This is a genomic window from Marinimicrobium sp. C2-29 (assembly GCF_038419845.1).
GTDB lineage: Bacteria > Pseudomonadota > Gammaproteobacteria > Pseudomonadales > Cellvibrionaceae > Marinimicrobium.
Genome location: NZ_JBCAQT010000018.1, coordinates 1 through 57671, shown reverse-complemented (window position 1 = coordinate 57671; position 57671 = coordinate 1). Strand labels below are relative to the sequence as shown.

Sequence of the window (57671 nt, the reverse complement as noted above, 5' to 3'; positions counted from 1 at the left end):
GTTCCTGCGATGTAAGGTCGACGTTGCTGGCGTTCTCAACCTCCTCCGGCGTCATGGTTTCGTCAATCCACGGAATCTGGTCGTAATGGATTTTCAGGTCGAAATAGAACACGCCGCGGATAAACCGAAGCTCGGCCTGACGAGCGGCCTTGTTTGGGTAGACATCCTCCCCGACATCATTCATCACCTGAAGCGCCGAGTTGGCACGGGAGATACCGGTGAAATCACGCACCCACTTCTTGTTGTTCAGATCGATAAAGTCTGGCGGAAAGGACTCACCGTCAGCCACCAGAGGCTCGTACAGAGACAAGGCGTGATACGCGAAGATATCCGCCGCACCGTTACCACCCTTGTGAGCATCCCCCGCACGCAGGTTGCCGGTGGGCCACAAGTACATGGGGGCGGTATAGTGATCGTTGCCCAGGTAGGAATACGCCGAAGTCACCAACGCATCCAGGTTGTCGACGGTTTTTACCTGATCTTCACTCAGAGCCGATTTCGGCTCCACTTCCAGAGAGTCGCTGCCGCAAGCCGTAATGGCAAAGGCCACTACCGCTGACAGTGCTAACTTATAAGTCTTATTCATGATGTTAACCTCAATAAGTTCAATATTTGAATTCGTTGCGTGGTCCCGGCTCAGAAGGTGACATTCATACCTATATTGATGCTGCGGGGAATCGGGAAAGTGGCTCCCGGCGTCTCCGGATCCTGAGCCAGAGTGCCGTCCGGGGTGATGGTCAGCAGATTCTGCCCCTGAATATAGAAGCGACCTGTGCTGGCACCCATGGCACCCCAAAAACCATCCGAGGGTGAGTATCCCACTGAGAGATCACGCAACTTGAGGTAGGACGCATCTTCCCAGAAGAATGTGGAAGATCGAGCCTCATTGTTGTTGTCGACCAGCGTCAGCGCCGGCACGTTGCTGTCGGCATTTTCCGGACTCCAGCCCCCCAGAACACGATCGCCATAGTTGGAGCCGGCGTTGAGAGAGGTGAAATCGGTAAAGAAGCGCCAATGGTTGCGAATCTGCCCCCCGTGGACACCTTGCCAGAACATATTGAAATCCCAGTTTTCGTATCCGAGCTTGAAGTTCACGCCATAGAGCAGATCCGGATCGGAGGTGGTGAAGAAAGTCTGATCCGCTTCGGTGATTTGGCCATCGCCATCCAGATCGGTATAGCGAATTCGGCCAGGCGCGGCGCCGCTCTGTTCGGCATGAGCGTCAACTTCGTCCTGGCTCTGGAAAAGACCGTCATCGACATAGCCGTATACGGCATTGATGGACTGACCCAGAATGGTTTTTTCACGCCCGTCACCCGGAAAGGAGTTGACGACATCCTCAGGAAGCGAGATCACCTCGTTTTCCGCCGAGGAGACGTTACCGCTGATTTCGTAGTGAAACACGCCGAAACGGTCGATTTCGAAGTCATTGGCGTAGTTCAACACCAGCTCGAAACCGGAGTTTTCAATGGTACCGCCGTTGACGATACGGGATGCCCCTTCACCCTCCGTTGCCAGGGGCTGGGTGCGCGTCAGGATGTCTTCTGTGGTTTTTTCAAACCAGTCCAGTGAGCCCCAGAAGCTGCCATCGAACATTTCAAAGTCGATACCCACGTTGGTCTGAGTCGACGTCTCCCACTTGAGATCCGGGTTACCGATCTGAACCCGGGCAAAGCCGGAGGGCAGGTTCCCGGTATCCGCACCACTCAGGTCGTAAGCCGTACCTTCATCTTGCTGGGTGGTAAACAGCGATGTCGTAGCGTAACGACTCTCGTAAATGGTAGAGGTCGCCCGGGTATCAATCTCCTGGTTACCGTTTTCACCCCAGCTGGCACGCAGCTTCAACTCATCAATGAAATCCACATCAAAGAAGGCTTCATCAGAAACAAACCAGCCCGCCGAAACGGCCGGGAAGGTACCGTAGCGGTTGTTTTCACCAAAACGGGACGACCCATCGCGTCGTACCGTAACAGACGCCAGGTAGCGCCCCTCAAAATCATAGTCGGCCTGGGTGAAGTAGGATTGCATGTTCCAGGCATCGCCCGAGCCGTTCACTTCCGTTCCGGATGTGCCCTGAGACAGGAAGGCAAAATCGCGATCGTCAGACGCGTACCCTTGATTGCTACCGGAGAAGCCTTCGGTTTCGAAATCAACCGTTTCCGTACCCACCAGAACTTTCAGGAAATGACCGCCGTCAAAGTCCCAGCTCTGCTCGGCGGTGTTGGTCCACACCAGTGTTTCGTTCCAGTTATGCATGGTACTCAACTGGTCTTCAAAGTTGAGATTACCCGCCTGAAAGGCGCGCGTGTAGTCACGATAATAGAATTGCCCGTAATCTACCCCCACGTTGGAGCGCAGGATAAGATCATCCAGTGGACGGTATTCAACGTAGGCGTTACCGACCACCCGATTGTAGGTATTTTCATTGTCCTTGTTCATTTCAATCAGGCGCACCGGATTGTCCCGGTCGGTGATACCCGCGGCCGGACCACCCCACCCCATACCGTCCTCTGTGCGAATGGGCACAATGGACTGCTGCTCGATGGCCAGATTGAGAGCCCCTTCGGCCAGGTCGTTAACCTTGTTGGACACCTGATTGGTAAAGGTGAAGTTCTCGCCGATAGTCAGATCGCCTTCAAGAAAATCCAGGCTGGAGTTCACCCGGAAGGCCAAGCGTTCAAACTCGGATTCATCCACAACACCCTGGGCATTGTAGTAACCAAAGGAGGCATACACATTGGAGCGGTCAGAGGAATTTCCCATGGATACGTGCAGATCGCTCACCTTCGCGGTTCGGGTTACCTCGTCGAACCAATTGGTGTTCGCCGGCCGCATCGTCTGCGCCGAGTCCAGATACTCCGGCAGCCGGATTTCACTCAGCTCGGGATCACCAAAATCCCCGTTCCAGTCGTATGCATACAGAGGGCTGGCGTTGTTGGGATCTCTACCATCATTGACGGCCGCCTGAAATACAGCACGGGCCCGCTGTTGTGTGGTCAAGGGGTCTAGGTCGTAAGAGTAATCCTGATACGACTGATTGAGCTTCACCTGAACGCCCTCTGCGTCCGAACCTTTCTTGGTGGTTATCACGATGACGCCGTTGGCGGCCCGGGCACCGTAGACACTGCCGGTCGCCGCATCACGCAACACCTGAATGGAAGCAATATCATTGGGGTTCAGTTCGTGCATGCCTTTTGTGGTTGGCACGCCGTCAATTACATATAGCGGATCATTAAAGCCCAGCCCGCCGATGCCCTGCCCCCGAATGCGCACGCGCGAGGTTGGGTTGGGGTTGCCGTTTGAGCTGATCTGGACACCTGGCAAGCGCCCCTGCAGGTTCTGCATGATGTTGCCGGAGGGCAGATCCTGGACGTCGTCCAGGTCTACCGCGTTCACGGCACCAAGCAGCTTCTTTTCCTCAGTCGTGCTATAGCCGACAACCACGACCTCTTCAATTGCCTGCATGGAAGAGTCGTCGTCGGGCTGAGCGTAGGCCAGCCCCGGGGTTATGGCACACGCCAGTGCGCTCAATGTAAATAGTGACTTGTTCATAGAGTGAATCCTCTTATTTATTGTAGAAGCCTGGTCTTGGTAATGGGGCTGATGGCAAACGATTGCGGATCGCTCAACTCAAATGGCTGAGGCGGCTGTGGCATAAATCTGGAGGCCAGCCTCGCACCGCCCCAGAGCGGCCCGGCTGCCCATCTAATGTCATTGTCGACAGTCATTGCTTTTCCTCGCTGCTCTCTCCACCTGATCCCTTTGCTAAATAGCTCAGGGTTATCGGAGGATTGTTCGTTATATTTTCAGCTTATCAAACCGGAAAAACCTCGCTTTTCTGGCCTGGACTTTCTAAATTACAGAATGATTTACACTATTTCAACTATTTTATTAACCTTGTGTTAATTATCTTTTCTAGACGACACACTCGTTTAGCGGCCTAAAATAGTATAATTGGCAATTAAATCAACATTGACAGTTATATTTAACCGTGATTTACTTAATCGGAATGGCCACTGCCAAACTCAGCAAACCTAATAAGAGCGAGAATCAACGTGAAGTCACTACCCTGTCTGTTTGGAGGCATAGAAGCCGGCGGCACCAAATTCAACTGTGTTCTGGGCCGGTCTCCAGCAGAAATCCTGGAGCGCGCCAGCTTTCCAACGACCCACCCCGAGGAAACCCTCGGAGCCGCCATCCGCTTTTTTGAGCAAGCCCAGGCCCGGCACGGAGCCATTGCCTCCCTCGGCGTGGCCTGCTTTGGCCCGGTGGACCTGACCCTGGACTCGCCTACCTACGGCTTCATTACCGATACCCCCAAGCCCCATTGGTCGAATACCGATGTGGTGGGCACCCTGTCCGGGGCGCTCGGGGTGCGCGTCGCTTTTGACACTGACGTCAATGGGTCAGCACTCGGGGAAGGCAGTCTCGGCGCGGCACAAGGGCTGGATGACTATGTGTATGTCACCATCGGTACCGGCGTGGGCGCCGGCATTGTCGTCAACGGGCAGCCGGTCAAGGGCGCCATGCATCCTGAGGTGGGTCATATGCTCCTGCCCCACGACCGGCAGCGTGACCCCTTCCCCGGTGCCTGCCCCTTTCATGGCGATTGCCTGGAGGGCCTGGCGGCCGGTCCGGCCATTGAAAAGCGCTGGGGACGGAAGGCCGACACCCTGCCCGAGGAGCATGAGGCCTGGGACATTCAGGCCGACTACCTGGCGGCGCTGTGCTGGAACCTGACTGTAAGCTACTCGCCCCAGCGCATCATCCTGGGCGGAGGTGTGATGAAGCAGGACCACCTCTTCCCACGTATTCGCGAGCGCTTCCGACAGCACATCAACGGCTACCCCTGCGGGGAGGCTGCGGAGTGCCCGCAGGACTATATTGTGGGGCCCATGCTCGGCGGCCACGCGGGAGAGGCTGGCGCGTTGCTGATGGCAGAGGCGATTGCATAGCCAGGGAGATCCACATTGGCAGGATAGCGAGCCAAATCGCTCATTGAGTCTTACACTTAACTGAAAAGCCATCTCCATGGCCTCAAACGATCACAAACAATAATGGAAACAATCCAAGCGAGGTAGTAACCATGAACCATTCACCGGGGGCCGCACCGCCCCGTTCTCACCGAGTTGTTATTTTCAGCACCATCGTGGCCGCCCTGGGTGGCCTGCTGTTCGGGTTCGATACCGCCGTCATTTCCGGCACCACCGTCGCTCTGGAGCGGGAGTTCGAGCTCACCAGCAACGGGCTCGGCTTTACCGTTGCCATCGCCCTGATTGGCACCGTGATCGGCGCTCTGTCGGTCGGTAAGCCAGCCGACTGGCTGGGACGAAAACGCTCCCTGATGGTCATTGCCGTCATGTATTTTGTTTCCGCGCTCGGGAGCGCACTGGCCACGCTCTGGGGCGAATTTCTGGTCTACCGGCTCATCGGCGGCCTTGCCGTCGGCGCTGCCTCGGTGGTGGCTCCCATGTACATTGCGGAGATTTCCCCGGCGGCCATGCGTGGCCGACTGGTGGCCATCAACCAGCTGAACGTGGTGGGCGGCATCCTGCTGGCGTTTTTCTCCAACTACGTTATCGGCCTATCCATCGATTCAGCCGCCGCCTGGCGCTGGATGCTGGGCATTGAAATGGTGCCGGCGGCCCTGTTTTTCGTTCTGCTGTTCCTGATTCCGTTCAGCCCCCGCTGGCTGGTCAAGAAAGGACGGACAAATGAAGCCCGTGATGTGCTGATCAAAATGGGAGAACCCGATGTCGATCAGGAGCTGGCGGACATTGAGCGCTCACTGATTGATGACGACAATGGCGCCTCCGACCGACTGTTTCAGCGCAAATACATGTTTCCGATCTTCTGCGCCTGGGCCATTGCCATGTTCAATCAGCTCTCCGGCATCAACGCCCTGATGTACTACGCGCCGCGCATTTTCGAGAGCGCCGGCTTCAGTACCGAAGCGTCTTTGCTGCAGGCGGTCCTGGTGGGCGGCACCAACTTTCTGTTCACCGTCATCGCCCTGTTTTTCATTGACAAGCTGGGCCGCCGGCCACTGTTGTTCATCGGCTCCATCGGTACCGCCGCCTCCCTTTTTCTGGTCAGCTTTCAATTCATGGCCGATGACATCTCCGGCAACCTGGTGCTCTTCGGCCTTCTGGGCTTTATCGCGGCCTTCGCCATATCCCAGGGCGCTGTGATCTGGGTGTTCATTTCCGAAATCTTCCCCAATCGCGTGCGCGCCAAGGGCCAGGCGTTTGGCAGCTTTACCCACTGGTTCATGGCCGCCGCCGTCTCCTGGCTGTTTCCGGTATTTGCGGAGATCAGCGGTGGCGCGGTGTTCATCTTCTTTGGGTTGATGATGGTGCTTCAGCTGATTTTCGTCTGGAAAATCATGCCGGAAACCAAGGGAACGTCTCTGGAGAGCCTGGAATACACACTGCACGTGCACGACGACGAATTACCGACCAAAAACAATGCCGCATCCTAACGAGGTGAACCATGAATAAAACATTTTCCCTGTCATTGACATCGGCGCTGGCCTTGGCCGTCGCCGGCTGCAATGGCAACAAGCCCGACTCGTCAGAGTCAGTTTCCCAAGCGCAGCCCGGCCAGACTCCGTCATACCAGGAACTGTATCGGCCCCAGTTTCACTTTACGCCCGAAAAGAACTGGATGAACGACCCCAACGGTCTGGTGTACCACGACGGTGAGTATCACATGTTCTACCAGTACAACCCTCACGGCGACAAATGGGGGCACATGAGCTGGGGTCACGCGATCAGCAAAGACCTGGTGCATTGGGAAGAGCAGAAAGTGGCCATTCCCGAAGACGAGGAGTATATGATTTTCTCGGGCAGCGCCGTGGTGGATCACCAGAACACCTCCGGCTTTGGCACCGAGGACAATCCACCCATGGTGGCCATTTACACCGGCCATAAACAGGAACCGGAGAAAGGGCAGAACCAGCAGCTGGCCTACAGCCTGGACAACGGCCGTAGCTGGACCAAGTATGAGGGCAACCCGGTGCTGGATGAGGGGATGGAGAACTTCCGTGACCCGAAAGTCATCTGGCATGAGGAGAGCGAGCAGTGGATCATGGTGGTGGCACTGTCCAATGACTACAAAATTGCTTTTTACAGCTCGCCCAATCTGAAGGACTGGACTTTTCTGAGTCATTTCGAATCCCCGGGATCAGAGCTGGGCATCTGGGAGTGCCCCGACCTGTTTGCCCTGCCCATCGACGGCGAAGACGGCAACCGCAAATGGGTGCTGGAGGTGGACCTGGGCGCAGGTGAAGAAGGCTCCGTGGCCGGCGGTTCCGGTGGCCTCTACTTTGTGGGCGAGTTTGACGGAAAGCAGTTCATTCCCGATGAAGACGCCATGCCCGAGAGTGAATCCGGTCCGCATCAGTGGGTGGATTACGGCAAAGACTTTTACGCCGCCGTCTCCTGGTCCGATGTTCCCGAAGAAGACGGCCGCCGCATCTGGGTGGGCTGGATGAACAACTGGCAGTATGCTCAGGAGCTGCCTACCTCACCCTGGCGCAGCTCCCAGAGCATTCCCCGCACTCTGGAGCTGTCGAGCCACGAAGGCGGCTTGAAGATGGTCCAGGAGCCAGTAGAAGAACTGCAGACTCTGCGCGGCGACCAGCAATCGTTGAGCGACCTGACCGTTTCCAATGAGACCCGCTCACTGGAAGACTGGAACATTCAGGGCAAGAGCCTGGAGATGAAAGTGACGTTCACCCCGGGTGATGCAGAAGCAGTCGGCCTGAACCTGCGCACAGGAAACGGTGAGAAGACCGTCCTGCGTTATGACGTCAGCGATGAAACCCTGGCCCTGGATCGTGCCCAATCCGGACAGGTGGACTTCCATGAAGACTTCCCGGGCGTACATGTCGCGCCATTGCCGCTGGACAACGGCCAGGTGGAGCTGCACATATTTATCGACTGGTCGTCCGTGGAAGTATTCGCACACGATGGCATAGTTGCCATCAGCGACAAGATCTTCCCGCAGCCGGACAGCGAAGGCGTAGAAGTGTTTGTTGAGGGGGGCAGCGCCACCTTCGATCGCATTGAGGCCTGGCCGCTGAAGTCTATCTGGTAAGCCAGACGTTTTCGGGCCCGCACAAAAAAGCCCCGGCAATCGCCGGGGCTTTTTTGTGCGATCAACTTTGTACGATCAACACGATTTATATCATGCGCCGTTCCGGCACGCTGCCTTTCAGCAATACGGTTTTGTCCGCTCCGAACGAAGAGTAGAACGGCAGAATACCACCGCCCACCGCAATCGCCTCCGGGCCCAGTTGCCCCGGAATGATCGCCGGCACAAAGATATCCTTGGCGGCCATGGCGGTCAAGCGGCGCTCCACCATCGCCACCAGCTCTTCAATGATAAAACGCGGCAGGTTGGCATCAATCACGATGGCCTTCAGGTCCAGAATACTGATGGCAGACATGAAGGCGTATACCAGCGCGTCCGCGCAGTCATCCATCCATTCCTGCACAAAAATTCGTGCCTTATCAATATGCTCGGGCAACTCGCCGATGTGGCTGATGGGGATGCCCTTGTCATTGAGGTAGCGCCGCAGGGTCAGCAGGGAGGCGCGCTGGGTCAGCAGGTCAAACCCGCCTTTGGACGGTTGCGTTCCGAACAGTTCCGAGTGCGGCACCGGCATGGACGCAAGCTCGGCGGTATTGCCGTGAACGCCCGGCTCCAGGTTGCTGTGCAACACCAGACCGCCCCCGATAAAAGCGCCAATATTCACATACAGAAAATCGGAGATGTCGCGCCCCACCCCCAGCTGCAACTCGGCGATTGCCGCGGCCGCACCATCGTTCTCGAAAAAGATGGGGAGATCCGTGCACTTGGCAATTTCTTCGCTGAGGTTGATATCCCGCCAGCGGGCGGACAGATCGCTCGCCATTTCCAGGTCGTTGGGCCAGGCGCCCAGGAACCAGGGCATGGCCACCCCCACACCCCGCAGCTTTTTCTGCGCGGACCGGTCCAGGGTGGCGCAAAGCTGGGGTAACAGCTCGCCGATCTGTTCCAGAATATAGTCGGGGTCGGGTTGATCGAACTCGCGCTTGAAGTTGGTCAGCATCCTGCCGGTAAAATCGAGTAACAGCAGCTCCAGGTCCCGCCGACCGATTTTGATCCCGACCGAATAGGCTCCGGCCGCATTCAGGGTATAGAGGGTAGAGGGCTGACCCAGCCCACCCAACCGACGGCCTTCGCGCACGACCAGCTCGGCCTGTTCCAGATCATCCACAATGCGCGTGACCGCCTGGGGCGTGAGATTGGTGGCGCGTGCCAGGTCGGATTTGGAGGCGGTCCGGAATTTGCGCAGGTAGGTGAGCATGACCCGCTCGTTGTAACGACGCAGTCCACTGGAGTTGCTGCCCTGACTCATTGGAATATCCCCGGGGTAATCGCTGACCGAAATCGGGCGGCCCCTCGGAATGTCTTTATGTCCGGGCCGCCCACATAGATAAACCAAGTTTACCAAGGTAACGACCCTGATGACCAGAGCCGCACCAGTTCTGGGCTGCTAAATATCCAGCAAAGTCACTAATTCCGGCCAATTGCGCTCCCCGGGCTACTCAACCCACACGGGGTAGTAATCATACTCACAGTAATTGGAGTCCAGATCACACACCTCCAGGAAGGTGTAGAGCTTTTGCGGTAGGGTGTGAATCTGCAGACTGATGTCCGTTACCTGCTCATCCAGACCACAGGCCATGGTCAGATCCGGGTAGTACTGACACAACCGGATCGCCTCCTGGTCGCAGGAAAGCCCTTCCCCACAGATTTCGGTGTAGATTTCCTGGCTGTCTTGAATGGAGGCCCGGTCGTTCACTCGGACACTGATCTGGTAGTCCTCCAGACTGTTCACCCGCCAATCCACCTCGAACAGCCCCGCGTCGTAGTAGGGGTCAAACGTCAGTGGTTCGCCCGGGTCCAGTGCCGTATCAACACCGTAGGTGTCAATGATATGAAACGCTTTCAGGGCGGGCACAAAGTCGCGCCCCGTATCGCGCTCCTCGGCATGGTGGACGTACACCCGGCTCTCGTCACAACCGATCAAGACCAGAGCCAGCAGGGGCAGAGCTAGTTTGAGTAAATGGTTCATGGGCATCACCTCACTTGTCCAGGTGCTTTCAGACTAGCGCGCTCCATCTGAATCGAACCTGAACGAATGCCCCCTGTTTAACCCAAGGCTTACATCAACCCCATCGCGCCCTCGGTCAGCAGTTTGACCCCGGCCACAAACAGGAGGCCGTAACAACTCCAGTAAAACCATTTGTCCGATACCCGGCGGTGAAGGTACACCCCCAGAAACACCCCCAGAGGGGCGAAGGGCAACAGAATCAGGGCTGTGGTGAGATTGCCGATATTCAACTGGCCAAACCAGGCGTAGGGCAACAACTTGGTATAGTTCACCACGCTGAAAAACAGCACCGTGGTCCCCACAAAGGCGCTTTTGGGCAGATGCTGAGGCAGAAGGTAAATGGCAATCGGCGGGCCACCGGCATGGGCGATATAGCTGACGTAGCCCGACACCCCACTCCAGAAGCCGCCGCGCCAGTGACTGCGGCCCTGGGGTTTGAGCCGTTGCAGCAGGTATTTGCCCCAGAGATAGTGGCCCACGAAGTAGAGAGCCATGAGCCCGATCATCAGGCGCATCATGTCGGCGCTCATGTACTGAAAGGTGAGCGCCCCGCCCACCAGCCCCAGCATGGCCCAGGGCAGCATGATCCGGAGGTTGGCTTTGTCCCAGTGCCCGCGAAAGCTCCAGAGGCTGACCAGATCCATGGTACAGAGAATCGGCAAGAGGATACCGGCGGCCACGCGCGGGTCGACCATCAACGCCAGCGCCGGCACGGCCAGCGTTCCCAGCCCCCCGCCAAATCCACCCTTGGAAAGGCCCACCAGTAATACCACCGGAATGGCCAGCAGGTAGAACGCCCAGCCTTCAATCATCGTGCCGCCTCGTCGGAATCCATCAAAAGGCGGCTATTGTAGCAGCGCTAGTTCTTTTTGCCGGGCTTGTCTGACTTTCCGGACGAATCGGTCTTGTCCTTGTGCGCCCCCGGCCCCTCCCGGTCCAGCCGATCGAGTTCTTTCTGGTAAGCTTCCAGCTCCTCCCAGTCAAACGGGGTTCCGACATTCATATGCTCGGGGTGTTTGGCCCGCTCCTTCGCCTGAGCCTCCAGAGAGTGGTCCTCTTCGCTTGGCTGATCGTCTTTGGCGCGGTCTTTCTGCTGTTGCTCGTAGCGCTTGAGAAATTCCGATGCTTTCATCGCTCGTCACCTCGCTGATCCCATATCAAATTCAACTCCTAATCCGGTATCATTGGGCTTAAAGTCAGAGGAGTCAACGTCTATGCAACTGTTTGGCAGCTTCACATCACCCTTTGTTCGCCACTGCCGTATTGTCCTGCTGGAAACCGGCACCGCCTGTGAATTTGTCGAGAGCGATGCGCAAACCAGCGCCCGGCAGTCTCCGGCCCAGAAACTCCCCTTCCTGAAGGACGGCGAGTTGCTGCTGACCGATTCCACTTCGATCATCCGGCACCTCCGGGAGCATGCCGTGCAGGGTTTCTTCCCCGATATCGAGGACTACGACCGGTTCTGCCTGGCGAACACCCTGCTGGATGCGGCCGTCAACCTGTTCATGCTGGAGAAAGACGGCATCACCCCGGAGCAGAGCCCCTACCTGCAGCGCCAGCGCAACCGGATCGACACCTGTCTGGAAGCGCTGGCGCAATGCCCGCTCTCGGACCACCCGCCCTACAACGACTTCGAGCTTCGCCTGGGGTGCGTACTGGCCTGGTCGCGTTTCCGTCAGCGCTTTGAGTTCAGCCAGCACCCGGCGCTGACCCGGTTCCTCGAACAGATGGACCAATACGATCACTTCAAACACACGGCTCCGCCCAGCAGTTGATCCAGATGGCCACTCCGGTGGTAGAATCTGACGCCACCGACGTTCACGTTGGCCCTACCATCGATCGGGACGCATTATCACCATGAGCCAGAACCGCCAGGATCCACCCCCGGGCCGGGCCAAAGCCCCGACCCTGATCGACGTCGCCAAAGTGGCGGGGGTATCCCCCATTACCGTCTCGCGCGCCCTCAACCAGCCGGAGATGGTGTCCGACAAGGCTCGGGCGAAGGTCACGGCGGCTGTGGAAAAAACCGGCTACCTGCCCAATATGCTGGCGGGCAGCCTGGCCACCCAAACCAGCCGGCTGGTGGCCCTGATCGTCCCCACCGTGGCCAACCCCATTTTTGCCGAAACCGTGCGCGCCATCACCGAGACCCTGGAGCGCGCAGGCTATCAGACGCTACTGGGGATCTCCGGCTACTCCGACCAGCAGGAGCAGGACCTGCTGGAAGCGATTCTGTGCCGGCGGCCCGACGGTATCATTCTTACGGGACTGCAGCACTCGGAGATCAGCCGCACCCGCCTGAAAGCGGCCGCCACGCCCATTGTCGAGACCTGGGATCTGGGCGAGGATCCCCTGGACGCCCTGGTCGGGTTCTCCCACTACGATGTCGGGCGGGCCGTGGGCCGCTATCTGCTGGAGAAGGGACGCCGGCGCTTTGCCGCCGTATCCGCCGACGACCGGCGGGCCGACAGCCGTCTGGCCGGATTTACCGACGCGCTCTCAGAGGCGGGCGCCACCCCTGTGGCCACCCGCCGCCTGGCCACCCCCGCCAAATTCAGCCGGGGTCGACAGGCGTTTGCCGAGTTGCTCGACGAGGGGATCGAATGCGACGCGGTCTATTGCAGCTCGGACACCCTGGCCCACGGGGTCATGACCGAGGCCCGCTACCGGGGGATCGATATCCCCCATCGCCTGGCCGTCATCGGCTTCGGCGACCTGGACTTTGCCGCCCACACTCTGCCCACCCTGACCTCCGTCCAGATCAATGGCGCCGAGATCGGCTTACGGGCGGCCCGGCACCTGATCGCCGCCATGTCCGGGACCTCCACCTCCCCGGATCCGGTCCGGATTGACCTGGGTTTCAGCATTATCGAACGCGACAGCGCCTGAACCGACGATTGCATGCGTCTGGCCCAGGATGCTTGCAATTCACTAATGATTGCGCAATCATGTGGCGCATTGGTCGATCAGAACCATCGATAAATAACAAAGCCACAAGCGTGAGAGCAACCCATGAGTCAACCCAAACGCACCCCGGAAGAGCTGCGCAGCCACCGCTGGTACGGTGTCAAAGATCTGCGCTCCTTCGGCCACCGTTCGCGTACCGCCCAGATGGGGTTCACCCGCGAGGATTACGCCGGCAAGCCGGTGATTGCCATCGTCAACACCTGGAGCGACATCAACCCCTGCCACACCCACTTCAAGCAGCGGGTGGAAGAGGTCAAGCGCGGGGTCTGGCAGGCCGGGGGCTTCCCGGTGGAACTACCCGCCTCCACCCTGTCCGAGCCCTTCCAGAAACCCACGGCCATGCTCTATCGCAATATGCTGGCAATGGAAACCGAAGAGCTGCTGCGCGCCTACCCGGCCGACGGCGTGGTGCTGATGGGCGGCTGCGACAAAACCACCCCGGCGCTGATCATGGGCGCCATCTCCGCCAACCTGCCCGCCATTTTTGTGCCCGCCGGACCCATGTTGCGCGGTAGCTGGCAGGGCAAGACCCTGGGCAGCGGCTCGGACACCTGGAAGTACTGGGCCGAGCTGCGCGCCGGCAACATTACCGAGGAAGACTGGCAGGGCGTGGAGAGCGGCATTGCCCGCTCCGCCGGCCACTGCATGACCATGGGCACCGCCTCCACCATGACCAGCGTGGCGGAAACCCTGGGCCTGTGCCTGACCGGTGCTGCCTCCATTCCAGCGCCGGATTCGCGCCACTCCCAGATGGCCTGCAGCACCGGACGACGCATTGTGGACATGGTCTGGGAGGATCTGACCCCGAAGGACATTCTCACCGAAACCGCCTTCGACAACGCCATCAAGGTAGCCCTGGCCCTGTCCGGCTCCACCAACTCGATCGTGCACATCATCGCCATGGCCCGCCGCGCCGGTTTCCCCCTGACCCTGGACCGGTTTGACGAGTTGGCCCGGCACACCCCGGTGATCGCCAACCTGCGCCCCGCCGGCGCCTACCTGATGGAGGATTTCTATTACGCCGGTGGCCTGCCGGCACTGCAGGAGGTCATGAAATCCCTGCTGGATCTGGATCAGCGCACCGTGACCGGCCAGACTCTGGGTGAAAACATTGCCGGCGCCCGGGTGTTCAACGACGACGTCATCCGCTCCCTCGACAACGCCCTGTCCGAGCGGGATGGCATTGCCGTGCTGCGCGGCAATCTCGCGCCCGACGGCGCGGTGATCAAGCCACCGGCGGCCGAGCCGCACCTGCTGGTGCACACTGGCCCGGCGGTGGTGTTTGAAAACCACCAGGAGATGAGTGAGCGCATCGACGACCCGGCGCTGGAGATCGACGAGCACTCCATCATCGTGCTCAAAAGCGCCGGCCCCCAGGGCGCCCCGGGCATGCCCGAGTGGGGCCAGTTGCCCATTCCGAAAAAGCTGCTGGAAAAAGGCGTGCGCGACATGTTGCGCATTTCCGATGCACGCATGAGCGGCACCAGTTACGGTGCCTGCGTCTTGCACGTGGCCCCCGAGTCCCATGTGGGCGGCCCCCTGGCCTTTGTACAGACCGGTGATCTGATCGAGCTGAACGTGCCCGAGCGCAAACTCAATGTGCTGATCGACGAGGACGAAATGGCCCGTCGACGCGCCAGCTGGAAAGCACCGGAGCCCAAATTCAGCCGCGGCTGGGGCGCGCTCTACCAGTCCCACGTCAGCCAGGCCAACGAGGGCTGCGACTTCGACTTCCTGGAAACCATTCCGGTGACCGACATCACCGACCAGGAACCCGATATTCACTGACGCCGCGAGGCCAGCCGAACCGCGACCGGACACCCGGCCACGCGCGACACAAAAAACACGAGAGAAGCATTATGTACGAAGCCATTCGCACCGCCCTGAACGGCATCTCCGGGGTCCATATCACCCCCTATGACACCACCGGCGAGGTGGACCGCCCACTGCTGCACAAAGTGGTCGATCGCATTGCCAGCGCCGGCATTCACAACATCGTCACCGGAGGCAACACAGGCGAGTTTTACGCTCAGGATCTGGAGGAAGTCGTGCTCGGCTACCAGGTTGCGGTCGAGGCCAACGCCGGGCGCGCCAAAGTGACCGCCGGCGTCGGCCGCAGCGGTCGGGAGGCCATCCGCCTGGCAAAAGCCGCGCAAGAGGCCGGTGCCGATGCCCTGATGATCCACCAGCCACCGGACCCTTTCTGCTCGCCCCGACTGGTGATCGACTATATTCAACAGATCGCGGACAGTACCGACCTGCCCATCATCGCCTATGCCCGCAGCCCGGGCCTGGAACCGGCCCATTTTGCCAGGCTGGCGGAAATCGAGCAGGTGGTTGCGGTCAAATACGCGGTACCCGACCCGGTTCGGCTGAGCGAGTGCATTCGCGCCACCCGGGGCACGCCGCTGCAGTGGTTGTGCGGTCTGGCAGAAAGCTGGGCGCTACCCTTCTACGCCTGCGGCGCCCGGGGTTTCACTTCGGGGCTGGTGAATGTGAATCCCGAGTTGTCATTGGCGATTCACGCGGCGCTGGAGCGCGAGGCGATGGGCGAGGCCCGCAAGCTGATGGAGGGCATTACGGAGTTTGAGAAGATGCGCACCTTTGAATCCAATGGCGCGAACGTAACAGTGGTGAAAGAGGCGATGCAGATTCAGGGTTGGCCCGTGGGGCCGACACGCGCGCCCGGCGTGACTGAGTTGAGTGATTCACAACGCAGTGCATTGAGGGAGATATTGAAGGGTTGGTGAAGTTGCGGCAGTATTTGGATTGGTACTTCGAACAGAACGCATCGGGAAATAGCCCCAGGGTTGCGGCGGATGCGCTTACAGCTTATCCGCCCTACAGGTAGCACAGCAGTATCTGTAGGGCGGATAAGCCTAAGGCGCATCCGCCGCCTCATAAGTTGTGGTAAAAAAGGTGCCAGCTCCCGAAACGATACGATGCTGCCGCAGCAGTCTATCCGAAGTACCAAACCAAAAAACGAAACATAAAACACATAACAACCAAACAGGTGAGAGACTATGCGACGGTTTATCGACCGCTGCTTGATGATATTGGTCCTGGTGATGATCGCGGGGCCACTGCAGGCAGCCGACCCCTACCCGGCCGAGCTGGTGAAAATCTATGTACCGTCCTCCCCGGGCGGATCCACCGATGCCATTGCCCGGGTGTTTGCCAAACACTTCGAACAACAGACCGGCCGCTCCGTGGCCATCGTCAACCAGACCGGGGGCGGGGGTGTCATTGCCGCCCACTCCGTGGCGCGGTCCAAGCCCAACGGCGGCACCCTGCTGCTCTACCACACCGCCCTGCACGTCTCCCATGCGCTCGGGCGTTCACCCTATCAGTACAAAGACTTTACTCCATTGGCCACGCTCAGCATGGTCAACGACGTCTACGCCGTGCGGGCTGATGCGCCCTATAAAACCCTGAAAGAAGTGCTCGACTATACTCGCGAGCACGAAGGCAAGATTACCGTGGGCTCCCAGTTTGGTGCCACCACCCAGATCAAGGGCCAGGCGCTGACCCAGTTGTATCCCGAAGGCTTTCGGGTGGTGGACTCGGGCAGTGAATCCAAACGGATTACCGCCCTGCTGGGTGAAAAGGTGGACCTGATCAGCATGAGCGTCGCCAGTGCACTGCAGTTCGAGCGCAATGGCGATGTGCGCATTCTCGGGGTCATGAACAACACCCCGGACCCTTTCGCACCGGATTGGCCCACTGCCCCCAGCCAGGGAGTGCCCGCGCATCTGCCCCAGGTGTTTGCCGTCTACGGACCGGCGGATTTGCCCGCCGAAGTCATCGAACAGTTTGACGCGGTGATGGCGAAAATTCATCAGGACCCGACCTATCAGAAGGCGATCAAAAACGTACGCCAGAGTCCCGAATACCGGAATCACAAAGAGGCAGCCAGCTTTCTGGCTGACGAATACCGGTTCATCGAAAAAGTGGTGAACCCATGAGCCGGCCCTTCACTGAACGACTGAGCGCGGTGCCCACCGACCGCTGGTTTGGTCTTGCGACCATTGGCTGCTCCGGCCTGCTGTACAGCATCTACTGGCAGGACACCCTGAAGCCCACCCTGGGTGACCCGGGCCCCATGTTGTTGCCCGGTCTGATTGCGGTGCTTCTGACGTTGATGGGGTTGATTCTGCTGATCAAGCCTTCCGAGGATACCGGCCCGGAAGAGGAGGCGGACACCTCGGGAGAATTACGCCCCTGGCGCGGCGCTTTCTCTGTTGTGGCCGTTCTGGCTTACGCCTGGGTTCTGCCCAATCTCGGCTACGCCGTCAGTACCGCCGTGTTCTTTGCCCTGAGCACCTGGCTGCTCGGTCGGTTGACGTGGAAGGCCGGTGTGCAGTGTTGTGTCATCGCGGTGCTGGTCGCCCTCGCCACTCAGTATCTGCTGGCCTCGGTGCTCAATGTCAGCCTGCCCGAGGGCGAATGGCTCTACGCTTTGAAGGGAGTGTTTTATGATTGAGCTGTTCGCTGCCGGCGTCTGGGAGCTGTTACAACCCCAGGTGCTGATCGTTCTGTTTCTGGCCTGCATTGTCGGGCTGGTGATCGGTGCCCTGCCCGGGCTCAATGCCACCATGGCGGTGGCGATCATTCTGCCGCTGACCTTCAGCTTCAATGCCCATCTCGGGATGGCCACCCTGGTCGCGGTGTACATCGGCGGTATTTGTGGCGGACTGGTATCAGCCATCCTGCTGCGGATTCCGGGCACGCCTTCATCAGTGGCCACTACCTTTGACGGCTATCCGCTCGCCCAACAGGGGCAAGCGGTCAAAGCTCTCGGAACGGCGATGCTCGCCTCTTACGCCGGGGGGATGCTCAGTCTGCTCGTGCTGGTGATGTTTGCGCCTCTGGTGGCTCGCCTGGCGATCAATTTCGGCCCCGCCGAATATTTTGCATTGTCGGTCATGGCGTTGACCATGGTGGCCGCCCTGGCGGGCAAGAGTCTGGTCAAGGGCGCGATTACCGCGCTGTTGGGCATGGCCTTCAGTATGGTGGGTATGGCGCCCATCGATGGCACACCGCGCTTTACCTTTGGAGAAATCAATCTCTGGGCCGGCATCGGTCTGGTGCCGTTCATGATCGGCCTGTTTGCCATCTCCCAGGTACTGCGCGAACTGTTTCGGGAAACGCCGCGCCCCAAAGTGGACATGTCCATCAAAGGCGTGGGCGTGACCCTCGCAGAAATCAGACGCAATATCGTCAATGTGTTTCGCTCCTCCGGCATTGGTGTGGGCATCGGTGTGCTGCCGGGAATCGGCGGCGCCGCCTCGAACATGATCGCCTACGCCACGGCCCGCCAGAGCTCAAAGAATCCGGACAGTTTTGGCAAGGGCAATGTCGATGGCGTATGGGCCTCCGAGTCGGCGGGCAATGCCAGCATTGGCGGCGCCCTGCTTCCACTGATCACATTGGGGATTCCCGGCGACGGGGTTACCGCCATCATCATCGGCGGCTTCATGATTCACGGATTGCAGCCGGGGCCACTGTTGTTTACCGACAATCCCGATATCGTCGGCATCATCTACGCCGCTTTCTTTATCGCCTGCACGATTACGCTGCTGTTCCAACTGGCGACTCTGAGAATTTTCCCCCGGGTGCTGTTGATGCCGCGCCGGTTTCTCTTGCCCGCCATTACCGTACTGGCGGTGGTCGGCGCTTACGCGGCGGACAACAATCCGTTTGATATTGGCGTGATGCTGACCTTCGGTGTTCTGGGCTTTGTTCTGGAAAAATACCGTTACCCGCTCAGCCCCATGGTGCTCGGGTTTATTCTGGGCCCCATTCTCGAAACCAATCTGCGCCGGGCCCTGATGCTCACCGACGGTCAGGTGCTGCCCATGGTGACCCAGCCGGTCGCGGCCGGTTTTCTGGTGGTCGCTCTGGCCATTCTCATTATTTCTCTCATCCCACACATTCGTCGCAAACAGGTGTCAACATGAAACTGACAGGACAATCCATTATCGGTGCAACCCGGGTAACCGGACAGGGCGACGCCCTGCAGGCCATCGACCCGGCCAACAACAAGACGCTTGACCCGGTCTACTCCAGCGTTCAGACGCAGGACGCCGACCGTGCCTGCGAACTCGCCCGGCAGGCGTTCGGGCCCTATCGAAAAACCGATGCGGAGACTCGCGCGCGCTTTCTGGAGACCATTGCCGACAACATCATGGATCTGGGTGACGATCTGGTGGAGCGCGCCATGGCGGAAACCGGTCTCCCCCAGGCCCGCATCGAAGGCGAGCGCGGCCGCACAGTCAATCAACTGAAGCTCTTTGCCGGCGTCGTCCGCTCAGGCCGCTGGCTCGACCTGCACCTGGACCCGGCATTGCCCGAGCGGCAACCACCGCGGCCTGATCTGCGCTCGCGCTCGGTGCCTCTGGGCCCGGTAGCCGTGTTTGGCGCCAGCAACTTTCCTCTCGCCTTCTCCGTGGCCGGCGGCGATACCGCCTCGGCCCTGGCGGCGGGTTGTCCGGTCGTGGTCAAAGCCCACCCGGCCCACCCGGGCACTTCGGAGCTGGTGGGCACCGCCATTCAATCGGCCGTCGAAAGTTGCCAGCTGTCCGAGGGTGTTTTTTCTCTGTTGTTCGATGCCGGACACAAAATCGGGGCACACCTGGTCGCTCATCCGGCCATCAAGGCGGTGGGCTTTACCGGCTCGCGCTCGGGCGGTACCGCCCTGATGGCCATCGCCGCTCAGCGGCCACTTCCCATTCCCGTCTATGCGGAGATGAGCAGCATCAACCCGCTGTTCCTGCTCCCCGACGCCTTGGCCGACGGGCCGGAAACCCTGGCCGACAATTACGTCGATTCGCTGCAAATGGGCGCCGGCCAGTTCTGCACCAACCCCGGTTTACTGGTGGCGCAGAAAGGGCCGGAGCTGGACCGGTTTATCGAACAGGCGAAGAAGAAACTGTCGGGCTCCGGCTGCCAGACCATGCTCACGCCCGGCATCGCCCGCGCCTACCAGGCGAGTCTCAAGCAACTCAGCTCCGTCAAAGGAGTCACGACCCTTGTCCAGGCCCAAAAGCCTGAAGGAGATAATCAGTGCCAGGGCGCTTTGCTCAGTACCAGCGCGGACGATTTTCTGGACAGTCCTGAATTGCAGTCGGAAGTGTTTGGCGCAGCGGGCCTGCTGGTGGTCTGCGACCGGACCGATCAGATGCTCGACGTGATCGAGCAACTGGAAGGTCAGTTGACCGCCGGATTGCACCTGACCGATAAAGTGGATAAAACCCTGGCGCAGTCGTTGCTCGACGCGCTGGAACTCAAGGCGGGCCGCCTGCTGGTCAACGGTTTTCCCACGGGTGTTGAGGTCTGCGGCGCGATGGTGCACGGCGGGCCTTATCCGGCCACGGCGGATGGTCGCTCGACGTCGGTAGGCACCCGGGCCATCGAGCGCTTTTTGCGTCCGGTGTGTTATCAGAATGTGCCGGCGGCGTTGTTGCCAGCAGAGTTGCAGGATGGTGAGGCGGAAAAAATGCCACGAGTCGTGGATGGTGTTTTGCAGCTTGGTGAGTAGCGATTTCCAGGTTCTCGTTTCTTCCAGATCCGGCCCGCTTTTGAGTGAAATACTTGGCGAATACGTGACATCCTTTTAAGGTTGTGTCACGTCCGGCCCGCTCAGGGGTAAGGTCTTCCGGACTCCGTAGAACCCACCATGTGATCTCGTAGGGCTGGTAAGCGACAGCGCACCTGCCACAGGGGAGTATCAATCCGAAAAAATATTTCTGTAGCGGTTATATCTTCAAAGCTCGTAGGACCGATTTGGGGTGGACTGTTCCAAGACCGTCAACCGCGGGACTAGTGTTGACGAGTTACAGGGACGTAGTTCACTCGCCACATCCATGTGGCTCGCCCTGCGGGCAGCCTTCGGCTGTGCTAATCGGCAATCCTGCCGATTAGTGCCACGTGTCTTGGAACAGTCCACCCCAAAGCGGGCCGGGCGTGATGCCAATACAACAAGGCGGATGCGCCTTAGGCTCCGAAACGTCGGACCGATCCGCCCTACCGGCAGAGGAAATGGGATGGACTGTTATTCCCAGTCCAGGCGACCATTGACCCGGTTACCGTTGATTTCGACATTGTCGAACACCAGGTTGTGGACGTTATCCAATACGAACAGATCCTCCGCCTCTTTGATCCGGATATTGCGCAGAGTGATGTCCTGTAGCGGATAACCGTCGGGCGCGTATACTTCCAGAACACTGCCGGTCGACTCCACCGTGATATCTTCAAACACCAGGTCCCGATACACAGTGGGGTAATTGCCGCCCAACTCGCCCGGGTAATTGAGCTGGAACCAGATGAACTGGTCAAACGACTCCACGGTCATGTTGCGCACCCGAATATGCTCGACCAGGCCACCGCGATCCAGGTTGGCTTTGAAGCGCACCGCTGCCTTGCCGCTGCGCAGGATATTGTTGTCAAAGTAGACATGGCGAATGCCGCCGGACATTTCGCTGCCCAGCGCGATGCCGTCTTCGCCGCCCATATCGTTACCGCGTACCACCACATATTCGCTGGGGCGGCCCACCTTGCGGCCGTCGTAATCGCGTCCGGACTTGATCACCACTGAGTCGTCACCGGTGCGGAATTTGTTATTTTCGACAATAACGTAGCGACTGGAATCCACATCGATACCGTCGTTATTGGGAAACATGCTTTCCACGGTCAGGCCGCGAACAATGGCGTGATCGGTGTAAACCAGATGATTGATCCAGAAAGGCGAGTTCTTGATGGTGTAGTCCTCGAGCAGCACGCGCTGGGCATCGAAAAACTGCAGCATGCTCGGGCGCAGGAAGTGGCCTTCACCGAACTGACGATTTTCCACCGGGTCGCCGGCCGCACCCATGGCCCGCAGGGAGTCCATATCGTCGCTCTGCTTGTCGTACCAGGGGTGGAATTGGCTGTTCTCATTACCATCGAACGTGCCCTTGCCGGTGATGGCAACATCCTGCACCTGGTAGGCGTAAATTAACGGCGAATAGCCGTACATTTCGGTCCCTTCCCAACGGGTCAGCACCGCCGGCAGATAGTCCTCGGGATCATCACTGAACAGCAGCGTGGCGCCTTCGGCGATGTGCAGGTTGATCCGGCTTTTCAGGTGGATCGGCCCTTCACTGTTCCAGCGACCCTCAGGGATGATCACACGACCACCGCCGTCTTCACTGGCCTTGTCAATCGCGGCCATGATGGCCGGGCGCGCGTTGCCGCGCTCGGCGCCAAAGTCGGTAATATTGTAGTCACGTTCGGGAATGACCGGAGGCTGCACATCCTGCACAATCTGTGAGGCTTTGTTCCAGTCGGCCTGGGTATCATCGTGGCCTTCGGCGGCCGTCGCCCAGTTGCTGGCCACTACCATGACGGTGGCCAGGCTCCAGAGGCCCAATCGGTTGATCCTCGTTCGGTTGATCATTGTCTCACCCTCTCTGTACATCTGTTTGGTTTTGGTTTGTTTATTGGGTTTTGGTCTTTCTGTGTAACGGCCATCCAGCGATGGCCGCCGTCTGTATTGGAAAGCAATCAGCGCTCTATTTCAAGGCTTGCCAGGATGAACGGACCCACCCCGTGCGGATCATCCACCCGGATGGCTTCGCCGATATAGTAATCGAAAGTACCGGGACGATAGGGCTCATTGCCCAGGCCGGCGCTGCCGCAGATCTGGGTGAGGTGGACTTCGTTGCTCTGCTCCACTTCCACCAGCTGTTCGACCAGCCCCTCAAAACCGCGCTCGGCCGCCTGACGATACTTTCCGGCCAGGTAGCCTTTGCGCTCCCCTTTGGCCAGCGCATAGACGAACATGGAAGAGCCGGACGCCTCCAGGTAGTTGCCGTAGCGATCGCCCTGATCAGTCACCTGGTACCAGAGACCGCTCTCGTGCTGGTGCCGCACCAGCCCTTCGGCCAACCGGTTGAGAATGTCGATCAGGTCCTGACGCTCGGGGTGATCCTCCGGGAAATGATCGAGGGTGTCCACCAGCGCCATCGCATACCAGCCCATGGCGCGGGACCAGAAGTGCCGGGACAGACCGGTCTCATTGTCCGCCCAGGTCTGCAGCGTACTCTCATCCCAGGCGTGATACAGCAGCCCGCTTTCTTCATCGCGGGTTTTGGATTCAATCAGTTTGAACTGGTGAGCAATATCGGAAAACGTCTCGTCCGGCTCATCAAACTCGGCCGCGTACTGAGCCCAATAGGTGGCCCCCATGTAGAGGCCATCGAGCCACATCTGCCACGGATAGATACGCTTGTGCCAGAAGCCGCCCGAGCGGGTTCTCGGCTGCCACTCCAGCTGTTTACGCAGCGTCTGCATGGCGGTCAGATAGCGCTCGTCGTCATACTTTTCGTACAGGAGGAACAGGAGTTTTCCGGCGTTGACATCATCAATATTGAACTCCCAGATCTCGTAGTTCTTGATCTGCCCCTCGGAATCGATCAACTGATCGACGTATTCCTTGCCGTATTCCAGCAACCGCTCATCGCCCGTTCGCTCATACTCTTTCTGCATGGCAAGGAGAGTCAGACCGTAGGTGTAGGCCCATTTCGGGGAATCCAACAGTTTGTACCCGCGCATGGCCCAGGCTTCCGGGCTGCGTTTGATGACCGACAATGACATCCGCTCGGACCACTTGGCGTCGGTGGGTACGGAGATGGACTCTTGGGCCAGGCTATTTCCGGCCAGGGCCCAGATTAAAAGCGCCGACAGAACGAATCTCGCTGACCCGATCAGCCCCCCTGTTTGTCTAACAATGGTTACCATTCTCTCTCTCCCAAATGAATCTGAATTATTGAAAAGGCTCTGATGGCCTCACTCGCGTTGGTGGGCGGAGCCCACCCTACGTTCTCTCCCACGATATTTAATTAAAAAAGGCGCTGACGGCCTGAACCGAACAGCGCCAAGCTGGAGGCTATCCACTTTAGGCTTTCATCCGCTTGACCTGAGGTTTCAGGCTCGTCAGCTCCTCGATTTTTACCGGCCGTCCCTCGTCAATGCTCTTGCGCGCCGCGACGCCGATCAATACCGACATGGCGCCGTCCCGGAAGTTGGCCTTCTGACCATAATTGCGCTCCGGTGGAATACCCTTGAAAACATGGGCATTGAGAATGGGATCCCCGCCCCAGTGCGCCTTGCGAATGTAGGGCAGTGGGATCCGCCGGTGGTCACCAAAATTCTTGGCCACAATGATTTCGTGCCGACCCTCTTCCCGATCGCTGTGACTGGTCAGGCCCATTTCTTTTTCATAGATCTCGGACTGATCGGTTTCCACCTCCTCGAGCCAGGGAATGCCCTCCCAGGTTTCCACCCGGCCATGCTTGCCGTTCAGGGCCAGGCGAAAGCCTTCAAAGGGCGAGTAGGTGGTCAGGGAGTAATTGACGATCACATTGTTGGCGTAGCGCACCTGCACGCTCATCTTGTCGAAAATATCGATCTCTTCACGCCAGAGACAGTTGTCGCGGATGTAACCGTCGTGATGCTCGTTCTCGACGTAGAGCTTCATCGCCAATTCGTCCTGGGTGATGTCCCAGTAGTAATCGCACTTTTTCTGGTGGGGACATTCGCGGCACTTGTCGCCCCGGAAGTCGTTGTTTTTGCCATAGTGTTCCAGGTCTCCGTAAGCGGAGACTTCCACCGGATCGGATTCGATAAACCAGTTGAGCAGGTCAAAGTGGTGGGCGGATTTGTGCAACAGCAGCGTGCCCCCTTTATCGCGCAGCCCGTGCCAGCGACGAAAGTAGGAGGCGCCGTGATAGGTGTTCAGATACCAGTTGAAATCCACCGAGACCACATCACCGATCTCCTTTTTATCCAGCACTTCCTTCAGGGAGGTGAACAGATGGCCGTAGCGGTAATTGAAGCTCATGATCAGCTCGGCATCGGAGTCCTCCACCGCTTTCTGGATGGCGGCACACTTCTTCTCATCCGTGGTCATGGGTTTTTCCGTGATCACGTTGATATTGCGCCCGAGGGCCTTGACGATGATGTCGTCGTGGCTCGCATCGTCGGTGGTCACCATCACCATATCGATGGGGCCGCTACCCAGTAACTCATTGATATCGGTGAAGGTGGGACACTCAACGCCGATATAGTCCTTCGCAAACGCCAGTCGCCCGGGGTTGGTGTCACACAGGCCCACGAACTCCACCGTATCGGAGAAGCCCTGGACCAGGTCCCGGCCCCAGAAGCGGATTCCCCGGATGCCGGTCCCCACCAGGGCCACACGGGTTTTTCGGCTGTTTTTTTCCGCCATGGCGACGGCAGTGGATGAGGCCAGCGCTGTGCCGGCCAGCAGTTGCCCGCTCCCGCGAATGAACGCGCGGCGGTCGATTGGATAGTGTTTATCAGTCATGGTTGATGCAACTTATTGTTATGGCTCGATTGCGTTCGGCTTGGCCTCTTATCGTTGACGGGGCAAACCTGGCTCCGTCCGTTGTCTCTCTTGTTTGGATACGTCTGTCTGGCCACCCCTGTTCAGTGATGAATATTCCGCCACACAGATATGGCTCGCCAAGCCCCCTCTCACACCTCAAATGATTGCGCAATCAAATACAGTTTGCAAGGGAAAAAGAGAAAAGTTGCATTCAGGAGGTTTCTGCCGCCAAAATAGTCACTCAGACTCAACCAGACCCGAGAGGCGACGTTTGCCCGCTCATCCCTGCCTTTATCCCGGCCTTCGATGGCTGCCCGCGCTCTGGCTTCTGATGAGCAGCGCCCTTCATGCCGCCCCCACCATCACCTTCTCCTGCTGGATTCCGCCGGACGTGCCTCTTTATAGCCGGGTGGAGAACCTTTTCCGCCAGGCCTTCGAAGAGCTGGGCTACGAATTCGAGATGCAGCATCGTCCCAATCAGCGCTCGCTGATGGAAGCACGCACCGGCACCACCGACGGTGAGTGCGCGCGCACCTATCACTACGCGGAGCAGGAGCCGGACAGCGGCCTGGTGCGAGTGGAGACCATGATCACCCGGACCTCCCTGGAGGCCTGGAGTCACCGCACCGACCTGGAACTGAGTTCGGTTCAGGACCTGCACCAGGAGCCGATGCGCATCGGCTACGTGAGGGGCCATGTCGCGGTCAAGAACATTGTCGAGCAGCAGGCGCTTCCCTACCTGATCCCCGTCGCCAACTCCGACAATGGCTTCAAGATGCTGAGTGCCCAGCGCCTGGACCTGTTTATCGGTACCTCAGTCACTACCCGCCAGGAGCTGGAGCAGCTGGATCTGCCCAACCCCATCCACTCCGCCGGTCACCTGATGGACCTGCGTGGCCATGCCTATCTGCACGAAAAACACCGGGCGCTGGCCCCGGAGTTGGCCCGGGTGCTGAGCCGACTACTGCCCGAGGGCGGCTGGACGCTCGACCCCTAGTGGTCCTTTAGAAAGCACTGGGGTTGGTGTCCGGGTACCGTTACAATAGTGCATCAATCAAAGTCTGGAGGCCCGGCCATGACGCAGAGACAACTGTCCCGCATCGATCACCTGATCAGCGGTTTTGACCGCGTGCTGCGCACGCTCGCCGATACCCCCGGCGAGGAGCGCCGCCCCTCCCCCGCCGGGCAGGCCGCTGCCACCGATCTGGATGACGCCGAGCGCCGCCAAGCCGCGGGCCTGATGCGGGTCAATCACTCGGGCGAAGTCTGCGCCCAGGCGCTGTATCAGGGCCAGGCGCTGACCGCCAAGCTGCCCGAGGTACGCAAGGATATGGAGGAAGCCGCGGAAGAGGAGGTGGACCACCTGGTCTGGTGTCGCCAGAGGCTGGATGAGCTGAAAAGCCATACCAGCTATCTCAACCCCATCTGGTACGGGCTGTCATTCACCCTGGGCGCGGGCGCCGGACTGGTGGGGGACCGGGTCAGCCTGGGGTTTGTGGCGGCCACTGAGGAGCGTGTCTGCCAGCACCTGGAAGAGCACCTGGCGCGGCTTCCGGCCGGAGATCACCGGAGCCGGGCGGTCATCGAGCAGATGCTGACCGACGAAGCCAGACACGCCCAGACCGCCCTGAACGCCGGCGGAATGGATTTTCCCGCCCCGGTCAAAGCGGTCATGAGCCTGGTGTCCAAAGCCATGACCGAAAGCAGCTACCGACTGTAACCGCCGACAGAACGGCGTCCTACTCGGAGTCGCGGATTTCGTAGTCGTGGGTAATGGCCACGCCCGCGGCTTCCAGCATGATGGAAGCGGAGCAGTATTTGGTGGCGGACAGCTCCACCGCACGCTTGACCTGATTCTCTTTCAGCGCCCGGCCGGTGACCACAAAGTGCAGATGAATTTTGGTGAACGGCGAGGGCACACCCTCGGCGCGCTCCGCCTCCAGCTCGACATGACAGTCGGTGACGGCCTGGCGGGATTTGGCGAGGATGTTCATCACATCGAACGCCGAACAACCACCCAGCCCCAGCAGCAACATTTCCATAGGACGCACGCCGGTATCGCGACCGCCGTGATCCGGGGGACCGTCCATCACCACACTGTGGCCGCTGCCCGACTCTCCCAGAAACTGGGCACCATCGACCCATTTGACCTTTGCCTGCATGTAGAGCACCTCATTGGCTGACTGGATTGAACCGCCGGCAAAATCCGGCGTCGAAGGCGCGCAAGATTACCAACAACGGCACCGAAAACCCAGCGAATGTCGCCACATTCAACTTGTCAACGGAAATTTGACGCTTTCGCTGGACATAACCCTTCTCTGGGCTTATAACTGGTTCACAATATTGCTAGCATGTAATCGGTGCCAACTGGTCAGGGCGACGCTTTACGTTCATAATGCCCGCCGTTAACCCATTGATAACATAGAAAAATTAGGAGCTGCACCTTGGTTGCCGTGTCACTAACACCACATATCACTCATGTGGATGAGTTTCTCAGCCACTGCCACAGGCGTCGCTATCCGGCCAAAAGTACAATCATTTACGCCGGAGACAGAAGCGACTCGCTCTATTTCATTGTTCGAGGTTCGGTCACGGTTCTGATCGAGGACGACGAAGGTCGCGAGATGATTGTCGCCTATCTGAACGATGGGGACTTTTTCGGGGAAATGGGTCTGTTCGACCAGGAAGATTCCCGGAGCGCCTGGGTTCGCGCCAAGTCCGAGTGCGAAGTGGCGGAAATCAGCTACAGCAAGTTTCAGGAGATCGCCGGGGAAAATCCGGAATTCGTCTTTGCCCTCAGCAGCCAGATGGCACGCCGCCTGCGCGCCACCACCCGCAAAGTGGGTGATCTGGCATTTCTGGACGTCACCGGCCGGGTCGCCCGGACCCTGCTCGACCTGTGCAAGGAGCCCGACGCCATCACCCATCCGGACGGCATGCAGATCAAGATCACCCGCCAGGAAATCGGTCGTATCGTGGGCTGCTCGCGCGAGATGGTCGGCCGGGTACTGAAAACCCTGGAAGATCAGGGCCTGGTGGAAGTGCGAGGAAAAACCATGGTGGTCTACGGGACGCGCTGATCCCGTGGCCGCCGCGGCCCGCCGCACTCTCGTCAATCTGTGGTCACACAGACCCCGCGTCAGCCGAAAAAGCGCGACAGCGCCTCGCCCGGATCATCCACGCGCATGAAGGCCTCGCCCACCAGAAAGCTGTGAACCTCACGGCTGCGCATCGCCCAGACATCATCGGGCGAGAGAATGCCGCTCTCGGTCACTACGATGCGCTCGCTGTCGATCGCGGGCAACAGATCGTACGTGGTCTGCAGGTCCACCTCGAAGGTGTGCAGGTTGCGATTGTTGATGCCGATCAGCTTGTTGGGCAGCTCCAGCGCCAGCTCCAGCTCCGCCAGATTGTGCACTTCCACCAACACATCCAGCCCCAGCTCCAACGCCCGGGTATTCAATGCCCGCAACTGCTCGGCCGACAACGCCGCGACAATCAGCAGCACACAGTCGGCGCCCAGCGCCCGGGCCTCGTACAGCTGATACTCATCGATAATGAAATCTTTGCGGATTACAGGCAGGTTCGTGGCTTCGCGCGCCTGCTGCAGGTAGGCGTCCGCCCCCTGGAAGAAATCAACGTCAGTAAGAACCGACAGGCAGGTGGCACCGCCGCGCTCGTAGCTTCGGGCCAGCTCGGCCGGATCAAAGTGCTCCCGAATGACGCCCTTGCTGGGTGAGGCCTTCTTGATTTCGGCAATCACCGCCGCCCGGCCCTCGGCCAGCCGATCGGCGATGGCCTGCACAAAGCCGCGGGTCTCGGGAGGGTGTACCAGCTCCTGGCGCAGTTGCTCCAGCGGACGCTGCTGCCGGCGCTCGGCGACTTCTTCGTGCTTGCGCGCAATGATCTTGCGCAGCACCGTGGGCGTTTCACTCACACTCATAGGTCAGGTATCCCCTGGGGTCATTCTTTAAAACAGTAGGTGAAGGACGCCAGCTCGCGAATCTTTTCCCCGGCCAGACTGCTGCCAATGGCATCGCGCGCCAATTCCACGCCTTCGGCCAGGGTATCGGCGACACCGCTGACATAAATGGCGGCGCCGGCGTTCAGGGTAATGATGTCCGCCGCTTTTTCCGCGTATTGGCCCCGACGGTTGCCCAGGGCGTCTTTGATCAGCCCCAGAGACTCGTCGGCATTGGTCACGCTCAGGCCGATCAGGCTCTTGCTCTGAATTCCGAAATCTTCCGGTTTGATCACATACTCGGTGACCTGGCCGTTTTTCAGTTCAGCCACCTGAGTTTCCGCGGCCAGGCTGATTTCATCCAGCCCATCTTTGGCGTGCACGACCATCACATGCTCGCTGCCCAACCGGTGCAATACCTCGGCCATGGGGCGGCACAGCTCGCCGTTGAACACTCCGATCACCTGGCGCTTGACGTTGGCCGGGTTGGTCATCGGGCCCAGCATGTTGAAGATGGTACGCATGCCCAGCTCTTTGCGTGGGCCGACCGCATGCTTCATCGCACTGTGGTGTATGGGCGCGAACATGAAGCCCACACCAATTTCCCGCACGCAACGGGCCACCTGCTCGGGAGTGATGTTCAGGTAAATGCCGGCCTCTTCGAGCACGTCGGCACTGCCGGTCGAACTGGAGACGGAGCGGTTGCCGTGCTTGGCAACCCGGCCTCCCGCTGCCGCCACCACAAAAGCACTGGCGGTGGAGACATTGAACAGGTTGGCACCATCACCTCCGGTGCCACAGGTATCGACCAGATGCTCGACATCAATGTCCACTTGCTCGGCGAGCGAGCGCATGGCAATGGCGGCACCGGTTATTTCATCCAGGGTTTCGCCTTTCATCCTCAGCGCCACCAGAAAGCCGCCAATCTGTGCTTCGGTCGCGCCACCGGTCATGATGTCTTTCATCACCGAAGTCATCTCTTCGGTGCTCAGGTCAATCTTCTCGACCACGCGGGTCAAGGCTTGTTTGATGTCCATGTGTTTCTCCTGTTTATTATCGTGAGGACGTAAGGCAACGGCTACTGCACATTGCAGTACCCGGCTCTCTCACTCTCTCCCCAGGGGCGAACACTCGGTTTGCCAACTCTCTCTCGTTCTGTTTTTGTGGTTTCCTTACCCTGTTTGTTCCGATTCTGACATGACAACGGTCAGGCGCGCAAAAAATTATTCAGCAGCTCGTGACCCTGCTCGGTCAGTATCGACTCGGGGTGAAACTGCACCCCCTCGACCGCCAGGGTTTTGTGGCGCACGCCCATGATCTCCGCCCGAGTGCCATCCTCGTTCTGGGTCCAGGCGGTCACCTCCAGACACTCGGGCAGAGTGGCCTTGTCAATCACCAGCGAATGGTAGCGGGTGGCCTGCAGCGGGTTGTTCAAGCCGGTAAAAACGCCGCGGTTTTCATGATAGACGGGCGAGGTTTTGCCGTGCATGACCTGCGGTGCCCGAATCACTTTGCCGCCAAAGGCCTGACCGATGGCCTGATGCCCCAGGCAGACACCCAGCAGCGGAATCCGCCCGGCAAAGGCTTCAATCACCTTCAGGGATACACCCGCTTCATTGGGCGTGCAGGGGCCGGGGGAGATCACAATCTTCTCGGGCGCCAGGGCCTCAATCTCGGGCACATCAATCTCGTCGTTGCGCACGACCTTCACGTCCGCGCCCAACTCGGCCAGATACTGCACCACGTTGTAGGTGAACGAGTCGTAATTATCGATCATCAGAATCATGCCTGCTCTCCCCCTTGCTCACCCCGGTTCACCATGTCCACCGCACGGAAAATCGCGCGCGCCTTGTTCATGGTCTCTTTCCACTCCAGAGCGGGCACCGAGTCGGCCACGATGCCGCCACCAGCCTGAACGTAGAGCTTGCCGTCTTTGATCACTGCGGTGCGGATGGCGATGGCGGTATCCATATTGCCATTCCAGGCGATGTAGCCCACCGCGCCGCCATAGATGCCACGCTTTTCGCTTTCCAGCTCATCGATGATTTCCATGGCGCGAATTTTGGGCGCTCCGGAGAGGGTGCCCGCCGGCAAGGCCGCGCGCAGCACATCCATCACTTCCAGACCGTGTTTGAGACGACCGGTCACATTGGAGGTGATGTGCATCACATGGGAGTAACGCTCCACCACCATCTTGTCCGTGAGCTTCACACTGCCGGTCTCCGAGACCCGCCCCACATCGTTGCGCCCCAGGTCGATCAGCATCAGGTGCTCGGCAATTTCCTTGGGGTCATTGACCAGGTCCTGCTCCATGGCCAGGTCTTCTTCGGGTGTGCGCCCCCGGCGACGGGTGCCGGCAATGGGGCGCACCGTGACCACGCCATCTTCCAGACGCGCCAGAATCTCGGGGCTGGAGCCCACCACCTGATGATCACCCAGATCGAGAAAATACATGTAGGGGGAAGGATTCAGACAGCGCAGGGCCCGATAGAGGTTCAGCGGCTCGGCGTTGTAATCAATGGACAGGCGCTGGGAGGGAACCACCTGCATGACGTCGCCAGCGAGGGTGTACTCTTTGACCTTTTCCACCGCCGCCTTGTAGCCCTCCTCTCCCATGTGGGAGGTGAACGTCTGCTCAGGTCCTTCGGCGCGCGGGAGGCCCACCTCCGGCAACGACGGCACCGGTTCGCGCAGCTGGGCGGCCAGGTCGTTCAGCCGCTGCTGGGCGAGCTCATAGGCATTGTCCAGCTCGGGGTTGGCGTGTATCACCAGCACCAGCTTGCCCGCCAGGTTGTCAAACACCAGCACTTCGTCGGAGACCATCAACAGAATATCCGGCGTTCCCAGTCGATCCGCCGGCATGGTTTCCTGCAGATGCGGCTCCACATAGCGCACACAATCATAGCCAAAATAGCCGACCAGCCCGCCGGTAAATCGGGGCAGACCTGGCAGGTCCGGGGCGCGGAAGCGCTGTTTGAAGGTCTCGACAAACTCGAGCGGGTCGTCGCATTCAAACTCTTCCTCAACGGCGCCATCCACTTCAATCCTGACCCGGGAGCCGAAGGCCTTGAGCACCCGCCGGGCGGGCAGGCCGATCATGGAGTAACGGCCCCACTTCTCCCCGCCCTGAACGGATTCAAACAGGTAGGAGTAGGGTCCGCGGGCCAACTTCAGATAGGAGGACAAGGGGGTGTCCAGGTCGGCCAGCACCTCGTGCATGACCGGAATACGGTTATAGCCTTGAGCGGCCAACTGGGAGAATTGTTCAGGAGTCATGCCTATACCTTTTCGATCACGGCCGCGAAGCGGCGCGTCTGCTTATCGGTGTATCAAGTATTTTTCAGGAGGCGGCACCAAGGAAGCGAAACCAAGGCGCCGACACAACGCAGACCCGCCCCGGGCCAGAGGCCAGAGCCGGGCAATCACTTCAGCGGCGCCATCGGGCGGGGAGCGCAGCGGGGGTGTACTGATATAAGCCTGACGAGATCAACGGACTGCTCCTCGATTCATGATGAGCCGAGTTTACTCAAAACCGGCCCTTGGGGCCAGCCCCTAGTGGGCTACGCGGCCCGCTGACGAGGCAAAGCTCACACTTCGGCCAACTTCTGACGCATGGCATCGATCACCTCCCGGTAATCGGGCGCGTTGAAAATGGCCGACCCGGCCACAAAGGTGTCGGCGCCCGCCTCGGCCACGGCCGACAGGGTTTCCAGATTGACGCCACCGTCCACTTCCAGGCGAATATCCAACCCACTGTCATCGATCAGCCGGCGCGCGGCGCGCAGCTTGTCCAGAGTTGCCGGAATAAACTTCTGGCCACCAAAGCCCGGGTTGACCGACATCAATAACAGCATATCCAGCCGATCCATGACGTGTCGGATCGGCTCCAGCCCGGTCGCCGGATTGAGCACCAGGCCGGCCCGACAGCCGGCATTCTGTATCAATTGCAGTGACCGATCCACATGGCGCGAGGCTTCGGGGTGAAAGGTGATGTAGCTGGCACCCGCCTCGGCAAACTGCTCGATCAGATCATCCACCGGGTCCACCATCAGATGGACGTCAATCGGCGCCGTGATGCCGTACTTTCGCAATGCGCTGCAGACCATGGGCCCGAAGGTGAGGTTGGGCACATAGTGATTGTCCATGACATCAAAATGGATCATGTCGCCGCCGGCCGCCAGCACGGCATCGGCCTCCTCCCCCAGCCGGGCGAAGTCGGCCGAGAGGATCGACGGCGCTATTTTGTAATCCCGCTTAAAGTTATGCATAGATTGTCCGATTAAGGTTGATAGAGTTAATCGTTTGGCACACTGTGCTTTTGGAGCATTGTACCCAAACTTCCGCCCGGATAGGCAGCATCCACGATGAATCGACGCCGTTCAACCCTCGCCCACCCCCGACCGACGGCCTGCCTGCTGCCCTTGTTGCTGATGCTGGGCCTGGTGCTGACACTCCCCGCCATCGCCCAGGAGGAGGGTGAAGAGCCCGTGAATGAGGCGGCCACCGAGGAGCGGGAGGAGGATGAAGAGCCTCGCTATGGGTCCCGACGGGAACGGAACCAACAGCTGCTCGCCCAGCGCTTCCCCGAAGAGGCCCGGTGGCTGACGCTGCCCGCCCCCGAGACCGAAACCCTGGCACTGTTTCGCCCGGCCGCCGATACGGAGCCGAAGGGCGCGCTATTGCTTCTCTATGGCGCTGAGGATCCGCCCCACTGGCCGGCCCACCTGGACAACCTGCGGCGGGCCCTGCCCCGCCACGGCTGGGCCACCCTGGCGCTGACACTGCCGCTGCCAGAGCCTCCGCCGGTTCCGGAGCGTCCGCCAGAGCCGGCCGAGGATGAAGGCGAAGGAGAAGGCGAAGGAGAAGAAGACACAGCAGAGGACAGCGCCGGGGAAGACGAGCAAGAGAACGAGGAAAACGGGGCCGACGGGGAAAACGGAGCGGAAGGGGAAAATGACGGAGACGAGGCGGAACCCGAGGTTCCAGCGCAGGAGCCCCTCCCCCCTCGCGCCGATCGCATTGCCAACCGTCTGGACGCGGCACTGACCTGGCTCGACCGGGAAGGTCAGGGCAATCTGGTGGTACTGGTGGACGATGCCAGCGCCGAAACCGTCATGGCTTACCTGCAACCCCAGCTCGAAGCCGGCGCCGGGGGCGAGCCACCCTCGACAGGCGAAAGCCCCCTCGCCGGCCCCATACGCGCCCTGATTCTGGTCAACTCAGTGCCCGGCCCCAGGCTGAGCACCGAGCAACTGACGCAGGTTTTTGCCATCCCCGAGATGCCGTTACTGGATGTCTTTCTCGGGCCGACGTCGCGCCTGCATGACCGGGTGCGCGAGCACCGGAACCTGTCAGCACGCCAACGCCTGGAGCGCTACCACCGCCTGCAGTTGCCCAGACCCCGGGTGGAAGACCCGGAGGATGAACGCAGCTTCTGGGTGCGCCGCATTCACGGCTTCATGCATCGCCAGGCCGAAGGCATGGAGCGGCGGCGAATCAACCGGCCGTAACGCCCTAACTGTGGACGATTTGGAGAGCTCTGATAACCACAGTTAGGGCGTTACAGGACACTAGCAATCGCCCGGCTGACATAGTCCACCTTGTCCAGGTTCAGGCCGGCCACATTGATCCGGCTGTTGTCGGTCATGTAGATGCTGAAGTCCTCGCGCAGTCGCGCCACCTGCGCCTCCGTCAGCCCCAGGAACGAGAACATGCCCCGCTCCCGGGCGATGAAACCGAAATCCCGGCCGGGTATGGCCTTCGCCAGGGCTTCCACCAGAGCCTGGCGCAGCTGCTGAATGCGCCCGCGCATCTCGGCCAGTTCTTCATTCCAGCTCTGGCGTAACCCCCGGTCATGCCATATCTGGTCAACAATGGCAGCGCCGTGCGAGGGCGGCATGGAATAAAGCCCCCGCGCCACGCTCAACAGCTGGCTGCGACAGGCATCAGCCCGCGACGAGTCAGCACTTACTACGGTCAGCGCCCCCGCCCGCTCGCGGTAAAGGCCAAAGTTCTTGGAAAACGAGACCGCCACCAGCACCTCGGTCAGCTGCTCGGCCATGATCCGGGGCCCGTACGCATCCTCATCCAGCCCCGCGCCAAAACCCTGATACGCCATATCGATAAAAGGCACAAACCCGCGCGCCTTCGCCAGCTCGGTCACCTGCTGCCACTGCGCGTCGCTCAGATCGGCACCGCAGGGGTTGTGGCAGGAGGCATGCAACAGCACCAGATCCCCGGCCGGAACCTTGCCCAGGGCCGCGAGCATGGCGTCAAAATCCAGAGTGTGACGTTCAAAATCGTAGTAGGGATATTCCTTCAGCTCCATGCCGGCATCGCCCAGTAGCGGCACATGGTTGGCCCAGGTAGGCGTGCTCACCCAGATCCGCGCGCCGGGCTTCGCCCGCTGAATCAACTCGGCCGCCACGCGCAGGGCACCGCAACCGCCCGGGGTCTGAAGCGTCGCCACCCGCTGTTGTTCCCGGGCCGGGTGCTCCGTCCCGTACACCAGATCCTCCACCGCTTCGTTGGCACCGGGGTAACCGGCCGGGTGAAGGTAGGCTTTGGTGGTCTCATTCTCAAACCGGCGCTGTTCAGCGGCCTTGACTGCGGCCATGATCGGGGTCTCGCCCGCGGCATTGCGATACACCCCCACGCCCAGGTCGACTTTTTCCGGATTGGGGTCCTCGCGAAAGGCAACGCTCAACCCCAGAATGGGATCGTTGGGCAGGGTGGGAAGAGTATCGAACATGCTTGGGGCTCCTGGGGTTTGGTGGTTGGCGGGATTATACGCGGTAGCTTTGGGCGGGATTATACGCGGTAACAAGGGTTAACTTCGACTGTACTTCGAGCGGAGTGCTACGCCTGGGTAACCCCTTGTGAGACACACTGTGAATACTTCCATGTAAGCTCGACGTCGGCATCCATGCCTTCGACGGTCTCACAAGGGGTTACCCAGCCTCCGCGGTGCCAACGGACCGTTTCGGGAACTAGCACCTTTACGGCGGATGCGCTTACAGCTTATCCGCCCTACGTTGACTGCCGTGGTACTCGTAGGGCGGATAAGCCTAAGGCGCATCCGCCGTGATCATACCGCCGTGAGTTAGGCATGGCACTGAGGGCCGTGGAGGGGAAGCCCTTTCAAGACCGTCGAAGGCATGGATGCCGACGTCGAGCCTACAGGGATGTATTTACGGCGTGTCTTGAAAGGGCTTCCCCTCCTCGGCCCGGACGTTCTACAACTACCGTCTTTTCCGACTGCTTGTCCCACGAAGCGCGAACTGACAACCTCGTCATGTATAATGGTTTTTTTATGTAAACGTGAAGAAGGTCTTTGAATGTCACGCTACTGGAGTGAACTGGTCCGCCAACTGACCCCCTACGTCCCCGGCGAGCAGCCCAAAATTGAGGGCCTGATCAAGCTCAACACCAACGAAAGCCCCTACCCGCCCTCGCCCAGAGTGCGGGAAGTGCTGACCGCCGAGGCCGTCGACCAGCTGCGGCTCTACCCCGACCCCAACTCCAGTCGGCTCAAAAGCGCGATTGCCGACTACTACGGACTGCGGCCCGAACAGGTGTTTGTGGGCAACGGCTCGGACGAAGTGCTCGCCTTTGCCTTCATGGCCTTTTTCAAGCAGAACAAAGCCCTGCTCTACCCCGAGATCAGCTACAGCTTCTACCCCGTTTACTGCCAGCTTCTGGGCATTGAGGCCGAGCGCCTGCCGCTGACCGAGGACCTGCGCATCGACCTCAATGACTACCGGCGGGACAACGGCGGCATCATCTTCCCCAACCCCAATGCACCCACCGGCCGGGCGCTGCCGCTGGAAGACATCGAAGCGCTGCTGAAAACCAACACCGACAGCGTGGTGTTGATTGATGAGGCCTACGTCGACTTCGGCGCTGACAGCGCGGCGGCCCTGGTGGACAAGTACCCCAACCTCCTGGTGACGCAGACCCTGTCCAAATCCCGCTCCCTGGCCGGGCTTCGTCTGGGGTTCGCTCTGGGTTCGGCGGAACTGGTCGAGGGGCTCGAGCGGGTCAAAAACTCGTTCAACTCCTACCCCGTCGACCGTCTGGCCGAGGCGGCCGCCTGCGTGGCGATCGAAGATCGGGCCTATTTCGAGCAGTGCCGGGAAAAGGTCATCCAGACCCGCGAGTGGACCCGCGAGCAGTTGACCGACATGGGCTTTGAGGTGATTCCCTCAGCGGCCAACTTCCTCTTCGCCCGGCCACCGACCAGCGCAAAGGCCGCCGACCTGGCGCTTCAGTTGCGCGAACGGCGCATTCTGGTCCGCCATTTCGATAAACCGCGAATCGTCGAATACCTGCGTATCAGCATCGGGAGCGAGAGCGAGATGTCGCAGCTGATCGAGACACTGAAGGAGCTGCTCCCCTAGCGGAGGGAAACTTGTATGCCATAGGGTCTTGATTCTTGCGCCAACCCGGGCTTATGATGGGCCTTATGCAAAAAGATAATAAATTTAGCACCAGCTCGTATAGGTCACTATAAGAACAGGAGATGGGAACAGAGAAGGGAACGCAGGTTAAATGATCGCCAAAGATCGCTGGCACCGGCGACCTGGCGCACTCTGGGAAACCCGGTCGCGAACGATCATCGACCACAGAGTTTCATTCAAGCCTTGCGTATTCGGCCGGATTTTAATAAATTGGCGCTGGGTTGGCACTAAAAGCAACATCGGAAAATGTCAGGTCAGCCTCAGGAGGATAGAGCGCCTCATACAAGGAGCTTAAACCGGAAACATCGGCCCGAAGTGCGACCGATGACCGAGTTTGTTGTTAGCCATTTATTGACCACCCATACTGGGCGACTATGCATACAAAACTGACGGCGGTTGAACTGATCAAGCGATTTCAGCGACTGTTCACCGACCTGAACCATAAGCAAATTGCCGAGCGCCTGGTGAAAATGGTGAAAGCCAAGCCTGCGGTAAGCCGAGTGGCTCTGATTGTAGAGAGGGATCGACGACTCTTCGTGGAATCCGTCGCCTGGGAAGGCAGCCAGCACCAGCCGCAGATCGATACTCTCGCCACCGCCCTGATCAAACTCAAACGCTTCCCCCACAATCAGATTGAGCGCGTTTTCAAGGAGGGGAAAACACTGGCTCTGGACCACAGCGCCATTATCCGCCTCGGCCACGACATCACCCCCAAGGGTACACGCTCCGCCTACCTTTACCCGATCCTCGAACACGACAAGCCCATCGCCGCCTTCTACCTGGAAAGCCGGGACGACCTGCCCGCCCTGGAGCAGAGTGTGCAGGAGCTGGAGACGGTCTGGGCGTTCAGCGGACTCCTGGCCCGCCAGATCATCGAAATGTGGCGCCACGATGAACAGACCGATCGCTACCAGCTGGCGGAACAGGCACTCTGGGCGAGCGAAACCTATCTGCATGCCATTCTGCACCACTCGCCCGCGCTGATTTCCGTCAAAGATCTGGATGGCAATGTGGTGCTCGCCAGCGATCACTACAAACTGCTGGAGAACATCGACGAGCGGGGCTTTGTGGGCAAGAACGTCTTTGACGTTTACCCCAGGGAGACGGCCCAGGCGCTCTGGGACATCGATCTGGCCACCAAGGACAAACAGCAGACGTTCGAGACCGAACTGGAATTGATGCACAAGGACGGCAGCCTGCACACCTACCTGATGGTGAAATTCCCGCTGCGCAACCCCGATGGCAACGTCTTCGGGGTGTGTACCATCTGCACCGACATCTCCGAACGCAAGCTGGCGGAAAACGCCCTGCGCGAGCAGCAGTCGCGTCTGAACTACATGGCGTTTCACGACTCGCTCACCGCCCTGCCCAACCGCTCACTGTTCTACGACCGCATTTATCACGGGCTGGCCCGGGCGCAGCGCGGCAACAGCAAACTGGCGCTGATGCTGCTGGATATCGACCGCTTCAAGAACATCAATGACAGCCTCGGGCACGACTCGGGTGACCTGCTGCTCAAGGCCATCGCCATGCGCCTGAACGAAGGGGTGCGCGACATGGACACCGTCGCCCGCCTGGGCGGCGATGAGTTCGTGGTGGTACTGGAAGGCGTGCACGACATGGAAGATGTGGTGTTTATCGCCAACAAGCTGCTGGTGACCCTGGCGCGCCCGCTGGAGATCGCCGGCCACGAGATCACCACCACCGTCAGCATCGGGGTCAGCGTCTACCCGGACGATGGTACCGATACCGACGAGCTGCTCAAAAACGCCGACATTGCCATGTACAAGGCCAAAGAGGCGGGCAAGAACAACTGCCAGTTCTACGCCAAGGGCATGAGCGCGACGGCGGTCAATTATCTGCTGCTGGAAAACGACCTGCGCCGGGCCGTGGAACAGAATCAGTTGATTCTGCACTACCAGCCGCAAGTGGACCTGCGCACCGGGCAGCTGATGGGCGTGGAGGCGCTGGTACGCTGGCAGCACCCCGAGCGCGGCCTGGTCTCCCCCGCCCATTTCATACCCCTGGCCGAGGAAACCGGGCTGATCGCGCCCATCGGTGAGTGGGTATTGCGCGAAGCCTGCGAACAACAGAAACGCTGGCTGGACTCAGGTAAAAATGTGGGCCGAATGGCGGTCAATCTGTCACCGAGACAATTTCGCCAGCACAACTTCCCGGACAAGGTGGAAACCATCCTCAAGGAGACCGGCCTGCACGCCGAGTACCTCGAGCTGGAAATTACCGAAAGCTGCGCCATGGAGCACGCCGGTGAAACCATCAATCAGCTCAAACAGCTGAACCAGATGGGACTGTTTCTGGCCATCGATGATTTCGGCACCGGCTATTCCTCGCTGGCTTACCTGAAGCGCTTCCCGATCCAGAAGCTGAAAATCGACAGCAGTTTTATCAAAGACATCCAGACCGACCCCAACGACGCCGCCATCGCCAAATCGATCATCGGCCTGGCGCACAACATGCAGCTGGAAGTGGTGGCCGAAGGAGTCGAAAAGCCCGCCCAGTCCGAATGGCTGTGCGAGGAAGGTTGTGATCAGGGTCAGGGTTTTCTGTTTTCCAAGCCCCTGACCGCGCGCCAGTTTGAAAGCCGCTTTGTCGGGCGCCACTTCTCCTTTGACGGCAACGTCGTCAAGCTCAACGCCCTGGCGTGAAGCCAGCATTCTGAGGCCTCTCAGATCGCTTCGGCTCAATTCTCCAGCGAATCATCCTGCCCGATAAAAAACGGCTCTTCTTCCTGGGTGTTGAAGTGCTCGTGAAAGCCCTGAACCTCACTGGCCACCTGACTGGTCTGGCGCTTGAAGCTGGCCAGGTGATAGAGCGCCTCGCCCTCGTGCACCAGAGGCAGGTTGGTCATGCCGATTACGATCGCTTCATCCGGCGCTTTGACCGGTGACTCGTTCAGCCCCAACGGGTCGGCAATATACCCCAGGATTGCACCCTTTTTGACGCGCGCCCCCAACTGGACCCGCGAGCGCATCACCCCGCTCAGTGGCGCACGCACCCAGCGGCTGTCATCGGCCACCACCGCCTCGGGAATTTTCGTCGGGCGCTTGCGTGCCGGCAGCATCTTCAGCTCCCGCATCACATTGATAATCCCACGAGCCCCGGCGCGAATGCACAGCTCATCAAAGCGCAGCGCTTCCCCGGCCTCGTACAACAGCAGAGGAATGCCCATGTCGGAGGCCGCCTCGCGCAGGGAGCCGTCGCGCAGCTTGGCATCCAGCACCACAGGGACGCCGAACTGCATGGCCAGATTGCGCGTTTCCTCCTGACTCAGATCCGCGCGGATCTGCGGCAGGTTGCTGCGGTGGCGGGCACCGGTGTGCAGATCAACGCCATGGGTGCAGTTTTTCAGAATATCCCGCACAAAGGTACTGGCGACCCGGCCGGCGAGCGAGCCGCGCTCACTGCCGGGAAAACTGCGATTCAGGTCGCGCCCATCGGGCAGGTAGCGGGACTGGCTGAGAAAGCCGTGAACATTGACCACGGGGATGGCGATCAATGTGCCCCGCAGCTGATTCAACTGCTTGTAACTGAGCAGCCGGCGGATGACATCGACACCGTTGAGTTCGTCCCCGTGGATCGCGGCGCAGACAAACAGACAGGGGCCCGGGCGGCGGCCGTTGATCACATGCACGGTCATCTCGACATTGGAGTGTGTGTACATGGCGGCCAGGGGAATATCCACCGAGGTGCTCTCGCCCGGAGCCACCTTGACGCCCCCGATTTCCAGCGTCCGGTTCTTTTCCCGCCGCTTCCTTTCCGCCGTCTGTGTCGGCTGATCTTCCGCCATGGACTATCCCTTGCCTCGGGTGCGGGTTTTGTGGGGTTTGGCGTTCTCTTCGATAAACTGGATGATCGAGCCGGCCACGTCTTTCGAAGTGGCACCCTCGATGCCTTCCAGGCCAGGCGAAGAGTTCACTTCCATCAGCAACGGTCCACGACTGGAGCGCAGAATGTCCACGCCCGCCACATGCAACCCCATGGTATGGGCGGCCTTGACCGCCGTGCGACGCTCCGCCGGGGTCAGCTTGACCAACTGGGCGCTGCCGCCGCGGTGCAGGTTGGAGCGGAACTCGCCGTCCATGGCGGTGCGCTGCATCGCCGCCACAACTTTGGTGCCAATGACAAACGCACGGATGTCACTGCCGCCCGCTTCCTTGATGAACTCCTGCACCAGAAACTCGGCACGCAATTCGCGGAAGGCTTCAATCACACTCTCTGCCGCCTTGGCGGTCTCGGCCAGGACCACACCCCGGCCCTGGGTGCCTTCGCACAACTTGACCACGAGCGGCGGGCCGCCGACCAGTTTGATCAGGTCCTTGGTATTGTGAACATGGTAGGCAAAACTGGTGCGGGGCAGCCCCAGGCCCTTGCGGGAAAACAGCTGCAAGGCCCGCAACTTGTCGCGCGAGCGGCCCAGCGCCACCGACTCGGTCAGACAGTAAACGCCCATCATCTCGAACTGGCGGATCACCGCCAGGCCGTAGTGAGTGACCGAGGCACCAATGCGCGGAATCACCGCGTCAAAATCTTCGAGTTTCTCCCCCATGTACCAGATGCTGGGATTGGAGGGGGTGATATCCATAAAACATTTCAACACGTCCAGCACCCGCACTTCGTGGCCGCGTTCCTGCGCAGCGGCTACCAGACGGCGGGTGGAATAGAGGCGCTTGTTGCGCGAGAGTATGGCAATTTTCATAGAGCTTCCTGACTGTTCGCAAGAGGTGGTTGAAACTTGTCGCCGCCCAGGACAAAGGAGGCATCGCTATCAACCAGAAACCGGGGTTTGAGTGCGCCCCGACCGAGCAGCATGCGAAACAGCATGTTCTCGCGGTCGGTCAGGGTCACTTCCGCCTCAAAGGCAGTATTGCCCAGCACCAGCGTGGTTGCAATCACATAGCGCATTTCGGCGTGGCCGCCGGAGTCGGTCACCCGGCGCTGATCGATGACCGGGGCTTCACACTCGATCTGGATTTCCGTGTCTTTCTGGCGCGGGTGCAGGCCAAAGCGGACCCAGGGCCGACCCTCCAGCTCAAAGGGCTCGACATAGTAGGCATGAAGCGCACTGGTGCGCGCGCCGGTGTCGATTTTGGCCTTGATCATGGCCTGTCCCAGGGCGGGCAGACGCACCCATTCCCGCCAGCCGATCACCTGTTTCTCTTCTGTTTCCACGCGATTCCCCCAGTCTGAGAGATGAGATAGTAAATTTGTTGCCCACAACAAATATTTTTTGCTTTGCGGTCCGGGTCGACTGTGATAAATAGCGCTCAATGAACCTTCATTGAGCCGCCGACCCCATTTTCGGTGCCGCACTCGGTGATTGCATTGTCATTTCTTACGCCGGAGATGTCCATGGCTGTAGATATAGATCACTCTGACAACGATATCGATTACCTGCCGGACATGCCGGTGGAAGCCGATAATGACGAGGATTCCCCCAAGCTCTCGGGCAAGGAGGCCAATCAGCAGATTCTGAACATGCGCCGCCGCATCGAGGACCGACTCGAACGCCGGCGTCTGAAAGAAGAGCTCGGTTGTGACGACCTCTGGGAGCTGGATTACTAGCCCCCCCGAAATCGGCTAAGCGCTCTCGGGCGCGCTTTCAGCCAGGACGTCCAGCACCTGCCCCAGCACCGGGTTGAACTCCTGTTCGGCCCGGAAGGCGGCGTAGAGCGGGCGGTGAAACTCGGGGGCATCGGCCACCGGATATAATAAACCGGAGCCGGCCAGCGCCTGCGGCAGATAGGCGCTGCCCTGGACCTGCCTGAGCCGATCCAGCGCCACACTGGCCTGGTTGGTGCGCAGGCGGGTCTGAACATCGCCGCAATGGCGGGCATGGAACAGGGCGAAGGCCGCGCCCCAGTCCACATAGATGTAATCGCCCGCCAATGCGGTTTTCAGCTCCAGGCCAGGCTCGCTGGCCAGCAGAGCCAGATCGAGCTGGCCGATGGCCCGGGCTTTCAGGTCGGCGTCGCCGGGCCGGTCGTATAACACCACCAGGTCCAGCTGCTCGGCCCGCAAGCGCTCGAGCAGCTCCTCCTGCGGGTAGGCCTCGGCGCCCAGAACCAGATCCGGCAATGCCCGGTGCAGACGACTGGACACCTCTCCCAAAGCGAAATGCCACAGCCCCGGTGTGGCGCCCAGACTCAAGTGACGACTGACCTCCGTCTCCCCGGCCAGATCCCGGCGCGCCTCGGCCCAGGCGTCGAGCATCCGCTGGGCGTGCGGCAACAGGCGCTGCCCCTCGCCGGTCATCTGGATGTTGCCGCGGGCACGATAGAACAGCGGGGTGCCGAGCGTCTGCTCCAGCTGGCGGATGCGGGCGCTGACGGCGGCCGGTGTCAGAAACAGCCTGTGGGCCGCCCGGCCGAAATGCCGGGTCTGGGTGACCTCGATAAATGTTTTCAGCAGTTCAATATCCATGCAGCCCCACCTCGGTTACCGCCTGAAATCTACAGGGCGACTCCCGGGGACGCAAGCACAAAAAAACCCGGCGGAAATCCGCCGGGTTTTTTATCAGGCGCTTTCTGCCCCGTAGAACAGTAGGCGATCCGCAGCACCAACGCTTAGAAGCGGATGGCACCACCAATCATGATGCGATTGTTGCCATCGCTGTCGGTAAACGCCACTTGGCCGCTGACTTCGTCGGTGAAGAAGTTGCGGGCACGCAGGGTAAACTCGTCAGTACCAAACCGGTCGGCGAAGGCGGCGCCCACGCTCAGGGTCCGGGTGAAGTAAAAGTCGGCGCCCAGAGACAGGTAATCGTCGAAGTCGCTGTCACGGTACTCACCTTCCAGGTTGACGTAGTTACCGCCACCCAGAGCCGTGACATACTTGGCCTGAACGTTGGCATCGTAGCCGTCGTCATTGAATTCGGTGGTGACCAGCAGACCATCCACCGGCGTCAGGCCGAGGGTGGCGTACAGAGTGGTGTCATCCGAACCGTTGAAGTCGGTGCGAGCGACGCGGGCACCGGCGTAAAACATGGTGTCGGGCACGTACAGCTCGCCACCCACGGTCAGAACATCAAAGTCATTGTCTGCCGCGGCGTAAACGTTGGAGGACTGCTCCAGAAAGGCCGCTTCGGCCAGAGGGTGATTGCGGGTCTGCACCGGATTGAAGTGGAATTCACCGTGTATGCCAAAGGCGCCGTCGCCACCGTCTACATCGGTGTAGTCCGCGCCAATTTCTGCCTGGTAGCTATCGGCCAGTGCCAGGCCAGAAGAAAAGACCATCGCCGTTGCGAGTGCCAGGGATTTGATTTTCATGTGTGCTCCTTTAAATACATCGTGTTCCAGGTTACACCTCGTCTTGTGACGGGGCGGCGGTATTCTAATGAAAACCCGGCGGCATTACACAGCACTTGTTCTGTTTTGGTGCACAGTTCACAGTTTCAGTCTTCTGCCGTGATTCTGTGGAGACTTTCAGACAGAGCAATCGCACTCAAAGCGCTGCTCATCTTCCAGCCGCAGGGCGGTCAGCGTTCCGCCCCACACACAGCCGGTATCCAACGCATAGACATTGCCTGCTGTGGCCTCGCCCGCAAGTGCCGCCCAGTGACCAAAAATGATTTTGTGCTCGCGGCATTTGTGCTTACGGTGAGCAAACCAGGGGGCAAAACCCGGGGGCGGTGTCGTCGCATCCCCTTTGCTCTGCAGGTCCAGCTCGCCCTCGGGCGTACAGAAGCGCATACGGGTAAAATAATTGGTGATCACGCGCTGGCGCTCGACACCATACAATTTATTCTTCCAGACGCTCGGTTCGTTACCGTACATATGGGCGAGAAAATCGTCCAGCTGGTTGCTCTGCAGTACCGCCTCCACCTCCCGGGCGTGGGCTTTGGCACGTTCAAGATCCCACTGCGGCGGAATCCCCGCATGCACCATGACATAGCCCAGTGCCGGATCGTGATGAAGCAGCGGCAGGGTGCGCAACCACTCGATCCATTCGGGGTGGTTATCATCCCCCAGTATCTCTTCAATGGTGTCCTTGGTGTTGGGCTGACGATGCCCGCGCGCCACCGCCAGCAGGTGCAGATCGTGATTGCCCAGCACTGAAATCAGGCGGTCGCGCATCGGATAGAGAAACTCCAGTGTCGCGCGCGAACTGGGCCCGCGATTGATCAGGTCACCGGCAATCCACAAACGGTCGGCGGCCGGATCAAAATTCACGCGATCGAGCAGCCGCTTCAACGGTTCCAGACATCCCTGAATGTCGCCAATGGCATAGGTACTCATGCAAACTCCCGAGACGGTCGCTGGGTAATAAAACGTATCGTTTAATGAATGGCGTGGGGAGGGACCAGCGCAAAGGCCGGTATTTCGACATCGAACAGTTTGCCGTCATCGGACTTCATCTGATAGCTGCCCTGCATGATGCCGGTCTGGGTCTCCAGGATCACACCGCTGGTGTAAGTGTAGCTTTTTCCCGGCCCCAGATAAGGCTGCTCGCCCACCACGCCGATGCCCCGTATCTCCTGCTTTTTCTCCTCCTGGTCACGAATGATCCAGTGCCGGCCGATCAATTGCGCCGCCACATCGCTCTGGTTGGCGATGGTGATGGTATAGGCATACACATAGCGCCCTTCCGCCGGCCGGGACTGCTGCGCGATGTAGTTGGGCTTAACGGTAACGTGAATATCGTGCGTCATGACGCTGAAGCGCTCCAGAATAAAACGATAAGTGAGAACTCAACCCGGCCTTTAACCCTGTTCAGGCAACTCGTCCAGGGCATTGGCCAGAGCCACATAATCGGCGAGCGACAGGGCCTCGGGGCGGAGACTGGAGTCGACCGGCAGTTGATCCAGTCGCTCGGGGTCGACCAGTTGCTTGAGGGCATTGCGCAGGGTCTTGCGACGTTGTTGGAAAGCCACGTTCACCAGACGCTCCAGTGTCTGAATGTTGTTGGCCTTCAGGGGCGGCTCAGCGTAAGGGGTAAGCCGCACCACGGCCGAATCAATCTTGGGCGCGGGTTCGAACGCCTGGGGCGGCACCTCAAACAGGGCCTCGACCCGACAGTAGTACTGTACCATGATCCCCAGCCGACCGTAGGCCTTATCGCCGGACTGGGCCGCCATTCGCTGCACCACTTCTTTCTGCAACATGAAGTGCATATCCGTCACCTGGCCGGTAAAGGTCAAGAGGTGAAAGATCAGCGGGGTGGAAATGTTGTACGGCAGATTGCCCACGATCCGCAGCGGCTGCTCCGCGCGCAGCAGGCTGGAGAAATCGAACTTCAGGGCGTCGGCCTGAAACAACTGAAAGCCCGGATGGCGCTCGAACTGCACCTTGAGCCAGGGCACCAGATCCCGGTCCAGCTCGATTACACTCAGCGACTCGGCGTTATCGGCCAGGCGCGCGGTCAGTGCGCCCTTGCCCGGCCCGATTTCCACCAGATGCTCACCGGGCCGGGGGTGAACCGCCGCAGCTATCTGGTCGATGACATTGCCATCCACCAGAAAATTCTGCCCGAACCGTTTGCGCGCCCGGTGGGGCCCCTCTCGATTGCCCATCTTGCTCATACCGGGTCTCCCTGTCGGCGCGCACCGGCCATGGCGCGGGCATAATCCAGGGCCGTGGTGAGGCTGCCGCTGTCAATGTCTCCGGTGCCCGCCAGATCCAGGGCCGTGCCGTGATCCACGGAAGTCCGGATAATGGGCAGCCCGAGGGTGATGTTCACCGCCTGACCGAAACCGCGATATTTCAGTACCGGCAACCCCTGGTCGTGGTACATGGCCAGGACCGCGTCGGCCCGCTCGAGGTGCTTGGGGGTAAACAGGGTGTCGGCCGGTAGCGGCCCCACCAGGTTCTGGCCCCGGGCGCGCTGGCGCTCGAGTACCGGTTCAATCAGGTCAATTTCTTCACGGCCCAGATGGCCGCCTTCGCCCGCGTGGGGATTCAGGCCACACACCAGAATACGGGGCGCCTCGATGCCAAAATCGCGCTGCAGATCCGCGTGCAGAATATCCAGCACCTCGGTCAGCAGGGTCTCGTCCAGCGCGTCGGCCACGTCCCGCAACGGCAGATGGGTGGTCGCCAGGGCCACCCGGAGCCCTTCGGTCGCCAGCATCATCACCACCCGGGGCGTGCCGGTCTTGTCGGCCAGGTACTCAGTGTGGCCACTGAAGGCGATGCCCGACTCGTTGATCACGCCTTTGTGCACCGGTCCGGTAATCAGGGCGTCGAAGGACCCGGCCTGGCAGCCGGCAATGGCAAAGTCCAGCGTCTGCAGCACATAGGCGCTATTGGCGGGGTCGAGCTGGCCGGGGGAGACCGCGCTGCGACAGGGGATCGGCGCCACCACCAGCTCTCCCGCCGCCATTGCCCGGGGCGGTTGCTTCACATCCAGCTCGCGCAGCGTCAGGGGCAGACCGAGCGCCCGCGCCCGGGCCTGCAGCAGCTCGGGATCGGCCACCGCGACAATCTCATCGGCGTTCTCGCGCTGGGCCAGCAGCACCGCCAGGTCGGGCCCGATACCGGCCGGCTCGCCCGACGTATAGGCCAGGCGCAGAGCGGTTGGGTTCATCGATGCCGGACTCACAGTTTGATTTCTACGTACACTTCTTCGCGGATTTCCGCCAGCCAGGTCTGCAGCTCCTCATCAAAGCGGCGCTCGCGCAGAAGGTTGGCGGCCTGATTGCGCTGCATGCGCTCGCTCATGTCCTGCTCGCGCCGGTCCTCGACAGTCAGGATGTGCCAGCCGAACTGGCTTTTGAAGGGTTCGCTCACCTCGCCCACCTCGGTGTTGTTCATCACCTGATCAAAGGCGGGCACCATCTGCCCCGGGTTGGTCCAGCCCAGGTCGCCGCCCTGGAGCATGGAGCCGATATCTTCGGAGTGCTCTCGGGCCAGCTCGGCGAAGCTCTCGCCTTCCTCTAATACGCGGTTGCGCAATTCGGTCAGCTGACGCTCGGCATCCTCGTCATCCACGATTTCCGAGGTCTTGATCAGAATGTGGCGTGCCTTGGTCTGCTCGACCATGCTGTCGCCCGAGCGGCTGCGGGTCTCGTGCGCCTTGAGAATATGGAACCCGGCACCACTGCGCACCGGCTCGGACACATCGCCCTCTTCCATTTCAGCGACAACGTCCGCGAACAGACCCGGTAGCTGCTCCAGCTTGCGCCAGCCCATTTCACCACCCTGCAGGGCGTTGGCGTCGTTGGAGTGAGTCATGGCCATCTGGCTGAAGTCGGCGCCCTCGGTCAGCTCCTCATACACCTGCTGCGCCTCCTCCCGCGCTTCTTGCACCTCGTCTTCCGAGGCACCACTGGGCACGGAGATCAGAATATGGCCCAGCCGGTAGTCGGGGGAGGTGGCGAACTTGCCGTCGGTGGAGGCCAGAAAGCTGTCGATATCCTGTTCGTTGAGCTCGATCCGGCTGTTGACCACCGCCTGCTGGATCTGGTTGACCCACATTTCCCGGCGGATCTGGTCGCGGAAGCCTTCCAGGCTCTGCCCTTCTCTGGCCAGATCCGCACGCAGCTGCTCTTCGGTCAGCTGGTTGTTCTGCATGATGCGCTGCACCGTCTGGTCAAGCTGCTGCTCGGACACCTCAATGCCGAAGCGCTGGCCCATCTGCATCTGCAAACGCTCAAGTACGAGCTGATCGAGGATCTGCTCCTCCAACTGGTCTCTCGGCGGCACCTGCTGGCGATTGCCCGACTGCTCCATCCGCTCAAGAATGGCCTCGGTGCGCGCATTGAGTTCGCTTTCGAGGACCACATCGTCGCCCACAATCGCCACCACCCGGTCGAGCATCTCGGTTTCCGCTCGCACCGACCGGGTGTCCAGAGTGAGGGCTGAAACCGCAAGCAGCGCGGTGGCAACTGCCATCAAAGTTGTTCGTGTAAAACGCGTCAAGTACATAGAAATTTCGCTGTGGTTTAGGAGTTAGCGGATGGACCCGTCCCGGACACCGTAGCCGGGAATGGCTTTTTCGAGCAACTCACCGACTTTGCGGTTGATGCTGCCCAGGCCTTTGAACTGGAAGTCAAAAATGATGCTCTGATCATAATCGTCGTTTTCGACCGTCTCCAGGAAGGTCGGCGTGTAATCGAAATCCAGCCAGCGCCGGGCCATTAACCGGACCCGGTAGCAGCAGTCGTTATATTCGAGTCCGACGAAGGTATCGAGTTCCTTTTCATAGGTAAAGTCATAGTTGGCCCGACCGATCAGGCTCCACTGGCCACTGCCCACCCCCGGGACCGGCATGTGAAAGGAAAAATCCACCTGATCGATGGCCCGTTCCATTTCCTGGTCCGGGTTTTCCTGACCCGGCGACGGGGGGTTGTGGGTGTAGCGGTAAGACAGGTTGAGGATCCGATCCGACTCGTCGGAATAGCGCAGGCTGGCATTGGCGCTGCCCAGACGATCCTCGACCTGATTGTAGGCCACGTTGCCGGTGAAATTCACGCGCTGGCCCAGACGGGCGCTGAGCTGCCCCGCCAGCTCCGAGCGCTCGTAGGTCTCCTCCGGCTGCTCGGCATCGGGGTCCGCGTCCGGGTCAGGCTCAAAATCGGGCGTGGTCAGCCCGACCCGCCGATCGGCGAAGTAGAGTATCTGGCCCGCGCTCAGGCTCAGGTTCTCGGTGCCGGTCAGCGGGTCGATAAAGCGGCTGGTCACCCCCACTGACACCCGGTTGGCATCCTCAATGCGATCGCCCCCGGAAAACCGGGTGGTGCGGTACAGCTGACTGTAATTGAAGGTCAGCGGCTTGGCGTCAAAGTTCAGGGGCCGGTTGTCTTCGGTCAGCCCGAACAGATCACTGTGGTCTTCAAAATCACTGTAGAAGTAGAAAATTCGCGGCTCCAGCGTCTGCAGAAAGCCCCGACCAAACAACTGACCGTCGCGCTCGAAATAGAGCCCCATATCGAGCGTACCCTGGGGCACGACCAGGCTGGGGGAGGCATTGGCGCCTTCGACCAGGTTGTCATCGTTCAACTGGTAGCTGAGCGTCTTGACCGTCGCCCCGGGCCGGAAAAAGCCCCAGAGCCACTCTTTGTCCCAGGTCAGGTTGTAATCGGTGCGAAAGCGCTCGCCCACCAGAAGATTGTCAATCGCGTTCTCGTCCTCCGTCTCGAAAGTGTCGTTGACATCGAAATAGGTGTATTCGTTGTTCAGCCCCAGGACCCAGTCGTTCCATTGGTAGAGGCCATCGGCATTCACCCGCGGAAGCTCCCGATGAGGCCATTTGGCGGTGCTCAGTGCGCGCAACTCTTCGGCCTTGACGCCAAACAGCCAGTTGTCCCCCTGATAGCTGGCCCGGCCCATTTTGCTCACCTGGGCGGTGCGATTGACGTCCAGGCCGCTGCTGTTGAGATCGCGCAGATAGTCGTTGTCGCTCAGGTCGGTGTAGTCGATCTCTGTGGTCCAGCGCTGGCCTTTACCGCCATCCTGCTGCACCCGCAGCTGCCAGCGCTCATCGCCGCGATGCGGATAGGCTTCTTCCTCGGTGATTTCGCCGTCCCGGATCTGCCGCTCCAGGCGCCGACTGTAACCACCGCGATCTTCGTCCAGGTAGGCGCCGCCGATCTGGGTCTGAAAATGCCGGGACAGGTGACGGGTTTCCAGGTTCCAGGAGGTCCCGCGCTTGGACATATAATCGGGGGTGATGGTCGCATCCAGATTGGGCGCGATATTCCAGTAGAACGGCAGCGTCACCTCCACGCCATTGCGCCGGCTCTCGCCCAGGGAGGGAAACAGAAACCCGGTCTGACGGTGCTCTCCCAGCGGAAAGCTCAGGTAGGGGGTGTAGAACACGGGCACATGAAACAGCTCCATGCGCATATGTCTCGCTGTGCCGTAATGCTCGTCGTTGTAGATGTTGATCTTGTTGGCCTTGAGCTGCCAGGCATTGCTGTCGGGTTCGCAGGTGGTCAGGGAGCTGCGCTCCAGCCCGATGAACCGATCCCCCAGTTTCTCCAGATGCTCGGCCCGACCGCGCACCCGGGTCTCGTGAATCACAAAACGGGCATCCTCCAGCTGGGCATCACCCGAATCCATGTCCATCTCGGCCCGGTCCGCACGCAACAGCAGACCCGGCTCACGAATGGTGATGTCACCGCTCATTTCCGCCTGGCGGGACTGCTGGTCGAGGCGGGCCGACTCGGCGTCAAAACTCCGATACCCCTGGGTCAGACGCACGTCGCCCTCCAGGATCACGTCGGTCTGGTCGCGCATTTCGGAACGATCGGCGCTGGCCCGGACCGGGGATTGCTCCGGGTCTTTGCCGGCATCCTCGTCTGTCCGCGGCGGGCTGATGTAGGCGCCGCAGCAGCCGGTGGGCAGCGCCTGGCGCTGGGCCTCGGTCAACTCCTCGAACGGCACCCAGTCCAGCGTCCCGATCTCAGGGGCCTCGCTTGCACTCGAGCCCTCAGCAGAGAGCGGGTCAGAAGAGGCCTGGCCGGTGGACGCCTGGTCCGCGAGGGGCTGGGCGCTGGCGGTCAACGCCAGACAGCACAACACCCGACGCGCCAGTCTGTAAGGGAAAAGTACAGGTTCCATGTAAGCCAATATCTCGGAGGAGGCAAATAGCCGGGAATTCTACTCGAATAACCAGGTCCTTGGAATGAACAGATTGCCCTGACTTTTGACTTTCACGGGCCAAACCAAGGTAGAATCTGGACGATAACGCCGATAAATCGAGGATGCGACGATGAATGACCAGCCCGGAGAGCGCCAGGAACAACTCAACCAATGGGCTCGCACCCAACTGCAACATCTGCACGCCCACAGCTCTCCGCAGTCGCTGACGCTGGAGCCTCTGGTCGGTGATGCCGGCTGCCGACGCTATTATCGGCTCAACACCGAGCCCTCACTGCTGGCGGTCGATGCGCCACCCGATGTTGAAAATGCCCATCGGTTCAAAGAGCTGGCTGACTACCTGCGCCGCCATCATATCGCCGTACCCAATGTCGCGGCCGTGGACTCCGAGCGCGGCTTCCTGCTACTGGAAGACTTTGGCGACCGCCTGTTACTGCACGCCCTGCGTCAGCAGCCCGAATCCGCCACCGCGCTCTACGGCGAATCCCTGATGCAATTGCTGGCCCTGCAGCAGACCCCCGCCAGCGACGTGCTGCCGGCCTACGATCAGCCGCGCCTGCGCCGGGAACTCGACCTGTTTGACCAGTGGTTTCTCAAAGAGTTGCTGGATTACGACTTGAGCGACAGCGAGCGGACGATGCTTGATCAGCTGTTTGCCCAACTGGAAGCCTCGGCGCTCGAGCAACCCCGGGTCGCCGTCCACCGTGACTATCACTCGCGCAACCTGCTGATCCGGCCCGATGGCTGCCTGGGCATTGTCGACTTTCAGGACGCTGTCTGGGGCCCCATCACCTATGATCTGGCCTCTCTGCTCAAAGACTGCTACATCCGCTGGCCCGCCGACCAGGTCCGCCAGTGGGCGCTCGGTTACGGCAACATGGCCGCCGGCATCGGACTGCTCGAGGGCATCACCGAAGAGCAGTTCCTGCGCTGGTTCGACTGGATGGGGCTGCAACGTCACCTGAAAGTGCTGGGTATCTTTGGCCGCCTGGCGCTGCGCGATCAGAAACCCCGATACCTGGACAATCTCGCGTTGGTCATCCGCTATGTTCTGGAGGTCGCCGCGCGATATCCGGAGTTGTCCGATTTTCGCTACTGGTTCGAGCACTCTGTGCTTCCTCATGCCCGCGCCCAATCATGGTACCGGGACTATCGCCAGGCGGGGGACGAAGCGGCGTGAAAGCCATGATCCTGGCGGCCGGTCTGGGCAGGCGCATGCGGCCTCTGACCGACCACACCCCCAAGCCCCTGCTGGCGCTCGGCGGCAAGCCCCTGCTGCAATACCACCTGGAAGCCCTGGCCGCCGCCGGGGTCATGGACGTGGTGATCAACCTGTCCTATCTCGGTGACCAGATCCGGGACTTTGTGGGCGACGGGGCCCGCTTTGGCTTGCGGGTGCACTATTCGCCCGAACCCGAGCCACTGGAAACCGGCGGTGCCATCCTGCAGGCCCTGCCTCTGCTGGGGAACGACCCCTTTCTGATGATCAACGGCGATGTCTGGACCGATTACCCACTGAGCCGGCTGGCTCACCACTCGCTCCCGGAGGACCGGGACGGACGACTGCTGCTGGTGCCCAACCCGGATTTCCACCCGCGGGGGGATTTTGCGCTGGGCCTCGATGGTCTGCTCAGAGAAGCCCCTGAATCGCTGCCCAACACCCTCACCTTCGCCGGTATCAGCCTGCTCAGGCCGCGCCTGATTGCCGACTACCCGCTAAAACGCCCGATTTTCCCGCTGCTCGAAGCCCTGCGCCCAGCGATCGCCCAACGACGCCTGGAGGGCGAGCACTATGCCGGGCGCTGGAGCGATATCGGCACCCCCGAGCGACTGGACCAGCTACACAGTGAGCTCACCCGAGGCCAATGACCATGACGCGCTCCCCCTTTCTATGTATCGCCCATCGCGGGGGCGAGGGTCCGGAAAACAGCCGGGAAGCCATTGAGCACAGTCTCGCGCTCGGAGTGGAGGCAATCGAAATTGATGTCTGGAACCTGCACGATGAGCTCTGGGTGACCCACGACCGGCGCCTGGGCCGGCAACTGCCGGGTATCGGCATGCTGCAACAACAAACGCTCGACCAACTGCAGGGCCTGCAGCTGGAAAACGGCGAGACGATCCCGCGCCTGCGCGAAGTGCTCGAGCAGGTCGGGGACAAGGCGTTACTGAATATCGAGATCAAAAGCCCGGATTGCGCCATCCGGCTGAGCGAGACCCTGCGGGCGCACAGCCGGGATCACGGGCTGGATCTGGAGCAGTACATCGTCTCCAGCTTTGATCACTGGCAGGTCTACCAGATGCTGGAGCTGTTACCCGAAGTACGGCGCGGAGCCCTGCTCGCCGGCGTGCCATTGGACTACGGCCGCTGCTGCGACGAGCTCAAAGCCTACTCGCTGCATTCGAACATCGGCTTCACTCCGCGCGAGCTGGTGGTGGATGCGCACACACGCGGAGTCCAATCCTGGGTGTACACCGCCAATCACCCGGACGAGTGGCTGGCGCTGCTCGAGCTGGGCGCGGACGGCGCTTTTACCGACCATCCCCGGGCGCTGCTGGACTTTCTCGCCCAGCAGGCCCGGGAGGCTTAACACCCCACTAGTACCGCCACTTGAACTTGACGCCCACCGTCTGCGGCTGCCCCCAGACGCCATAGCCCCAGTCACTGCCCAGGGTATTCTGGTAAGTGAAGTACTCTTCGTCGGTCAGGTTGTTGGCGAAGGCGGAGAGCGTGTAATTGCCCCCGGAAGACACCCAGCTGATTTTTGCGTTCATCAGACCGTAGGCGCTCTGCCGCGAGTAGGGATCGTTCTCGATCTGCAGATAGTGATCGTCCTGCCAGGCGTAATCCAGCTGGTAGGTGATCTCCGAGCTGTTGTCCAGCGACTGGTAATAGCGCGCCACCAGGTTATAGGTCATGGCCGGTGCCGAGGGCAGCTCATTGTTATCGAAGGTGTACTCGTCTCCGGCGACAATAAAGATCTGCTCCGAGTCGAACTCGGTATCCAGCAGCCCCAGACCCGCGATCACCTCAAAGGAGGGAGTCAACTGCGCCGTCACCTCCAGCTCGGCCCCCAGGCCGGTGACATCACCCGCGTTGGTGATCACGCTGCCATCGGCCACGGTCAGGAACACCTGGGCCTGATAGTCCTCCACCTCGTAGGCAAACGCCGAGGCGTTCAGGCGGATCTTGCCATCGGCCAGGGTACGCTTGTAGCCCAGCTCGAAGTTGGTGATATCCTCCGGCCCCACTGGGCGGGTCGCTTCGATGGACGCATTGTAGCTGCCGGAAAAGCCGCCACTCTTGAAGCCTGTCGCCAGGCTGGCGTAGGCCAGGGTATCGGGGTCGGGACGCCAGTCCAGACCGAGGCGGCCGGTAATGGCATCCTCGGACAGGTCATCGGTCACATCGATCTCTTCATAAAAGCTCGGCCCCGCATCCTGCACAAAGTCGCGCTCCTCCTCTGTGTAGCGCGCGCCCAGTATCCAGGTCAGATCCGACACCCAGTCGTACTCGATCTGCCCGAACGCGGCCCAGGAGCGCGAATCGAGGGTGACATCCTCGCGGTGCCAGAAGCCGTCAGTGGCATCGGCCGTGGTCGGTGCTTCGGTCAGCAGCTCCCGGTGGTCATCGTAAAAATAGAGCCCGGTCACCCACTTCATCACCCCCGTGTCCCCGTTCAACCGGACTTCCTGGGTGAACTGTTCAGCGTCGGCGGAGTACTGCTCGTCAAAGAAGATGACCGGCGTACCATCACCGTCGTCCTGGAGAAATTTGTCCAGGGTTTCCACCGCCGTGACCGAGGTCAGTTCAAAGTCATCGAAGGGCAGCGTCAGGGTCAGGGAGGTGCCAAAGGTTTCAATCTGGGTCGCCAGGCCGCCGCTGGCACTGGAGGCGACATTCTCGGGCCCGAAGTTACCCCCGGCCGCCTCTTCACCAGTCATGTCAAAGGTGGCGCTGGTACACAGCCCGGCCTGAATCCGGCCAATCTCACAGGTGGCGGCATCTTCATCGGCGGAAACCAGGTAGCCCATGTGAGCAAAACCTACTGACTGTTGATCGGCCTCACTGCCATGAACATTCAGCAGGGCCTCGCCCCCGCCTTCAATATCCATGGCCAACTGCGCCCGAAAGCCGAAACTGTCGGTGTCGTTGAGTTTGCGACCGTCGACCGCATTGGTCTGCCAGCCATCGTTCTGCGTGGTCTTGATCGCGACACGGCCGCGCACGCCTTCACGGAGCGGGCCGCTGACCATGGCCTGGACAATGCTCTCGGAATAGCTGCCGTAGCTCAGGCTCGCAGAAGCATCAAAGTAATCCGTGGGCTTGCGCGAAACATAGTGCACCAGGCCGCCGGTGGTATTGCGCCCGTAGAGCGTCCCCTGGGGGCCACGCAACACTTCCACCCGTTCCAGATCAAACAGCTGGATGGCCGAACCGGCCGGGTTGCCTCGGTAGACATCGTCCACATAGATTGCGACCGGCGATTCCCAGGAGTCGGAAAAATTCACCAGGCTGATGCCGCGCAGACTCACCGAGGGGCTGGACGCTTCACCAAAGATGGCGAAGAAATTCATATTGGGCACTTGCTCGGTAATATCCAGCCCTTCTTCGAAGCCCATCTTGTCGATGGCATCGCCCGAGAACGCGCTGACGGCAACGGACACATCCTGCAGGGACTGCTCACGTTTTTGCGAGGTGACCAACACCTCTTCCATCACGCTCTGGCTCGATTGAGCAAGCGCCGCACTGCACCAGAGAGAGGAAGCACCAGCCAGTAGAATCAGGGAAGGTCTGGCAACCGCTGTTGCCAGAAAACGGGGAGAGAAATTTGATAGAGGCTGCATAATGTCTCCTTGTCCTTGCAGCGAAACAAACCATCCGGCTGCCCATGCAAACCGGATCGCACGTTACCTTCCCGACTACATCCAACCGACCCTCCGCCTCGTTGACCGAAAACAACACGAGCGCGCAAGGAACGTTCTGGGAAGATTGTGACAACTTTAGCATCGGCCGGGAACAACTTCCACGCCACGAATAACATTGGCGCATTTGGGCACATAATGCAGTTCGCTTTACGTCCCTGTGCTCACTGCATACCGTTCGTCCTGAATCGAGTAGGAGGGGGAGTTGCCTCCCCCGTCCTCTCACACCACCGGGCGTACGGTTCCGTAC

At 60.1% G+C, this 57671-nt stretch carries 49 protein-coding genes (1 of these 49 running past the window's edge); 21 read left to right on the top strand and 28 right to left on the bottom strand.

The features are described from left to right. Both AAE484_RS16025 and AAE484_RS16020 read right to left on the bottom strand, forming a co-directional pair. Window positions 1-586: the 5' portion of a RagB/SusD family nutrient uptake outer membrane protein gene (locus AAE484_RS16025; protein WP_341939440.1), read on the bottom strand. 1139 nt of this gene lie to the left of the window's left edge; the window shows 586 of its 1725 coding nt (coding positions 1-586); it begins with the start codon at window positions 584-586; its stop codon lies off the left edge, out of view. A 50-nt stretch (window positions 587-636) separates the two neighbouring features. Then, a complete protein-coding gene (locus AAE484_RS16020; protein ID WP_341939439.1) occupies window positions 637-3552 on the bottom strand; it encodes a SusC/RagA family TonB-linked outer membrane protein in 2916 nt (971 codons plus the stop codon). A 503-nt stretch (window positions 3553-4055) separates the two neighbouring features. Here AAE484_RS16020 and AAE484_RS16015 point away from each other — a divergent pair. The 3 genes from AAE484_RS16015 (at window position 4056) to AAE484_RS16005 (ending at window position 8100) form a co-directional block, all read left to right on the top strand. Further along, window positions 4056-4955: an ROK family protein gene (locus AAE484_RS16015; RefSeq protein WP_341939438.1), complete on the top strand. Its 900-nt coding sequence runs from the start codon at window positions 4056-4058 to the stop codon at window positions 4953-4955. Between the two features lie 131 nt (window positions 4956-5086). Beyond that, window positions 5087-6481 (top strand): sugar porter family MFS transporter, encoded by a 1395-nt coding sequence (locus AAE484_RS16010; protein WP_341939437.1) that lies wholly within the window; start codon window positions 5087-5089, stop codon window positions 6479-6481. Window positions 6482-6492: 11 nt separating this feature from the next. Next, a complete protein-coding gene (locus AAE484_RS16005; protein WP_341939436.1) occupies window positions 6493-8100 on the top strand; it encodes a glycoside hydrolase family 32 protein in 1608 nt (535 codons plus the stop codon). Window positions 8101-8185: 85 nt separating this feature from the next. On the opposite strand, the gene AAE484_RS16000 is transcribed toward AAE484_RS16005, so the two are convergent. From AAE484_RS16000 to AAE484_RS15985, 4 genes are all read right to left on the bottom strand, one after another. Then, window positions 8186-9406: an ROK family transcriptional regulator gene (locus AAE484_RS16000; protein WP_341939435.1), complete on the bottom strand. Its 1221-nt coding sequence runs from the start codon at window positions 9404-9406 to the stop codon at window positions 8186-8188. Between the two features lie 186 nt (window positions 9407-9592). After that, complete coding sequence (locus AAE484_RS15995; RefSeq protein WP_341939434.1) at window positions 9593-10126, bottom strand: hypothetical protein; 534 nt, start codon at window positions 10124-10126, stop codon at window positions 9593-9595. Between the two features lie 89 nt (window positions 10127-10215). Next, complete coding sequence (locus AAE484_RS15990) at window positions 10216-10977, bottom strand: sulfite exporter TauE/SafE family protein (protein ID WP_341939433.1); 762 nt, start codon at window positions 10975-10977, stop codon at window positions 10216-10218. A gap of 47 nt (window positions 10978-11024) precedes the next feature. Next, on the bottom strand, window positions 11025-11297 hold the full coding sequence (locus AAE484_RS15985; RefSeq protein ID WP_341939432.1) for a peptidase S14: 273 nt from the start codon (window positions 11295-11297) through the stop codon (window positions 11025-11027). A gap of 82 nt (window positions 11298-11379) precedes the next feature. Here AAE484_RS15985 and AAE484_RS15980 point away from each other — a divergent pair, with 82 nt between their 5' ends. The 8 genes from AAE484_RS15980 (at window position 11380) to AAE484_RS15945 (ending at window position 20672) form a co-directional block, all read left to right on the top strand. Continuing rightward, window positions 11380-11940, top strand: a complete 561-nt coding sequence (locus AAE484_RS15980; protein ID WP_341939431.1) for a glutathione S-transferase family protein — start codon at window positions 11380-11382, stop codon at window positions 11938-11940. Window positions 11941-12022: 82 nt separating this feature from the next. Next, on the top strand, window positions 12023-13054 hold the full coding sequence (locus AAE484_RS15975; RefSeq protein ID WP_341939430.1) for a LacI family DNA-binding transcriptional regulator: 1032 nt from the start codon (window positions 12023-12025) through the stop codon (window positions 13052-13054). A 123-nt stretch (window positions 13055-13177) separates the two neighbouring features. Next, on the top strand, window positions 13178-14920 hold the full coding sequence (gene araD, locus AAE484_RS15970; RefSeq protein WP_341939429.1) for an L-arabinonate dehydratase: 1743 nt from the start codon (window positions 13178-13180) through the stop codon (window positions 14918-14920). 71 nt (window positions 14921-14991) lie between these two features. After that, window positions 14992-15882, top strand: coding sequence for a dihydrodipicolinate synthase family protein (locus tag AAE484_RS15965; protein WP_341939428.1), 891 nt, complete (start codon window positions 14992-14994; stop codon window positions 15880-15882). Between the two features lie 273 nt (window positions 15883-16155). Beyond that, window positions 16156-17097, top strand: coding sequence for a tripartite tricarboxylate transporter substrate binding protein (locus AAE484_RS15960; RefSeq protein WP_341939427.1), 942 nt, complete (start codon window positions 16156-16158; stop codon window positions 17095-17097). Continuing rightward, window positions 17094-17615 (top strand): tripartite tricarboxylate transporter TctB family protein, encoded by a 522-nt coding sequence (locus tag AAE484_RS15955; protein WP_341939426.1) that lies wholly within the window; start codon window positions 17094-17096, stop codon window positions 17613-17615. Before AAE484_RS15960 ends, AAE484_RS15955 begins: the two co-directional genes overlap by 4 nt. Beyond that, window positions 17608-19092 carry a tripartite tricarboxylate transporter permease gene (locus AAE484_RS15950; protein WP_341939425.1) on the top strand — a complete coding sequence of 495 codons (1485 nt, stop codon included), beginning with the start codon at window positions 17608-17610 and terminating at the stop codon, window positions 19090-19092. The genes AAE484_RS15955 and AAE484_RS15950 overlap by 8 nt, the downstream gene beginning before the upstream one ends. Beyond that, window positions 19089-20672 carry an aldehyde dehydrogenase (NADP(+)) gene (locus AAE484_RS15945; protein WP_341939424.1) on the top strand — a complete coding sequence of 528 codons (1584 nt, stop codon included), beginning with the start codon at window positions 19089-19091 and terminating at the stop codon, window positions 20670-20672. Before AAE484_RS15950 ends, AAE484_RS15945 begins: the two co-directional genes overlap by 4 nt. 513 nt (window positions 20673-21185) lie before the next feature. Here AAE484_RS15945 and AAE484_RS15940 read toward each other — a convergent pair. The 3 genes from AAE484_RS15940 to AAE484_RS15930 form a co-directional block, all read right to left on the bottom strand. Further along, complete coding sequence (locus AAE484_RS15940) at window positions 21186-22568, bottom strand: glycoside hydrolase family 28 protein (protein ID WP_341939423.1); 1383 nt, start codon at window positions 22566-22568, stop codon at window positions 21186-21188. Window positions 22569-22675: 107 nt separating this feature from the next. Next, on the bottom strand, window positions 22676-23911 hold the full coding sequence (locus AAE484_RS15935) for a glycoside hydrolase family 88/105 protein (RefSeq protein ID WP_341939422.1): 1236 nt from the start codon (window positions 23909-23911) through the stop codon (window positions 22676-22678). Between the two features lie 157 nt (window positions 23912-24068). After that, entirely contained in the window at window positions 24069-25499 is a 1431-nt protein-coding gene (locus AAE484_RS15930; protein ID WP_341939421.1) for a Gfo/Idh/MocA family oxidoreductase, read from the bottom strand. 292 nt (window positions 25500-25791) lie between these two features. Between AAE484_RS15930 and AAE484_RS15925 the strand changes: the two genes are divergently transcribed. Both AAE484_RS15925 and coq7 read left to right on the top strand, forming a co-directional pair. After that, window positions 25792-26517, top strand: coding sequence for a hypothetical protein (locus AAE484_RS15925; RefSeq protein WP_341939420.1), 726 nt, complete (start codon window positions 25792-25794; stop codon window positions 26515-26517). Between the two features lie 78 nt (window positions 26518-26595). After that, window positions 26596-27240 carry a 2-polyprenyl-3-methyl-6-methoxy-1,4-benzoquinone monooxygenase gene (gene coq7 / locus AAE484_RS15920; RefSeq protein WP_341939419.1) on the top strand — a complete coding sequence of 215 codons (645 nt, stop codon included), beginning with the start codon at window positions 26596-26598 and terminating at the stop codon, window positions 27238-27240. Window positions 27241-27259: 19 nt separating this feature from the next. Here coq7 and AAE484_RS15915 read toward each other — a convergent pair whose 3' ends face one another. Next, window positions 27260-27682, bottom strand: a complete 423-nt coding sequence (locus AAE484_RS15915) for an OsmC family protein (protein ID WP_341939418.1) — start codon at window positions 27680-27682, stop codon at window positions 27260-27262. A gap of 282 nt (window positions 27683-27964) precedes the next feature. Between AAE484_RS15915 and crp the strand changes: the two genes are divergently transcribed. After that, window positions 27965-28600, top strand: coding sequence for a cAMP-activated global transcriptional regulator CRP (crp, locus tag AAE484_RS15910; RefSeq protein ID WP_445928865.1), 636 nt, complete (start codon window positions 27965-27967; stop codon window positions 28598-28600). Window positions 28601-28659: 59 nt separating this feature from the next. Here crp and trpC read toward each other — a convergent pair whose 3' ends face one another. The 5 genes from trpC to rpe form a co-directional block, all read right to left on the bottom strand. Then, the gene (gene trpC / locus AAE484_RS15905) at window positions 28660-29463 is read right to left on the bottom strand and encodes an indole-3-glycerol phosphate synthase TrpC (protein ID WP_341939416.1); all 804 of its coding nucleotides are present in this window, start codon (window positions 29461-29463) and stop codon (window positions 28660-28662) included. Window positions 29464-29483: 20 nt separating this feature from the next. After that, window positions 29484-30518: an anthranilate phosphoribosyltransferase gene (gene trpD, locus AAE484_RS15900; protein WP_341939415.1), complete on the bottom strand. Its 1035-nt coding sequence runs from the start codon at window positions 30516-30518 to the stop codon at window positions 29484-29486. A gap of 170 nt (window positions 30519-30688) precedes the next feature. After that, complete coding sequence (locus tag AAE484_RS15895) at window positions 30689-31267, bottom strand: anthranilate synthase component II (RefSeq protein ID WP_341939414.1); 579 nt, start codon at window positions 31265-31267, stop codon at window positions 30689-30691. Beyond that, a complete protein-coding gene (trpE, locus tag AAE484_RS15890; RefSeq protein WP_341939413.1) occupies window positions 31264-32757 on the bottom strand; it encodes an anthranilate synthase component I in 1494 nt (497 codons plus the stop codon). Before trpE ends, AAE484_RS15895 begins: the two co-directional genes overlap by 4 nt. A 311-nt stretch (window positions 32758-33068) precedes the next feature. Then, entirely contained in the window at window positions 33069-33749 is a 681-nt protein-coding gene (gene rpe, locus AAE484_RS15885; protein ID WP_341939412.1) for a ribulose-phosphate 3-epimerase, read from the bottom strand. A gap of 96 nt (window positions 33750-33845) precedes the next feature. Between rpe and AAE484_RS15880 the strand changes: the two genes are divergently transcribed. Next, on the top strand, window positions 33846-34991 hold the full coding sequence (locus tag AAE484_RS15880) for a DUF3530 family protein (protein ID WP_341939411.1): 1146 nt from the start codon (window positions 33846-33848) through the stop codon (window positions 34989-34991). A gap of 50 nt (window positions 34992-35041) precedes the next feature. On the opposite strand, the gene AAE484_RS15875 is transcribed toward AAE484_RS15880, so the two are convergent. Further along, window positions 35042-36232 carry an amino acid aminotransferase gene (locus tag AAE484_RS15875; RefSeq protein WP_341939410.1) on the bottom strand — a complete coding sequence of 397 codons (1191 nt, stop codon included), beginning with the start codon at window positions 36230-36232 and terminating at the stop codon, window positions 35042-35044. 586 nt (window positions 36233-36818) lie between these two features. On the opposite strand from AAE484_RS15875, the gene hisC reads away from it, so the two are divergent. Together hisC and AAE484_RS15865 are read left to right on the top strand one after the other, a co-directional pair. Further along, complete coding sequence (hisC, locus tag AAE484_RS15870; RefSeq protein WP_341939409.1) at window positions 36819-37880, top strand: histidinol-phosphate transaminase; 1062 nt, start codon at window positions 36819-36821, stop codon at window positions 37878-37880. A gap of 434 nt (window positions 37881-38314) precedes the next feature. Beyond that, entirely contained in the window at window positions 38315-40606 is a 2292-nt protein-coding gene (locus AAE484_RS15865) for a putative bifunctional diguanylate cyclase/phosphodiesterase (RefSeq protein WP_341939408.1), read from the top strand. A 35-nt stretch (window positions 40607-40641) separates the two neighbouring features. Here the strand turns inward: AAE484_RS15865 and AAE484_RS15860 are convergent, their stop codons facing one another. Genes AAE484_RS15860 through AAE484_RS15850 form a run of 3 tightly spaced genes read right to left on the bottom strand, consistent with a single transcriptional unit; the run spans window position 40642 to window position 43130 of the window. After that, window positions 40642-41748, bottom strand: coding sequence for a succinylglutamate desuccinylase/aspartoacylase family protein (locus tag AAE484_RS15860; protein ID WP_341939407.1), 1107 nt, complete (start codon window positions 41746-41748; stop codon window positions 40642-40644). A gap of 3 nt (window positions 41749-41751) precedes the next feature. After that, window positions 41752-42657, bottom strand: coding sequence for a 30S ribosomal protein S6--L-glutamate ligase (gene rimK / locus AAE484_RS15855; protein ID WP_341939406.1), 906 nt, complete (start codon window positions 42655-42657; stop codon window positions 41752-41754). Next, the gene (locus AAE484_RS15850; protein WP_341939405.1) at window positions 42654-43130 is read right to left on the bottom strand and encodes an ATP-dependent zinc protease family protein; all 477 of its coding nucleotides are present in this window, start codon (window positions 43128-43130) and stop codon (window positions 42654-42656) included. Before AAE484_RS15850 ends, rimK begins: the two co-directional genes overlap by 4 nt. A gap of 180 nt (window positions 43131-43310) precedes the next feature. On the opposite strand from AAE484_RS15850, the gene AAE484_RS15845 reads away from it, so the two are divergent. Then, window positions 43311-43523: a PA3496 family putative envelope integrity protein gene (locus AAE484_RS15845; RefSeq protein WP_341939404.1), complete on the top strand. Its 213-nt coding sequence runs from the start codon at window positions 43311-43313 to the stop codon at window positions 43521-43523. Window positions 43524-43538: 15 nt separating this feature from the next. On the opposite strand, the gene AAE484_RS15840 is transcribed toward AAE484_RS15845, so the two are convergent. The 8 genes from AAE484_RS15840 to AAE484_RS15805 form a co-directional block, all read right to left on the bottom strand. Then, complete coding sequence (locus AAE484_RS15840) at window positions 43539-44381, bottom strand: LysR family transcriptional regulator (protein ID WP_341939403.1); 843 nt, start codon at window positions 44379-44381, stop codon at window positions 43539-43541. 143 nt (window positions 44382-44524) lie between these two features. Beyond that, window positions 44525-45226: a putative porin gene (locus AAE484_RS15835; protein ID WP_341939402.1), complete on the bottom strand. Its 702-nt coding sequence runs from the start codon at window positions 45224-45226 to the stop codon at window positions 44525-44527. A gap of 156 nt (window positions 45227-45382) precedes the next feature. Continuing rightward, complete coding sequence (locus tag AAE484_RS15830) at window positions 45383-46195, bottom strand: symmetrical bis(5'-nucleosyl)-tetraphosphatase (protein ID WP_341939401.1); 813 nt, start codon at window positions 46193-46195, stop codon at window positions 45383-45385. Between the two features lie 41 nt (window positions 46196-46236). After that, window positions 46237-46608 (bottom strand): Co2+/Mg2+ efflux protein ApaG, encoded by a 372-nt coding sequence (gene apaG / locus AAE484_RS15825; protein WP_341939400.1) that lies wholly within the window; start codon window positions 46606-46608, stop codon window positions 46237-46239. Window positions 46609-46659: 51 nt separating this feature from the next. Continuing rightward, window positions 46660-47478 (bottom strand): 16S rRNA (adenine(1518)-N(6)/adenine(1519)-N(6))-dimethyltransferase RsmA, encoded by an 819-nt coding sequence (gene rsmA / locus AAE484_RS15820; RefSeq protein WP_341939399.1) that lies wholly within the window; start codon window positions 47476-47478, stop codon window positions 46660-46662. Further along, window positions 47475-48482 carry a 4-hydroxythreonine-4-phosphate dehydrogenase PdxA gene (pdxA, locus tag AAE484_RS15815; RefSeq protein ID WP_341939398.1) on the bottom strand — a complete coding sequence of 336 codons (1008 nt, stop codon included), beginning with the start codon at window positions 48480-48482 and terminating at the stop codon, window positions 47475-47477. Before pdxA ends, rsmA begins: the two co-directional genes overlap by 4 nt. Before the next feature lie 11 nt (window positions 48483-48493). After that, on the bottom strand, window positions 48494-49822 hold the full coding sequence (locus tag AAE484_RS15810) for a peptidylprolyl isomerase (protein WP_341939397.1): 1329 nt from the start codon (window positions 49820-49822) through the stop codon (window positions 48494-48496). 24 nt (window positions 49823-49846) lie between these two features. After that, a complete protein-coding gene (locus tag AAE484_RS15805; protein ID WP_341939396.1) occupies window positions 49847-52459 on the bottom strand; it encodes an LPS-assembly protein LptD in 2613 nt (870 codons plus the stop codon). 151 nt (window positions 52460-52610) lie between these two features. Here AAE484_RS15805 and AAE484_RS15800 point away from each other — a divergent pair, with 151 nt between their 5' ends. Genes AAE484_RS15800 through AAE484_RS15790 form a run of 3 tightly spaced genes read left to right on the top strand, consistent with a single transcriptional unit; the run spans window position 52611 to window position 55086 of the window. Further along, window positions 52611-53678 carry an aminoglycoside phosphotransferase family protein gene (locus AAE484_RS15800; RefSeq protein ID WP_341939395.1) on the top strand — a complete coding sequence of 356 codons (1068 nt, stop codon included), beginning with the start codon at window positions 52611-52613 and terminating at the stop codon, window positions 53676-53678. 5 nt (window positions 53679-53683) lie between these two features. After that, the gene (gene murU, locus AAE484_RS15795) at window positions 53684-54367 is read left to right on the top strand and encodes an N-acetylmuramate alpha-1-phosphate uridylyltransferase MurU (RefSeq protein ID WP_341939457.1); all 684 of its coding nucleotides are present in this window, start codon (window positions 53684-53686) and stop codon (window positions 54365-54367) included. A gap of 2 nt (window positions 54368-54369) precedes the next feature. Further along, window positions 54370-55086, top strand: coding sequence for a glycerophosphodiester phosphodiesterase (locus AAE484_RS15790; protein ID WP_341939394.1), 717 nt, complete (start codon window positions 54370-54372; stop codon window positions 55084-55086). 7 nt (window positions 55087-55093) lie between these two features. Here AAE484_RS15790 and AAE484_RS15785 read toward each other — a convergent pair whose 3' ends face one another. Beyond that, window positions 55094-57343 carry a TonB-dependent receptor gene (locus AAE484_RS15785; RefSeq protein ID WP_341939393.1) on the bottom strand — a complete coding sequence of 750 codons (2250 nt, stop codon included), beginning with the start codon at window positions 57341-57343 and terminating at the stop codon, window positions 55094-55096. Window positions 57344-57671 lie beyond the last annotated feature (328 nt).

Excerpts from the sequence above, each read along its gene's own strand:
- AAE484_RS16020 (WP_341939439.1), bottom strand. The coding sequence starts at position 3,552 with ATGAACAAGTCACTATTTACATTGAGCGCACTGGCGTGTGCCATAACC.
- AAE484_RS16010 (WP_341939437.1), top strand. The coding sequence starts at position 5,087 with ATGAACCATTCACCGGGGGCCGCACCGCCCCGTTCTCACCGAGTTGTT.
- AAE484_RS16005 (WP_341939436.1), top strand. The coding sequence starts at position 6,493 with ATGAATAAAACATTTTCCCTGTCATTGACATCGGCGCTGGCCTTGGCC.
- AAE484_RS16000 (WP_341939435.1), bottom strand. The coding sequence starts at position 9,406 with ATGAGTCAGGGCAGCAACTCCAGTGGACTGCGTCGTTACAACGAGCGG.
- AAE484_RS15995 (WP_341939434.1), bottom strand. The coding sequence starts at position 10,126 with ATGAACCATTTACTCAAACTAGCTCTGCCCCTGCTGGCTCTGGTCTTG.
- AAE484_RS15990 (WP_341939433.1), bottom strand. The coding sequence starts at position 10,977 with ATGATTGAAGGCTGGGCGTTCTACCTGCTGGCCATTCCGGTGGTATTA.
- AAE484_RS15985 (WP_341939432.1), bottom strand. The coding sequence starts at position 11,297 with ATGAAAGCATCGGAATTTCTCAAGCGCTACGAGCAACAGCAGAAAGAC.
- AAE484_RS15980 (WP_341939431.1), top strand. The coding sequence starts at position 11,380 with ATGCAACTGTTTGGCAGCTTCACATCACCCTTTGTTCGCCACTGCCGT.
- AAE484_RS15975 (WP_341939430.1), top strand. The coding sequence starts at position 12,023 with ATGAGCCAGAACCGCCAGGATCCACCCCCGGGCCGGGCCAAAGCCCCG.
- araD (WP_341939429.1), top strand. The coding sequence starts at position 13,178 with ATGAGTCAACCCAAACGCACCCCGGAAGAGCTGCGCAGCCACCGCTGG.
- AAE484_RS15965 (WP_341939428.1), top strand. The coding sequence starts at position 14,992 with ATGTACGAAGCCATTCGCACCGCCCTGAACGGCATCTCCGGGGTCCAT.
- AAE484_RS15960 (WP_341939427.1), top strand. The coding sequence starts at position 16,156 with ATGCGACGGTTTATCGACCGCTGCTTGATGATATTGGTCCTGGTGATG.
- AAE484_RS15955 (WP_341939426.1), top strand. The coding sequence starts at position 17,094 with ATGAGCCGGCCCTTCACTGAACGACTGAGCGCGGTGCCCACCGACCGC.
- AAE484_RS15950 (WP_341939425.1), top strand. The coding sequence starts at position 17,608 with ATGATTGAGCTGTTCGCTGCCGGCGTCTGGGAGCTGTTACAACCCCAG.
- AAE484_RS15945 (WP_341939424.1), top strand. The coding sequence starts at position 19,089 with ATGAAACTGACAGGACAATCCATTATCGGTGCAACCCGGGTAACCGGA.
- AAE484_RS15940 (WP_341939423.1), bottom strand. The coding sequence starts at position 22,568 with ATGATCAACCGAACGAGGATCAACCGATTGGGCCTCTGGAGCCTGGCC.
- AAE484_RS15935 (WP_341939422.1), bottom strand. The coding sequence starts at position 23,911 with ATGGTAACCATTGTTAGACAAACAGGGGGGCTGATCGGGTCAGCGAGA.
- AAE484_RS15930 (WP_341939421.1), bottom strand. The coding sequence starts at position 25,499 with ATGACTGATAAACACTATCCAATCGACCGCCGCGCGTTCATTCGCGGG.
- coq7 (WP_341939419.1), top strand. The coding sequence starts at position 26,596 with ATGACGCAGAGACAACTGTCCCGCATCGATCACCTGATCAGCGGTTTT.
- AAE484_RS15915 (WP_341939418.1), bottom strand. The coding sequence starts at position 27,682 with ATGCAGGCAAAGGTCAAATGGGTCGATGGTGCCCAGTTTCTGGGAGAG.
- trpC (WP_341939416.1), bottom strand. The coding sequence starts at position 29,463 with ATGAGTGTGAGTGAAACGCCCACGGTGCTGCGCAAGATCATTGCGCGC.
- trpD (WP_341939415.1), bottom strand. The coding sequence starts at position 30,518 with ATGGACATCAAACAAGCCTTGACCCGCGTGGTCGAGAAGATTGACCTG.
- AAE484_RS15895 (WP_341939414.1), bottom strand. The coding sequence starts at position 31,267 with ATGATTCTGATGATCGATAATTACGACTCGTTCACCTACAACGTGGTG.
- trpE (WP_341939413.1), bottom strand. The coding sequence starts at position 32,757 with ATGACTCCTGAACAATTCTCCCAGTTGGCCGCTCAAGGCTATAACCGT.
- rpe (WP_341939412.1), bottom strand. The coding sequence starts at position 33,749 with ATGCATAACTTTAAGCGGGATTACAAAATAGCGCCGTCGATCCTCTCG.
- AAE484_RS15880 (WP_341939411.1), top strand. The coding sequence starts at position 33,846 with ATGAATCGACGCCGTTCAACCCTCGCCCACCCCCGACCGACGGCCTGC.
- AAE484_RS15875 (WP_341939410.1), bottom strand. The coding sequence starts at position 36,232 with ATGTTCGATACTCTTCCCACCCTGCCCAACGATCCCATTCTGGGGTTG.
- hisC (WP_341939409.1), top strand. The coding sequence starts at position 36,819 with ATGTCACGCTACTGGAGTGAACTGGTCCGCCAACTGACCCCCTACGTC.
- AAE484_RS15865 (WP_341939408.1), top strand. The coding sequence starts at position 38,315 with ATGCATACAAAACTGACGGCGGTTGAACTGATCAAGCGATTTCAGCGA.
- AAE484_RS15860 (WP_341939407.1), bottom strand. The coding sequence starts at position 41,748 with ATGGCGGAAGATCAGCCGACACAGACGGCGGAAAGGAAGCGGCGGGAA.
- rimK (WP_341939406.1), bottom strand. The coding sequence starts at position 42,657 with ATGAAAATTGCCATACTCTCGCGCAACAAGCGCCTCTATTCCACCCGC.
- AAE484_RS15845 (WP_341939404.1), top strand. The coding sequence starts at position 43,311 with ATGGCTGTAGATATAGATCACTCTGACAACGATATCGATTACCTGCCG.
- AAE484_RS15840 (WP_341939403.1), bottom strand. The coding sequence starts at position 44,381 with ATGGATATTGAACTGCTGAAAACATTTATCGAGGTCACCCAGACCCGG.
- AAE484_RS15835 (WP_341939402.1), bottom strand. The coding sequence starts at position 45,226 with ATGAAAATCAAATCCCTGGCACTCGCAACGGCGATGGTCTTTTCTTCT.
- AAE484_RS15830 (WP_341939401.1), bottom strand. The coding sequence starts at position 46,195 with ATGAGTACCTATGCCATTGGCGACATTCAGGGATGTCTGGAACCGTTG.
- apaG (WP_341939400.1), bottom strand. The coding sequence starts at position 46,608 with ATGACGCACGATATTCACGTTACCGTTAAGCCCAACTACATCGCGCAG.
- rsmA (WP_341939399.1), bottom strand. The coding sequence starts at position 47,478 with ATGAGCAAGATGGGCAATCGAGAGGGGCCCCACCGGGCGCGCAAACGG.
- pdxA (WP_341939398.1), bottom strand. The coding sequence starts at position 48,482 with ATGAACCCAACCGCTCTGCGCCTGGCCTATACGTCGGGCGAGCCGGCC.
- AAE484_RS15810 (WP_341939397.1), bottom strand. The coding sequence starts at position 49,822 with ATGTACTTGACGCGTTTTACACGAACAACTTTGATGGCAGTTGCCACC.
- AAE484_RS15805 (WP_341939396.1), bottom strand. The coding sequence starts at position 52,459 with ATGGAACCTGTACTTTTCCCTTACAGACTGGCGCGTCGGGTGTTGTGC.
- AAE484_RS15800 (WP_341939395.1), top strand. The coding sequence starts at position 52,611 with ATGAATGACCAGCCCGGAGAGCGCCAGGAACAACTCAACCAATGGGCT.
- murU (WP_341939457.1), top strand. The coding sequence starts at position 53,684 with ATGATCCTGGCGGCCGGTCTGGGCAGGCGCATGCGGCCTCTGACCGAC.
- AAE484_RS15790 (WP_341939394.1), top strand. The coding sequence starts at position 54,370 with ATGACGCGCTCCCCCTTTCTATGTATCGCCCATCGCGGGGGCGAGGGT.
- AAE484_RS15785 (WP_341939393.1), bottom strand. The coding sequence starts at position 57,343 with ATGCAGCCTCTATCAAATTTCTCTCCCCGTTTTCTGGCAACAGCGGTT.